Annotated in this window: 51 protein-coding genes and 3 pseudogenes (1 of these 54 running past the window's edge); 29 read left to right on the top strand and 25 right to left on the bottom strand. The window is 72.9% G+C overall.

From position 1 onward, the window contains the following. Window positions 1-369: 369 nt before the first annotated feature. Entirely contained in the window at window positions 370-531 is a 162-nt protein-coding gene (locus ACFYYT_RS31430; protein WP_351830399.1) for a hypothetical protein, read from the bottom strand. Between the two features lie 315 nt (window positions 532-846). On the opposite strand from ACFYYT_RS31430, the gene ACFYYT_RS31435 reads away from it, so the two are divergent. The 3 genes from ACFYYT_RS31435 (at window position 847) to ACFYYT_RS31445 (ending at window position 2,156) form a co-directional block, all read left to right on the top strand. After that, window positions 847-1,293, top strand: a complete 447-nt coding sequence (locus tag ACFYYT_RS31435; RefSeq protein ID WP_351830396.1) for an SRPBCC domain-containing protein — start codon at window positions 847-849, stop codon at window positions 1,291-1,293. After that, window positions 1,290-1,652, top strand: a complete 363-nt coding sequence (locus ACFYYT_RS31440) for a metalloregulator ArsR/SmtB family transcription factor (RefSeq protein WP_351830393.1) — start codon at window positions 1,290-1,292, stop codon at window positions 1,650-1,652. Before ACFYYT_RS31435 ends, ACFYYT_RS31440 begins: the two co-directional genes overlap by 4 nt. 75 nt (window positions 1,653-1,727) lie before the next feature. Next, window positions 1,728-2,156 carry a VOC family protein gene (locus ACFYYT_RS31445; protein ID WP_351830391.1) on the top strand — a complete coding sequence of 143 codons (429 nt, stop codon included), beginning with the start codon at window positions 1,728-1,730 and terminating at the stop codon, window positions 2,154-2,156. A gap of 109 nt (window positions 2,157-2,265) precedes the next feature. Here ACFYYT_RS31445 and ACFYYT_RS31450 read toward each other — a convergent pair whose 3' ends face one another. After that, window positions 2,266-3,192 carry a cyclase family protein gene (locus ACFYYT_RS31450; protein ID WP_351830403.1) on the bottom strand — a complete coding sequence of 309 codons (927 nt, stop codon included), beginning with the start codon at window positions 3,190-3,192 and terminating at the stop codon, window positions 2,266-2,268. Window positions 3,193-3,310: 118 nt separating this feature from the next. Here ACFYYT_RS31450 and ACFYYT_RS31455 point away from each other — a divergent pair, with 118 nt between their 5' ends. Genes ACFYYT_RS31455 through ACFYYT_RS31465 form a run of 3 tightly spaced genes read left to right on the top strand, consistent with a single transcriptional unit; the run spans window position 3,311 to window position 6,524 of the window. Then, on the top strand, window positions 3,311-4,222 hold the full coding sequence (locus ACFYYT_RS31455; RefSeq protein WP_351830388.1) for an SDR family NAD(P)-dependent oxidoreductase: 912 nt from the start codon (window positions 3,311-3,313) through the stop codon (window positions 4,220-4,222). A gap of 8 nt (window positions 4,223-4,230) precedes the next feature. After that, window positions 4,231-5,460, top strand: a complete 1,230-nt coding sequence (locus tag ACFYYT_RS31460; protein WP_351830385.1) for an acyl-CoA dehydrogenase family protein — start codon at window positions 4,231-4,233, stop codon at window positions 5,458-5,460. Further along, window positions 5,457-6,524, top strand: a complete 1,068-nt coding sequence (locus ACFYYT_RS31465) for a Zn-dependent alcohol dehydrogenase (RefSeq protein WP_351830382.1) — start codon at window positions 5,457-5,459, stop codon at window positions 6,522-6,524. Before ACFYYT_RS31460 ends, ACFYYT_RS31465 begins: the two co-directional genes overlap by 4 nt. 113 nt (window positions 6,525-6,637) lie before the next feature. Here ACFYYT_RS31465 and ACFYYT_RS31470 read toward each other — a convergent pair whose 3' ends face one another. After that, window positions 6,638-7,255, bottom strand: a complete 618-nt coding sequence (locus ACFYYT_RS31470) for a flavin reductase family protein (protein WP_351830401.1) — start codon at window positions 7,253-7,255, stop codon at window positions 6,638-6,640. A gap of 204 nt (window positions 7,256-7,459) precedes the next feature. Between ACFYYT_RS31470 and ACFYYT_RS31475 the strand changes: the two genes are divergently transcribed. Continuing rightward, window positions 7,460-8,254, top strand: coding sequence for a VOC family protein (locus ACFYYT_RS31475; protein WP_351830381.1), 795 nt, complete (start codon window positions 7,460-7,462; stop codon window positions 8,252-8,254). A 20-nt stretch (window positions 8,255-8,274) separates the two neighbouring features. On the opposite strand, the gene ACFYYT_RS31480 is transcribed toward ACFYYT_RS31475, so the two are convergent. From ACFYYT_RS31480 to ACFYYT_RS31490, 3 genes are all read right to left on the bottom strand, one after another. Next, window positions 8,275-9,087 (bottom strand): enoyl-CoA hydratase-related protein, encoded by an 813-nt coding sequence (locus tag ACFYYT_RS31480; RefSeq protein ID WP_351830378.1) that lies wholly within the window; start codon window positions 9,085-9,087, stop codon window positions 8,275-8,277. A gap of 70 nt (window positions 9,088-9,157) precedes the next feature. Beyond that, complete coding sequence (locus ACFYYT_RS31485) at window positions 9,158-11,392, bottom strand: acetate--CoA ligase family protein (RefSeq protein ID WP_351830376.1); 2,235 nt, start codon at window positions 11,390-11,392, stop codon at window positions 9,158-9,160. A gap of 173 nt (window positions 11,393-11,565) precedes the next feature. Then, window positions 11,566-12,852 (bottom strand): NAD(P)/FAD-dependent oxidoreductase, encoded by a 1,287-nt coding sequence (locus ACFYYT_RS31490; protein ID WP_351830374.1) that lies wholly within the window; start codon window positions 12,850-12,852, stop codon window positions 11,566-11,568. Window positions 12,853-13,034: 182 nt separating this feature from the next. Between ACFYYT_RS31490 and ACFYYT_RS31495 the strand changes: the two genes are divergently transcribed. Together ACFYYT_RS31495 and ACFYYT_RS31500 are read left to right on the top strand one after the other, a co-directional pair. Beyond that, complete coding sequence (locus ACFYYT_RS31495; RefSeq protein ID WP_351830372.1) at window positions 13,035-13,487, top strand: DoxX family membrane protein; 453 nt, start codon at window positions 13,035-13,037, stop codon at window positions 13,485-13,487. Then, window positions 13,484-13,924 carry a Zn-ribbon domain-containing OB-fold protein gene (locus tag ACFYYT_RS31500; protein ID WP_351830370.1) on the top strand — a complete coding sequence of 147 codons (441 nt, stop codon included), beginning with the start codon at window positions 13,484-13,486 and terminating at the stop codon, window positions 13,922-13,924. The genes ACFYYT_RS31495 and ACFYYT_RS31500 overlap by 4 nt, the downstream gene beginning before the upstream one ends. Before the next feature lie 35 nt (window positions 13,925-13,959). Here the strand turns inward: ACFYYT_RS31500 and ACFYYT_RS31505 are convergent, their stop codons facing one another. From ACFYYT_RS31505 to ACFYYT_RS31515, 3 genes and pseudogenes are all read right to left on the bottom strand, one after another. Then, window positions 13,960-14,619 (bottom strand): pyridoxal 5'-phosphate synthase, encoded by a 660-nt coding sequence (locus ACFYYT_RS31505; RefSeq protein WP_351830367.1) that lies wholly within the window; start codon window positions 14,617-14,619, stop codon window positions 13,960-13,962. Between the two features lie 477 nt (window positions 14,620-15,096). Beyond that, window positions 15,097-16,189 (bottom strand): annotated as a pseudogene (locus ACFYYT_RS31510) (IS701 family transposase). Window positions 16,190-16,269: 80 nt separating this feature from the next. Beyond that, window positions 16,270-17,037, bottom strand: coding sequence for an SDR family NAD(P)-dependent oxidoreductase (locus ACFYYT_RS31515; protein ID WP_388610124.1), 768 nt, complete (start codon window positions 17,035-17,037; stop codon window positions 16,270-16,272). 84 nt (window positions 17,038-17,121) lie between these two features. Between ACFYYT_RS31515 and ACFYYT_RS31520 the strand changes: the two genes are divergently transcribed. Beyond that, window positions 17,122-17,745 (top strand): TetR/AcrR family transcriptional regulator, encoded by a 624-nt coding sequence (locus ACFYYT_RS31520; protein WP_388610183.1) that lies wholly within the window; start codon window positions 17,122-17,124, stop codon window positions 17,743-17,745. A 103-nt stretch (window positions 17,746-17,848) separates the two neighbouring features. Here the strand turns inward: ACFYYT_RS31520 and ACFYYT_RS31525 are convergent, their stop codons facing one another. After that, a complete protein-coding gene (locus ACFYYT_RS31525; RefSeq protein WP_351831545.1) occupies window positions 17,849-18,769 on the bottom strand; it encodes a hypothetical protein in 921 nt (306 codons plus the stop codon). Beyond that, a complete protein-coding gene (locus ACFYYT_RS31530) occupies window positions 18,766-19,509 on the bottom strand; it encodes a 2OG-Fe(II) oxygenase (protein WP_351831550.1) in 744 nt (247 codons plus the stop codon). The genes ACFYYT_RS31525 and ACFYYT_RS31530 overlap by 4 nt, the downstream gene beginning before the upstream one ends. 526 nt (window positions 19,510-20,035) lie before the next feature. Between ACFYYT_RS31530 and ACFYYT_RS31535 the strand changes: the two genes are divergently transcribed. Next, window positions 20,036-20,245 (top strand): hypothetical protein, encoded by a 210-nt coding sequence (locus ACFYYT_RS31535; RefSeq protein ID WP_351831547.1) that lies wholly within the window; start codon window positions 20,036-20,038, stop codon window positions 20,243-20,245. Window positions 20,246-20,359: 114 nt separating this feature from the next. On the opposite strand, the pseudogene ACFYYT_RS31540 reads toward ACFYYT_RS31535, so the two are convergent. Continuing rightward, window positions 20,360-20,584: pseudogene (locus ACFYYT_RS31540) on the bottom strand (transposase family protein); the annotation flags it as partial. Window positions 20,585-20,960: 376 nt separating this feature from the next. Between ACFYYT_RS31540 and ACFYYT_RS31545 the strand changes: the two are divergent. Both ACFYYT_RS31545 and ACFYYT_RS31550 read left to right on the top strand, forming a co-directional pair. Continuing rightward, window positions 20,961-22,604 carry an RICIN domain-containing protein gene (locus ACFYYT_RS31545; protein ID WP_351831830.1) on the top strand — a complete coding sequence of 548 codons (1,644 nt, stop codon included), beginning with the start codon at window positions 20,961-20,963 and terminating at the stop codon, window positions 22,602-22,604. A gap of 199 nt (window positions 22,605-22,803) precedes the next feature. Further along, window positions 22,804-23,118 (top strand): annotated as a pseudogene (locus ACFYYT_RS31550) (transposase family protein); the annotation flags it as partial. Window positions 23,119-23,593: 475 nt separating this feature from the next. On the opposite strand, the gene ACFYYT_RS31555 reads toward ACFYYT_RS31550, so the two are convergent. After that, window positions 23,594-24,814 carry an acetyl-CoA acetyltransferase gene (locus tag ACFYYT_RS31555; RefSeq protein ID WP_351831811.1) on the bottom strand — a complete coding sequence of 407 codons (1,221 nt, stop codon included), beginning with the start codon at window positions 24,812-24,814 and terminating at the stop codon, window positions 23,594-23,596. 125 nt (window positions 24,815-24,939) lie between these two features. Between ACFYYT_RS31555 and ACFYYT_RS31560 the strand changes: the two genes are divergently transcribed. Further along, window positions 24,940-26,229 carry an acyl-CoA dehydrogenase family protein gene (locus tag ACFYYT_RS31560; RefSeq protein ID WP_388610128.1) on the top strand — a complete coding sequence of 430 codons (1,290 nt, stop codon included), beginning with the start codon at window positions 24,940-24,942 and terminating at the stop codon, window positions 26,227-26,229. Beyond that, complete coding sequence (locus tag ACFYYT_RS31565; RefSeq protein ID WP_388610131.1) at window positions 26,229-26,708, top strand: nitroreductase family deazaflavin-dependent oxidoreductase; 480 nt, start codon at window positions 26,229-26,231, stop codon at window positions 26,706-26,708. The genes ACFYYT_RS31560 and ACFYYT_RS31565 overlap by 1 nt, the downstream gene beginning before the upstream one ends. A 94-nt stretch (window positions 26,709-26,802) precedes the next feature. On the opposite strand, the gene ACFYYT_RS31570 is transcribed toward ACFYYT_RS31565, so the two are convergent. Continuing rightward, a complete protein-coding gene (locus tag ACFYYT_RS31570; RefSeq protein WP_351829599.1) occupies window positions 26,803-27,450 on the bottom strand; it encodes a TetR family transcriptional regulator in 648 nt (215 codons plus the stop codon). Window positions 27,451-27,805: 355 nt separating this feature from the next. Between ACFYYT_RS31570 and ACFYYT_RS31575 the strand changes: the two genes are divergently transcribed. The 3 genes from ACFYYT_RS31575 to ACFYYT_RS31585 all read left to right on the top strand — a co-directional run bounded on the left by ACFYYT_RS31575 (window position 27,806) and on the right by ACFYYT_RS31585 (window position 31,881). Then, the gene (locus tag ACFYYT_RS31575) at window positions 27,806-28,606 is read left to right on the top strand and encodes a VOC family protein (protein ID WP_351829597.1); all 801 of its coding nucleotides are present in this window, start codon (window positions 27,806-27,808) and stop codon (window positions 28,604-28,606) included. A gap of 226 nt (window positions 28,607-28,832) precedes the next feature. Then, entirely contained in the window at window positions 28,833-31,292 is a 2,460-nt protein-coding gene (locus ACFYYT_RS31580; protein ID WP_385364729.1) for a PQQ-binding-like beta-propeller repeat protein, read from the top strand. Window positions 31,293-31,383: 91 nt separating this feature from the next. Beyond that, a complete protein-coding gene (locus tag ACFYYT_RS31585) occupies window positions 31,384-31,881 on the top strand; it encodes a peptidylprolyl isomerase (protein WP_351829592.1) in 498 nt (165 codons plus the stop codon). A gap of 185 nt (window positions 31,882-32,066) precedes the next feature. Here ACFYYT_RS31585 and ACFYYT_RS31590 read toward each other — a convergent pair whose 3' ends face one another. After that, a complete protein-coding gene (locus ACFYYT_RS31590; RefSeq protein WP_351829591.1) occupies window positions 32,067-32,510 on the bottom strand; it encodes an SRPBCC domain-containing protein in 444 nt (147 codons plus the stop codon). Window positions 32,511-32,682: 172 nt separating this feature from the next. Here ACFYYT_RS31590 and ACFYYT_RS31595 point away from each other — a divergent pair, with 172 nt between their 5' ends. Beyond that, complete coding sequence (locus ACFYYT_RS31595; protein WP_351829590.1) at window positions 32,683-32,901, top strand: hypothetical protein; 219 nt, start codon at window positions 32,683-32,685, stop codon at window positions 32,899-32,901. On the opposite strand, the gene ACFYYT_RS31600 is transcribed toward ACFYYT_RS31595, so the two are convergent. The 3 genes from ACFYYT_RS31600 to ACFYYT_RS31610 all read right to left on the bottom strand — a co-directional run bounded on the left by ACFYYT_RS31600 (window position 32,902) and on the right by ACFYYT_RS31610 (window position 35,367). After that, window positions 32,902-33,678, bottom strand: a complete 777-nt coding sequence (locus ACFYYT_RS31600) for an enoyl-CoA hydratase/isomerase family protein (protein ID WP_351829587.1) — start codon at window positions 33,676-33,678, stop codon at window positions 32,902-32,904. It abuts the gene before it with no gap. After that, complete coding sequence (locus ACFYYT_RS31605; protein ID WP_351829605.1) at window positions 33,675-34,100, bottom strand: OB-fold domain-containing protein; 426 nt, start codon at window positions 34,098-34,100, stop codon at window positions 33,675-33,677. Before ACFYYT_RS31605 ends, ACFYYT_RS31600 begins: the two co-directional genes overlap by 4 nt. Window positions 34,101-34,215: 115 nt before the next feature. Beyond that, window positions 34,216-35,367, bottom strand: coding sequence for a lipid-transfer protein (locus tag ACFYYT_RS31610; RefSeq protein WP_351829586.1), 1,152 nt, complete (start codon window positions 35,365-35,367; stop codon window positions 34,216-34,218). Window positions 35,368-35,466: 99 nt separating this feature from the next. Between ACFYYT_RS31610 and ACFYYT_RS31615 the strand changes: the two genes are divergently transcribed. Continuing rightward, complete coding sequence (locus ACFYYT_RS31615; protein WP_351829583.1) at window positions 35,467-37,278, top strand: FadD3 family acyl-CoA ligase; 1,812 nt, start codon at window positions 35,467-35,469, stop codon at window positions 37,276-37,278. Between the two features lie 85 nt (window positions 37,279-37,363). Next, a complete protein-coding gene (locus ACFYYT_RS31620) occupies window positions 37,364-39,346 on the top strand; it encodes a sialidase family protein (RefSeq protein ID WP_351829582.1) in 1,983 nt (660 codons plus the stop codon). Here ACFYYT_RS31620 and ACFYYT_RS31625 read toward each other — a convergent pair whose 3' ends face one another. The 3 genes from ACFYYT_RS31625 to ACFYYT_RS31635 all read right to left on the bottom strand — a co-directional run bounded on the left by ACFYYT_RS31625 (window position 39,347) and on the right by ACFYYT_RS31635 (window position 44,085). Next, window positions 39,347-40,153: a class I SAM-dependent methyltransferase gene (locus tag ACFYYT_RS31625; protein ID WP_351829580.1), complete on the bottom strand. Its 807-nt coding sequence runs from the start codon at window positions 40,151-40,153 to the stop codon at window positions 39,347-39,349. Window positions 40,154-40,610: 457 nt separating this feature from the next. Beyond that, window positions 40,611-40,811: a hypothetical protein gene (locus ACFYYT_RS31630; protein ID WP_351829577.1), complete on the bottom strand. Its 201-nt coding sequence runs from the start codon at window positions 40,809-40,811 to the stop codon at window positions 40,611-40,613. A 184-nt stretch (window positions 40,812-40,995) separates the two neighbouring features. Next, complete coding sequence (locus ACFYYT_RS31635; protein WP_351829574.1) at window positions 40,996-44,085, bottom strand: BTAD domain-containing putative transcriptional regulator; 3,090 nt, start codon at window positions 44,083-44,085, stop codon at window positions 40,996-40,998. Window positions 44,086-44,240: 155 nt separating this feature from the next. Between ACFYYT_RS31635 and ACFYYT_RS31640 the strand changes: the two genes are divergently transcribed. The 4 genes from ACFYYT_RS31640 (at window position 44,241) to ACFYYT_RS31655 (ending at window position 49,150) form a co-directional block, all read left to right on the top strand. Then, window positions 44,241-45,461, top strand: coding sequence for an amidohydrolase family protein (locus tag ACFYYT_RS31640; RefSeq protein ID WP_351829572.1), 1,221 nt, complete (start codon window positions 44,241-44,243; stop codon window positions 45,459-45,461). Between the two features lie 561 nt (window positions 45,462-46,022). Beyond that, the gene (locus tag ACFYYT_RS31645; protein ID WP_351831851.1) at window positions 46,023-46,478 is read left to right on the top strand and encodes a GNAT family N-acetyltransferase; all 456 of its coding nucleotides are present in this window, start codon (window positions 46,023-46,025) and stop codon (window positions 46,476-46,478) included. Window positions 46,479-46,584: 106 nt separating this feature from the next. Beyond that, window positions 46,585-47,721 carry a serine hydrolase domain-containing protein gene (locus ACFYYT_RS31650; protein WP_351831854.1) on the top strand — a complete coding sequence of 379 codons (1,137 nt, stop codon included), beginning with the start codon at window positions 46,585-46,587 and terminating at the stop codon, window positions 47,719-47,721. A gap of 592 nt (window positions 47,722-48,313) precedes the next feature. Beyond that, a complete protein-coding gene (locus ACFYYT_RS31655; protein WP_351831217.1) occupies window positions 48,314-49,150 on the top strand; it encodes a trypsin-like peptidase domain-containing protein in 837 nt (278 codons plus the stop codon). Window positions 49,151-49,201: 51 nt separating this feature from the next. Here ACFYYT_RS31655 and ACFYYT_RS31660 read toward each other — a convergent pair whose 3' ends face one another. The 3 genes from ACFYYT_RS31660 to ACFYYT_RS31670 form a co-directional block, all read right to left on the bottom strand. Next, window positions 49,202-50,173 (bottom strand): hypothetical protein, encoded by a 972-nt coding sequence (locus ACFYYT_RS31660; RefSeq protein WP_351831220.1) that lies wholly within the window; start codon window positions 50,171-50,173, stop codon window positions 49,202-49,204. 93 nt (window positions 50,174-50,266) lie between these two features. Then, window positions 50,267-50,707, bottom strand: coding sequence for an NUDIX domain-containing protein (locus ACFYYT_RS31665; RefSeq protein WP_351831215.1), 441 nt, complete (start codon window positions 50,705-50,707; stop codon window positions 50,267-50,269). 96 nt (window positions 50,708-50,803) lie between these two features. Then, the gene (locus ACFYYT_RS31670) at window positions 50,804-51,133 is read right to left on the bottom strand and encodes a hypothetical protein (protein ID WP_351831213.1); all 330 of its coding nucleotides are present in this window, start codon (window positions 51,131-51,133) and stop codon (window positions 50,804-50,806) included. A 495-nt stretch (window positions 51,134-51,628) separates the two neighbouring features. Between ACFYYT_RS31670 and ACFYYT_RS31675 the strand changes: the two genes are divergently transcribed. Further along, window positions 51,629-52,459, top strand: coding sequence for a L,D-transpeptidase family protein (locus tag ACFYYT_RS31675; RefSeq protein ID WP_351831210.1), 831 nt, complete (start codon window positions 51,629-51,631; stop codon window positions 52,457-52,459). On the opposite strand, the gene ACFYYT_RS31680 is transcribed toward ACFYYT_RS31675, so the two are convergent. Further along, complete coding sequence (locus ACFYYT_RS31680; protein ID WP_351831218.1) at window positions 52,431-53,039, bottom strand: hypothetical protein; 609 nt, start codon at window positions 53,037-53,039, stop codon at window positions 52,431-52,433. The genes ACFYYT_RS31675 and ACFYYT_RS31680 overlap by 29 nt on opposite strands. A gap of 243 nt (window positions 53,040-53,282) precedes the next feature. Here ACFYYT_RS31680 and ACFYYT_RS31685 point away from each other — a divergent pair, with 243 nt between their 5' ends. The 3 genes from ACFYYT_RS31685 to ACFYYT_RS31695 all read left to right on the top strand — a co-directional run. Continuing rightward, window positions 53,283-54,230, top strand: a complete 948-nt coding sequence (locus ACFYYT_RS31685) for an LLM class F420-dependent oxidoreductase (RefSeq protein ID WP_351831208.1) — start codon at window positions 53,283-53,285, stop codon at window positions 54,228-54,230. 10 nt (window positions 54,231-54,240) lie between these two features. Further along, entirely contained in the window at window positions 54,241-55,026 is a 786-nt protein-coding gene (locus tag ACFYYT_RS31690; protein WP_351831206.1) for a glucose 1-dehydrogenase, read from the top strand. Window positions 55,027-55,148: 122 nt separating this feature from the next. Next, a protein-coding gene (locus tag ACFYYT_RS31695; protein WP_351831204.1) for an LLM class flavin-dependent oxidoreductase crosses the window boundary here: on the top strand, window positions 55,149-55,226 show its 5' end (the start). 1,044 nt of this gene lie beyond the right edge of the window; 78 of the gene's 1,122 nt are visible here — the first part of the coding sequence; its start codon is at window positions 55,149-55,151; the stop codon falls past the right edge of the window.

Here is a 55,226-nt window from a genome sequence, read left to right on the forward strand (position 1 = left end):
GTGATCCTGCTGGAGCGCGTCCAGGTCACCCGTGAACTGCGGAATCGTGCACGGATTGATCGGTACGTGATCGGTCACTTCTGCCCCGCCCCCGGAGGTCGACCCCTTATTGTCGTGCCCCTGTCTACCTGGGGGGAGTTCCGGGCGCAAACGCATAGGGCGGCCTTCGGCCGGTCAGGGCAGGGAGTAGTGGCTGACGGGGCGTACGCGCCATTCGGGGCGGGTGCCGTCGCGCAGGACGATGCTGAAGCCGGCGGGTTCGCCGCGGTGGAGGGCGGCCAGGGCCTGGACGCGGCCGCCGCCGTCGGCCCAGGCCAGGGCGCGGGTGACTTCGTCGGGGGTCAGGGCGAAGGGGTGGGTGGTCCGGATCTAAAGCCGGATCAGGCGGACGGCGTGCTCGGGGGTGTCCAGCATGACCCGGTAGAGCAGTTCGGGTGCCCCGCCGTATGCGTCCCGGTGGCACAGGGACTCGAACCAGTAGCCGGTTCGGAGGGCCGCGGCGTGGGCCGGGGGGTCGGGGTGCGCGTGCATGTGCGGCGCCCCAGATCGCCGTCGAGGTCGTCCTGTCGGCGTCCCGGGTGACCGTCTGCGTCTACGACTGCGAGCCCGGGCGGCGGCCGCAGCCCGGGCCGGCCGGGCTCCCCGCGACCCGGGGCCGGGGGCTCCTGCTCGTCGCAGCCTTCGCGGACGACTGGACGGCGGTCGCGCAGGGGGACTGCGTCAAGGCCGTCTGGTTCAGCTTCGCGGTGGATGACGGCCCGCCTGACCCGCAACCGTCGGGTTGCTCATGAGCGGGGAACGTGCAACCCTGGAGTTGCATCATTGGTTCGAGAGAAGAGGCTCGTCATGATCCAGGACCGGATCGAACGCGAAACCCTGATCGAAGCGCCCCTGGAGCGGGTCTGGTCGCTGGTGACCGAACCCGGCTTCTGGGTGGCGGAACCGGAGGCCGCGGCCGGCACCGTCGCCCGCGAGGGCGAGTCGACGCTCGCCAAGAACGCCGAGTACGGGGACTTCCCGGTGCGCGTGGAGAAGGTCGACCCGCAGACGTACGTCGCCTACCGCTGGGCCAGCGCCTTCCCCGGCCAGGACCTGCGCGAGGACAACAGCACCCTCGTGGAGTTCACCCTGACCCCCGAGGGCGACAAGACGCGGCTGCGAGTGGTCGAGAGCGGCTTCGCGGCGCTCGCCGGCTCCGACGAGCTGCGCGGCAAGGCGCTGGAGGACAACACCGGCGGCTGGCCCCAGGTGCTCGGCGCGTTCAAGGCGCGGGCGGAGGGGTCCTCGGCGTGACGGAGGCCCACCCGGCCGACGGCGTCGACGGCGTCGACGCCGTCCTCGCCGCGCTGGCCGACCCCACGCGGCGGCTGCTGCTCGACCTCCTCGCGGCGCGGGGCGAGGCCACCGCGACCACGCTGGCCGGGGGGGTCCCCGTATCGCGCCAGGCGGTGGTCAAGCACCTGGCAGTGCTGGAGGCCGCGGGCCTGGTGAGCGGCGGCCGGGTGGGGCGCGAGGTGCGGTACGCGGTCCGGCCCGCGGCCCTGGACGCGACGGCCCGCTGGATGGCGGCCCTGGCCGCCGACTGGGACCGCCGCCTGGCCCGGATCAAGCGCCTGGCCGAGCTCCCGGAGCCGCCGGACCGGGGAGTGTAAGGGTCGTACCCGCCCTCGCCTCAAGGGCAACGGGCGGGTAAGGGCGCCTTGTTGGGCTCCTGTTAGGGTGCGCCGATGTCATCGGTGAAGAAGGTCCAGATCACTTTCGACTGCGCCGAACCCGAGCGCGTCGGCCGCTTCTGGTGCGAGGTGCTGGGGTACGTCGCCCAGCCGCCCCCGGCGGGCTTCGCCACGTGGGAGGAGTTCGAGGACTCGCGGCCGCCCGCCGAGCGGGGTTCGTGGTTCGCCTGTAGCGACCCCTCGGGGGTGGGCCCGCGGCTGTACTTCCAGCGGGTGCCCGAGGGCAAGGCCGCCAAGAACCGGGTGCACATCGACGTACGGGTGGGCACCGGGCTCATGGGCGCGGAGCGGGTGGCCGCGCTGGAGGCCGAGTGCGCGCGGCTGATCCCCTTCGGTGCGGTCCGCGTACGGCTCCTGTCCGACGAGCACGACTCGTGCCTGGTGATGCAGGACGTCGAGGGCAACGAGTTCTGCCTCGACTGAGCGGTCGGGTCCGGCGGCCGGGACCGGCGGGAAGGCGCCCGGCCGCTGCCGCGGGGGCGGTCCGGGCGGCTGCCCTCCCCCCGCGGCGGCGCCCGCCCGGCCGGAGGGATCAGAGCACCGCGACCGGGGCGACCGGGGTGCCCGTGCCGCCGACGAAGGGTTCCGGCATCGCGGAGAGCAGGAACGTGTGGCGGCCCGCTTCCGCACAGGCTGTGGACAGTTCCTCCAGGTTCCAGTTCTGGCCCTGGTGCATGCCCATCTCGACCAGGTGCAGGGCGTGCACCGGCAGCCACAGGTTCTCGATCTCCGGCGGGAAGATCTCGAAGGTCAGGGTGTCGTTCGCGACCGCCGCGACGTCGCGGGCGTGGAACCACTCCGGGGTGTGCACGGACAGGCCGGGGGACGGGTACCCGTACCCGTGCTTGTCGCCCGCGAGGTAGACCTGGACCTGCCCGGTGCGGACGAGTACGACGTCGCCCGCCCGGACGGTGACCCCGGCGAACTCCTCCGCCTGCGCCAGGTCCCCCGGCGTGACGGCGTGGCCCCCCGGCAGCCGGTCCAGGCCCTTCGCGCGGGCCACGTCCAGCAGGACCCCGCGCGAGACGATGGGGGTGGCCTTCTCGATGCCGCTGAACTCGGCGCGCGCGTGGGCGGTGATCGTGGACGCCGGGCGGCCGTTGTAGATCCGGCCCGAGTGGGAGACGTGCGTCAGGGCGTCCCAGTGGGTGGCCGACTGGAGGCCCATCGTCACGGCGTCGTCGCTGCACGCCACCGTTCCGGGGCCGAACAGCTCCTGGTTGATCTGGACCATGGTGTGCAGCGGGTTGATCCGGCCGGGGATCATCCCGGACTGCACCCCGTCCTCCTTGAGGGGCAGCGCCAGGGGGATCCGGCGGCCCGTGCGGACCTCGGCGGCGGCCGCCCGGACGACCTCCCCGGTGATCAGGTTCAGGGTGCCGATCTCGTCGTCGGCGCCCCAGCGGCCCCAGTTGTTGACGCGCTTGGCGATCTCGTGGAACTCGGGGGGCAGGGTCATGGTTTCCATCAGCTCCTGGCGGGTGCGGCGGGCAACAGGGCAACGGGGGCTTGTGCGAAGGGATCCGGCTGGTCATAGAATCTAACGGACCGTCAGAAAACGCGGGAAGGGGCCGGACGTGGGGAACTTCTTGGCAGGCAAGGTCGTCGCCGTCACCGGCGCGGGCCGGGGCATCGGGCGGGCCGTGGCACTCGCCGCCGCCGCCGAGGGCGCCCGGGTCGTCGTCAACGACTACGGCGTCGGGATCGAGGGCGGCGAGCCCACCAGCGAGATAGCCGAGGCCGTGGTGAAGGAGATCACCGCGGCCGGCGGACAGGCCGTGGCCGTCGCGGACGACATCTCCACCATGGCGGGCGGCCAGCGCGTCATCGACACCGCCCTCGCCGAGTACGGGCGCATCGACGGCGTCGTCTGCGTCGCCGGGATCCTGCGCGAACGGATGCTGTTCAACATGTCCGAGGCCGAATGGGACCCGGTGGTCGCCACGCACCTCAAGGGCACCTTCACCCTCTTCCGGGCCGCCTCCGCCGTCATGCGCAAACAGGGCACCGGCACCCTCATCGGCTTCACCAGCGGCAACCACCAGGGATCCGTCGCCCAGGCCAACTACAGCGCCGCCAAGGGCGGGATCATCTCCCTCGTCCGCAGCGCCGCCCTCGGCCTCCACAAGTACGGGGTCACCGCCAACGCCGTCGCCCCCGTCGCCCGCACCCGCATGTCGGCCAACGTGCCCATGGAGCTGAAGGAGATCGGCGAGCCCGAGGACGTCGCCGCCCTCGTCACCTACCTGCTCAGCGACCGGGCCAGGGGCGAGGGCATCACCGGGCAGGTCTACACGATCGCCGGCCCCAAGATCGCCGTCTGGGCCCAGCCCCGCGAACTGCGCGCCGCCTACGCCGACGGCGCCTGGACCCCGGAGAAGATCGCCGACTTCCTGCCCGGCTCGGTGGGCACCGACCCGATGCCCCTGCTCGCGCAGCTCGAAGCCATGGCCAAGGCGGCGGCCGCCAAGGACCGCCCCAACACATAGGGAGCGGCGTGGACTTCAGCTTCGGGGTCGCGGACGAGCAGCTGCGCGTCCGGGCCCGCGCATGGCTCACCGACCACCTCGTGGGCCCGTACGGCCGGGCCCGCGGCCTCGGCGGCCCGGGCAGCGAACACCAAGGGGCCGCCGTCCGCCGCGACTGGGAGCGCGAGCTGGGCCGCGGCGGCTGGATCGGCCAGGGCTGGGAGGTCCCCGACGGCGCCTACGGGCAGCGCCGGCTCTCCCTGACCGGCCAGGTGGTGTGGGCCGAGGAGTACGCGGCGCTGCGCGCGCCCGGCCGCGTCGGCCACATCGGGGAGAACCTCCTCGCGCCCACCCTCATCGCCTACGGGACCCCCGAACAGCAGGGCCGCCACCTGCCCGGCATCGCCCGCGGGGAGGAGCTGTGGTGCCAGGGCTACAGCGAGCCCGGCGCCGGATCCGACCTCGCCGGGATCCGTACGGCGGCCGTCCGCGACCCGGCCGACGGGCGCCACCGCGTCACCGGGCAGAAGATCTGGACCTCCCTCGCCCACGACGCCGACTGGTGCTTCGTCCTGGCCCGCACCGAAGCGGGCTCGCGCCGCCACCACGGCCTGTCCTTCCTCCTCGTACGGATGGACCAGCCCGGCCGGATCGAGGTCCGGCCGATCCGGCAGATGTCCGGCACGGCGGAGTTCAACGAGGTCTTCTTCGACGGCGCCGTCGCCGAGGAGAGCGTCGGCGGCGAGGGCAACGGCTGGACCGTCGCCATGGGCCTGCTCGCCCTCGAACGCGGGGTCTCCACCCTCGTCCAGCAGATCGGTTTCGCCGCCGAGCTGGAACGCGTCGTCCACGCCTACGCGGCCTGCGGCGCCCCGGACCCCGTCCTGCGCGAACGCCTCGTACGGCAGTGGGCCGAGCTGCGCACCATGCGGTGGAACGCCCTGCGCACCCTGGGGGCGGCCGGGGAGCCGGGCGGAGCCGATCCGGGCGCGGCCGATCCGGGCGCGCCCAGCGTGGCCAAGCTGCTGTGGGGCGGCTGGCACCGGCGGCTCGGGGAGCTGGCCGTCGCGGTCCGGGGCGCGGCGGCGACGGCCGGGCCGGGGCCCTGGGCGCAGGGGGTCCCGTACGAGGACGGGCTCGACGAGGAGCAGCGCCTGTTCCTGTTCACCCGGGCCGACACGATCTACGGCGGTTCGGACGAGATCCAGCGGAACATCATCGCCGAGCGCGTGCTCGGCCTGCCTAAGGAGCCCAGGTGAGAGGCGTCGTGTTCGACGGCAAGCAGGCCCAGGTGGTCGACGACCTGGAGGTCCGGGACCCCGGGCCGGGGGAGGTGCTGGTCGCGGTGTCGGCGGCGGGGCTGTGCCACAGCGACCTGTCGGTGATCGACGGGACGATCCCCTTCCCGCCGCCGGTGGTGCTCGGGCACGAGGGCGCCGGGGTGGTGGAGGCGGTCGGCGCGGGCGTCACGCACGTGGGGCCGGGCGACCACGTGTCCCTGTCCACGCTCGCCAACTGCGGGGCGTGCGCGGACTGCGACCGGGGCCGGCCGACGATGTGCCGCAAGGCGATCGGCATGCCCGGGCAGCCCTTCTCGCGGGGCGGCAAGCCACTGTTCCAGTTCGCCTCGAACTCGGCGTTCGCGGAGCGCACGCTCGTCAGGGCCGTCCAGGCCGTGAAGATCCCCGAGGACATCCCGACGGCCTCGGCCGCGCTGATCGGCTGCGGGGTGCTGACGGGCGTCGGCGCCGTCCTGAACCGGGCGAAGGTGGGCCAGGGGGAGTCGGTGGTGGTCATCGGCACCGGCGGGATCGGCCTGAACGTCCTGCAAGGGGCTCGGATCGCGGGGGCCGGGACCATCGTGGCGGTCGACGCGAACCCGGCGAAGGAGGCGGTGGCCCGGCGCTTCGGGGCCACGCACTTCATCGACGCCTCGGCCGTGCCGGACGCCCCGGCGGCCGTCCGCGAGGTCCTGCCGACGGGCGCGGACCACGCCTTCGAGTGCGTGGGCAGCGTCGGGCTGATCCGGCAGGCGATCGACCTGCTGGACCGGCACGGGCAGGCGGTGCTGCTGGGCGTGCCGGGCTTCAAGGAGGAGGCGTCGTTCCTCGTCTCGTCCATGTACCTGGACAAGACGATCATGGGCTGCCGGTACGGGTCCTCGCGTCCGCAGCGCGACATCGCCCTGTACGCCGAGCTCTACCGGCAGGGCCGGCTGCTGCTGGACGAACTGGTCACGGAGGTCTACCCGGTCGAGGACTTCGCGAAGGCCGTGGACGACGCCCGGCACGGCCGGGTGGCGCGCGGGGTGCTCACCTTCTGATCCGGGTGCGCGTGCGCGGCCCCGCCCTCCCCGGGCGGGGCCGCGCTGCGCTGCTTTTCGCTGCCTCGCGCGTACGAGGCCGCGAGGCTGCGAGGCCACGCGGCTACGAGGCCCTATTCGCCCTCGGCCAGGCGGCCGAAGCGGCCCTTGTGGAAGAGGAGCGGGCCGCCCTCGCCGGCCGCGCCCATGGCCTCGACCCGGCCGACGACGATCAGGTGGTCCCCGCCGGTGTGGACGGCGTGGATCCGGCAGTCGATCCAGGCGGGCACGTCCGCGAGCTGCGGCGATCCGGTGGCCGGGGCGGGCCGGTGGGCGACGCCCGCGAACTTGTCGGCGCCGCTGACGGCGAAGGCCCGGCACAGCGCGCCCTGTTCGGCACCGAGGACGTTGACGCAGAACACTCCGGCGCGGGCGATCCGCGGCCAGGTGGTGGACGTACGGGCGACCATGAAGGTGACCAGGGGCGGGTCGAGGGAGAGCGAGGCGAAGGACTGGCAGGCGAAGCCGGCCGGTTCCTCGCCGGGCCCGGCGGGCGGGGCGGTGACGATCGTGACCCCGCTGGCGAAGTTGCCGAGGACGGCCCGGAACTCGGCGGGGCTGACGGGCGCCCGCTCGTCCTCCCCGACGGCCCGCAGGTCGGGGCGGGGCAGGGCGTCGACGCGATCGGGCTCCGGCCCCGCGGAGGTGGGGGAGCCGACCGACCTGAGGTATCGGACGACGGTGGCCGCCATCCCTGCGTGTCCCATCACACGACGATTGAACCTGACGGAGTGTCAGATGTGAAGGGGTGCGCAGGTGCGCAGCCCCGGGCGCCTCCGCCCCCCCCGTTCCCCCGTACGGGTGGAACGGGTCCTCCCGCACGGCCCGTACGGGCCCGCGTGCGCGGCGGCTCGGCATCGTGTCGGGCGGTACCCGCAGACATCCCAGGAGGCATCATGCTCGGCACCGACTTCCGCACCGGATCGCCCAACTGGCTCGACCTCGGCAGCCCCGACACCGAGGCCGCCGCCGCCTTCTACGGCCGCGTCTTCGGCTGGGAGTTCACCTCCGCCGGACCCGAGGGCGGCGGCTACGGCTTCTTCCAGACGGACGGCAAGACCGTCGCCGCGCTGGGCCCGCTCACCGAGGAGGGCGCGAGGTCCGCCTGGATGGTCCACTTCCAGAGCCCCGACGTGCGGGCCACCGCCCAGGGCGTCCGCGACGGCGGTGGAACGGTGCGGATGGAGCCCATGGACGTCATGGGAGAGGGCTGGCTGGCCCAGTTCACCGACCCGCAGGGCGCCGAGTTCGCCTGCTGGCAGCCCGGCAGGAACGGCGGCCTCGGGGTGGCCTCCGCCGAGAACTCCCTGGTCTGGGTGGAGCTGCACGTGCCGGACCCGCTCGCGGACATCGCCTTCTACGCCTCCCTCTTCGGGTGGCGGCACTCCGAGATGCAGGCGCCCGGCATGCTGTACCGGGTCCTCAGCATCGCGGACGGCGACCAGGAGCAGGGCTCCTTCGGCGGGGTCGCGCCCCAGGGCGAGGGGGCGGGCGCCGGATCCGACGAGACGCCCCGGTGGGTCCCGTACTTCCACGTGAGCGACGTGGACGCCACCGTGAGCAGGATCGAGGACGGCGGCGGCGAGGTCCTCATGCCCGCGGCGGACGTCCCCGAGGTCGGCCGGATCGCCTGGGTCACGGACCCGGCCGGCGCGGTCTTCGCCCTGCTGAAGCCGGACCCGCGGATGTGACGAGGCGGACGGCCCGGATCTCAGCGCCCCCGGAACTTCGGCGTCCGGCGCTCCACGAAGCCGGCCACGCCCTCGTGCGCGTCGGCGGTGCTCATGTTCAGCTCCTGGGCGGCGGCCTCGGCGGCCAGGGCGGTCGCCCGGTCCCCGTCCAGGGAGGCGTTGACCAGCTGCTTGGTGAGCGCCAGGGCGCGGGTCGGGCCCTGCGCGAGGCGCTCCGCCCAGGAGCGGGCGGCCGCCTCCAGCTCCTCGTCGGGGACCACCTTGTTGACGAGCCCGAGGCGGGCCGCCTCGTCCGCCGCCACGGCGTCCCCGAAGAACATCAGCTCCTTGGCCTTCTGCGGCCCCAGGAGGCGGGGCAGCAGGTACGCGCCGCCGCCGTCGGGGACCAGGCCCCGGCGGACGAACACCTCGATGAACCGGGCCCCTTCGGCGGCGATGACGAGGTCGCAGGCGAGGGCGAGGTGGGCGCCGATGCCGGCGGCGGTGCCGTTGACGGCGGCGATGACGGGCTTCTCGCAGTCCAGGACGGCGGTGATCAGCCGCTGCGCCCCGAGCCGGATCATCCGGGCCACGTCCCCCGCGACGCGCTCGGTGGCGGGGGCCGCCGGGGCGCCGCGCAGGTCGGCGCCCGCGCAGAACCCCTTGCCGGTGGCGGTGAGGACCACCGCCCGTACGTCCGGATCGGCACTGGCCCCGGCGAGCAGGGCGATGATCCGCTCGCGCTGGTCCCGGTTGACGGCGTTCATGGCCTCGGGGCGGTTGAGGGTGATCCACGAGACCCCGCTGTCGATGCGGTGGAGGATCTCGTCGCCGTCGGCGGCGTCGCTGGCCATGGGGTGAACTCCCTTTCGGATCCGCGGTGGGTGCCGCGCGGTGGTGGGGACTGCCGGGCGGTGTGCCGGGTCAGCGGCAGATGGCCAGGGCGTCCAGGGCCACCGCGCCCTGGCCGCGGGGGAGGACCATCAGCGGGTTGATGTCCAGTTCGGACAGGACGTCGCCCAGTTCCAGCGCCATCCGCTGGACCCGGAGGATGACCTCCACCAGCGCGTCGACGTCGGCGGGCGGGGCGCCCCGGACGCCCTCCAGGAGGGGGTGGCCGCGCAGCTCGGTCAGCATGTGGCGGGCCTGGTCCTCCCCGAAGGGCGGGACGCGGACCGCCGCGTCGCGCAGGACCTCGACCAGGACGCCGCCGAGACCGACGGTGACGGTGGGGCCGAAGAGGTCGTCCTGGGTGACGCCGACGACCATTTCGACGCCCCGTTCGACCATCTGGCAGACCAGGACCCCGTCCAGCGGGACGTTCTCGTAGCGGGCTATGTCGGTGAGCTCGCGGTAGGCGTCGCGGATCTGGCTCGCCGAGGTGAGCCCGATCTTGACCAGGCCGAGCTCGGTCTTGTGGCCGAGCTGGGGGCCCGAGGCCTTCATGACGACCGGGTAGCCGACCAGGCCCGCCGCGCGGACGGCGGCCGCCGCGCTGGTGACGAGCTGTTCGCGGGGCACCCGTATCCCATAGGCGCGCAGCAGCTGTTTCGCGGCGTGCTCGCTGAGCTGCTGGCCGGGCCGCATCAGGGCGTGGGCCTTGCGGAAGGAGGGGGAGGGGGTGCGGGGGGCCTCGTCGAAGGGGGAGCGGTAGGCGGCGGTGAAGCGGTGGTGGCCGAGGTAGGCGCGGACGGCGGTGATGCAGTTGCCGAAGGTGCGGAACGTGGCCACGCGGGAGGAGCCGAGGAGGGTGGTGCGGTAGGCGTCCTCGGTGCCGACGGGGGAGCCCCAGATCACGCAGATCAGCTTGTCCGTCTGCTCGGCCGCCTCGACCAGGTCCTGGGCGAGCCTGTCGCTCATCGGCGGGAAGGGGCCGGTGATGGGGCAGATCAGGACGCCGACGGAGGGGTCGGCGAGGAGCGCGTCGATGATCTTGCGGCCGCGCCAGTCGCCGACGGGGTGGCCGCCGTTGTCGACGGGGTTGGAGACGCCCAGGTAATCGGGGATCCACTGGTGGAGCTCGCGCTGCTTGTCCTCGGAGAGGGTGGGCAGGGTCAGGCCCGCCTCGGTGGCCAGGTCGGAGAAGTGGGCGCCGGTGCCGCCGGAGATGGAGTAGACGACGACCCCCTCGGCCCGCGGGGGCCGGGCGCGGGCCAGCAGGGCGGCGGTGTCCTGCAGCTCGTCGAGCCCGTCGACGCGGATCACCCCGAACTGGCGCATGGCGGCGTCCACCACGGTGTCGGCGCCGGTGAGCTTGCCGGTGTGGGAGGCGGCCATGCGGGCGCCGGTCTCGGTGCGGCCCACCTTGACGGCGACGACGGGGACGCCGTTGCGGGCGGCGCGGTCGGCGGCGAGGAGGAACTGGCGGCCGTCCTTGAGCCCCTCGACGTAGCAGGCGATGGCTCCGACCTCGGGCTGCTCGGCGAAGTAGGAGATGAAGTCGGAGGTCTCCAGATCGGCCTCGTTGCCCGTCGGCGCCCAGTGCGACAGCCGGATGCCCAGCTCCTGGAGGGTGTAGACGGGCCGGCCCTGGTGGCCGGACTGGGTGATGAGGGCGATGGCCGGGCCGTCGAGGTCCGCGCGGAACTCCTCGAAGGCGTTGAGGTTGGTGTTGGGGCCCAGCAGCCGCAGTCCCGAGCGCTTGACGGCGGAGGCGAGGCGGGCCTGTGCGGCGGCGCCGGCTTCTCCGGTCTCGGCGAAGCCGGAGGCGAAGGCCACCGCGAATTTCACCTTCGTGTCGGCCAGTTGCTCGATGACGGGGAGCGGGTCGGAGACCAGCAGGACGGCGAGGTCGACCTGTTCGGGCAGGTCGGCGACCGAGGCGTGGCAAGGCAGCCCGAATACGGTGGCGCGGGTGGGGTGCACCGGGTGGATGCGGGCGCCGACGCGCCCGGCCCAGGCGATGAGCTGCCGCGTGATGCCCGTGTTCGGTCTGCCGTCGGCGTCCGAGGCGCCGACGACGGCCACGGACTCGGGCCGGAAGAACCGGTCCAGGTCGGGCACATCGGAGTGCAGGGGCCGTCCGCTGACGTCCAGCTCGGCCGCGTCCCCGCCGGCCGGGGCCGCCGTGGAGTGGACGGCCGTCCTGGGGGTCTCCCCGCAGGCCTCGACACGTGCGCGGAAGTCGGTGGTGAGGGTGCCGTGAGTAGATCCAAGCATCGTTCCGCCCGCTCCTGCTCGATGAACCTCGATGAAATCCATAGCTGACGCGTAGTCAGATTACTGAACTGACGCGCCGTCAGGAACAGGGATGCGCAGGAAAGGTGGTGGAGGTGATGTGTGTGCCAGAACGGTGGCAGAACCGCCCGGGGAGGGGCCAGACCCGTTTCGGCCTACGCGGGCGACCCCGCGCGCCGGCTCCGGCGGCCCTGGCGGCCCTGGCTCCTCTGGCTGTCCTGGCGGCTCTGACGGTCATGGGGGCTCTGGGGGCTCTGGCGGTCCCTCCGCTCCCGGCGCTCCCGCCGGTCCCGCCGGGCCAGCGCCCGGGCGATCCGCTCCGCGTCCCGGGCCAGCTCGCGCAGCATCCCGCTGATCGGGTTCGTGTACCCGGTGAAGTACAGCCCGGGCGCCCCTGCGGGGGTCCGCGGCCCGTGGACGAGGGGCCGCCCGCGCCCGTCCAGCACCCCGAGGTGCCCCACCAGTCCCTCCAGCCCCCGCCGGTACCCCGTCGCCGCGATCACCGCGTCCGGGCCGATCCGCGTACCGTCCGCCAGCACCACCGCGTCCCCGTCGAAGGAGGCGACCGCCGCCACCGGCTCCACCCGGCCCCGGCGCACCGCGTCGATCAGCCCCACGTCCTGCACCGGCACCGCCCCCTGCCGTACCCGCGTGTACAGACCGGCCGTCGGCCGCGGCAGCCCGTACGCCGACAGGTCCGGTACGGAGACCCGCGCGACCAGCGCCCCCAGCCGGTCCACCACCCGCACCGGCAGCCGGCGCACCAGGATCCCCGTCCGCTGCGCCGGCCACCCGGCCGTCGAGCGGCGCACGAGGTGCGGCGGGGTGCGCACGGCGAGCCGCACCCGGGTCGCCCCGCCCTCGACGAGGTCCACGGCTATCTCGGCCCCGGTGTTGCCCACGCCGACGACCAGCACGTCCTGCCCGGCGTACGGGCCCGGCTCGCGGTACGCGCAGGCGTGCAGCAGTCGCCCGGTGTACCCGCCGAGGCCCGGCCAGTCGGGCAGCGCCGGGGTGTGGTTGAAGCCGGTGGCCACGACCACCGCCCCCGCCGCCAGCACCCGCCCGCCCGAGGCGTGCAGGGTCCAGCCCGCCCCGTCGGCGGCGGGCTCGATCCGGGTCACCTCGACGCCCGTGACCAGCTCCAGCTCGTGGAACTCGGCGTACTTCTCCAGGTAGCGCACCACGTCCGCGCGGGCCACCCAGCGCCCGAACCGGCGCGGGATCGCCAGCCCGGGCAGGGCCGACAGGCGCCGCGTGGTGTGCAGCCGCAGCCGCTCGTAGTGGCCCCGCCAGGACGCGCCGACGGAGTCGGCCCGCTCGACGACCACGGCGCGCACCCCGCGGGCGCGCAGCGCGGCGGCGACGGCGAGGCCGCCGGGACCCGCGCCGATCACGTACACGGGGCGGGGCTGGGTACTGGTCAGGTCGGGCTCGGACATGAGGAGTGAGCGTATCGACACACAGCGTTGATGGGTCTCGGACGAGCAGGGAATCGATTGCGGATCGATCACGGCGGCCGCCCGGCGGGCCGCGGGGGCCTTGCGGGATCGGCCCCGATCGGCTGAACTGACGTACCGTCAGATCGATGGGTCGAGTGGGTGAGTGAGTGGGTGGGTGAGGGATGCAGACCATCTGGCTCAGCGGCGCCGAATGGCTCGCCGTGCTGCGCGTGGGACTCGGCCTGTGGTGGCTGGAGAGCTGGCGCCACAAGGACAAGAAGGGCTGGTTCGAGCGCGGCACCGGCATCGCCTGGGCCGCCGACGTCGCGGGCAAGCACCGCTGGCCCTTCGTCCGGAGCGGCTTCGCGAAGGTCGTCCAGCCCCGCCCCCGGCTGATGGCGTACGTCGTCGTCTACGCCGAACTCGCCCTGGGCCTCGGCCTGGTGCTTGGCTTCCTCACCCCGGTGGCCCTGGCCGGCGGACTCCTGCTGAACCTGCTGTACCTGGTGCTGATGATCCACGACTGGGCCGAGCAGGGACAGAACGCCATGATGGCGCTGATCTCGCTCGTCGCCCTCTTCGCCATGGCCTGGCAGACCTGGTCCCTCGACGCGTCGATCGGAATCTTCCTGTGAGCACCGACGCCGCCCCCGCCCCCCGCCACGACCTCCCCGAGGCCGACGACTTCACCCGCCCCTACTGGGACGCCGCCGCCCGGGGCCGCCTCCTGCTGCGCCGCTGCGCCGACTGCGGGCGCGCCCACCACTACCCCCGCGAGTTCTGCCCGTCCTGCTGGGCCGGCGAGGACCGGGTGTCCTGGGAGGCGGCGAGCGGCCGCGCGACCCTCTACACCTGGTCGGTGATCCACCGCAACGACCTCCCGCCGTTCGGCGGCCGCGTCCCGTACGCCGCCGCCGTCGTCGACCTCGCGGAGGGCCCGCGGATGATGACGGAGGTCGTCGACTGCCCGTACGCGGACCTCCGCATCGGCATGGACCTGGACGTCACCTTCCGCGAGGCGGCGGAAGGCGTCCACGTGCCCGTTTTCCGCAAGGCCGGCCCGCGGGCCTGACCCCGGGCCGCGGCCCTGACCCCGGCCCGCAGCCCCTACGGCCAGAGGAGCTCGCGCGTCCACGCCCCATCGGCGGTGCGGCGGTAGCGCAGGCGGATGTGGCGGCGGGCGGCGTCGCCCTGGAAGAACTCCACCTCGGTGGGTTCGAGGACGTACCGGGTCCAGGTCGGCGCGGGGGCGTCCGGTTCTGCCCCGGCCCGCTCCCACGCCGCCTCCGAGGCCCGCACCAGCTCCTCGGCGGAGCCCAGCACCTCGCTCTGCCGCCCCGTCAGCGCGGCCGCCAGCGCCCCGCGCGAACGCACCGCCAGGTCCGCCCGGCTCTCCTCCGCCCCGCACGCGCCGACCCGGCCCCGGACCCTGACCTGCCGGCCGACGGCGGGCCAGTAGAAGCACAGGGCGGCTCCCGGGTGCGCGGCGAGCTGGCGGCCCTTGGCGCTGGTGGCGTGCGAGGCGAAGTGCCAGCCCCGCTCGTCGGCGTCGTGCAGCAGCAGGACGCGTACGTCGGGCAGCCCGTCGGCGTCCACCGTGGCCAGGCTCATCGCGTGCGGCTCGGGCTGCCCCGCCCGCGCGGCGAGCACGAACCAGTCCCGGAACAGCGGCAGCGGCCCGTCCGGAGCGCTCGCGGGATCGAAGCCGGGAAGCTGGGTGTCCCACACCCGCAGGGAGTGCAGGGTGGTGTGGAAGTCGCTGGTCATGCGCCCAGGCTAGGGGGGCGGGGGGTGGGGCGGGGTCTTTGCTGGGCGGGATCAGGGAGGGTTTGGGGGTTTCCCGGCAGTCTTCGTCCTTCCGTGTCGTGCCGGTCCCTCAAGGGCGCTCCTTCGTCGCGTCGCTTCGCGATGGCCTTCGGCCACCCTTGACCGACCGTCCCGCCACGGAAAAACGAAGACTGCCGGGAAACCCCCAAAAGAACGTTCACGGGGCAGTGAGCCTGTCCGATCGTCATCAGGGAGCCGAGACCCCCACCGCCGAGGACACCCAGGTGGGCCCGATGCCCGGCCCTCCCAGACCAGATTCAGGGCCGGGGGCGGCCAGACCACACCAGACAGCGACCAGGACAACCGGGCGGGACATCTGGCGCATCGGATCGCTACGCGCTTCTCTCGGCATAGCGTCCGCCGGCCGTCTGTGGCCGGACATAAGCCGCTTAGTGCTCCAGCTGTAGATCGTGATCTTCATGTTTGAGTGGCTTGTCGCCGGTAGTGACTGGCTCGGGATCTGGCCTGGTGGCGACGTCGCCAGGTGGACCAGCCGAGCCGGTGGGTGGCAACGTGGGCGGGTTGGACGACGAAGGTCATGAACAGGCGTTGGATCTCGTTGCAGGTGAGCGGTACGAGGCCCGCCGGTGCGGGGTGGCGCCCCTGTTCGTCTGCGCGGACGGCGGCGAGGAAGGCGTGCGCGAGCATGGCCAGGGTGACCAGGACGGGTAGCGACGAACCTGGTGTTCGTCGAGAGCGGCCAGGCCCTTTCCGGCCTGGAAGAACTCCTCGACTCGCCATCTTGATCCGGCGACTCGTGCCAGCGTGGTCACAGGTACTGCCGTGGGCGAGTAACACCGGTAGTGGGCGAGTTCTCCGGTGCTGCGGTTGCGGCGGATCAGGAGTTGACGACTGCCGGATCGGAGGTCGGCGAGGTCGATGACGGCCCAGTCGTAGAAGCGGTGGCCTTTCGCCCCGGCCCCGGCTGAGAGCTTCCGCCAGGCCCGCCTGGTTATCTTCTTGGCCAGGGTGTCCGCGCGGAACTTGCCTGCGCCGGTGGTGACTTCGTGCGAACGGGCCACGGCGAGGACGTAGCCGGTGCCGCGTTTCTCCAGCGCGATGCGGAGATTCGGGTTGCCGCCGTAGACCTCGTCGCCCGCGACCCAGGCGGCCTGGTGGCCGGCGTCCAGGAACCGGGCCACCATTCGTGCGGCCAGTTCCGGTTTGGTGGCGAACGACACCTCTTCGCCGAGTCCGGCGGCGCGGCAGCGGTCGGGGTCGGCTATCCAGGAGCGCGGAACGTACAGTTCCCGGTCCACCGCGGCGTGCCCTCGCTGACCTGCGTAGACCAGGTAGACGGCGACCTGGGCGTTCTCGATCCGCCCGGCGGTGCCTGTGTACTGGCGCTGGACGCCGACGGTGTGCGTGCCCTTCTTCACATCGCCGGTCTCGTCGACCACCAGCACCGCCTGATCGTCGTGCGCGGTAGGTCTGACAACAGTCCAAGTACCAACCGTGCTGCACGGCGTCGGGGTTCGACGCGAGTAAACCGGCCCGCTATCCGTTTCATCAGGCTTTCGAACGTTTCCCACCAGCGAGTTCCCTCGGGCGGGAGGTCACCGACGGGTGCTCCCGCCCAAGGGAGGAGGCTCACAGTCCGGAGCCTCCGGTCGCGTCGATCACCTTGCCGGTGACCCAGCGTGCGTCGTCCGAGGCGAGGAAGGCCACGATGTCGGCCACGTCTTCCGGTCGGCCGACCCGGCCCAGTGCGGCCAGGGATGCCGCGTGGGCTTCGGCCTCCGGGTTGCCGCGCAGCCAGCCCGCATTGACGTCCGTGTCGATGATCCCGGGGGCGACCGAGTTGGCTGTGATGCCCCGGGCACCGAGTTCCTTGGCGAGGTTGAGGGTGAAGTTGTCCAGGGCACTCTTGGTGGCGCCGTAGGCGATGGCCTCCGGCATGGCGAGGTGGGCCGCACCGCTGGAGATGTTGATGATCCGGCCGGCGTCGCGTAGTCGCTTCAGACCCTCTTGCACGATGAAGAACGGTGCTCGCACATTCACCGCGAAGACCTCGTCGAAGCCGTCCTCGGTCAGCGACGCCAGGTCCGCGCTTCGTCCTATCCCGGCGTTGTTGACGATGATGTCGACGACTGGTTCGGGTGCGTGGTGGGGGATCTGGTCGTCGAAGGCCGACCACAAGGCGGCGGCGTCGCCGTGGCTGCCCAGCTCCGCGTGAAGGGCGAAGGACCGGCCGCCGCCCTTTCGGATGCGCGCCACGACGTCGTGCGCCGCGCTCTCGTCGCGGGCGTAGGTCAGTGCGACAACGGCGCCGTCCCGGGCGAGGCGCTCCGCGACGGCTCGCCCGATGCCCCTGCTGCCTCCGGTGACCAGCGCGATTCTTCCTTCAAGTCCGTTCATACCCACGGTGGTTGGCCGCCTTTCATTTGTTGAGTGATCGACCAAGAAAGAAGCTAGCACGATTTCTTGGTCGAACACTCTAAAATGTGTCGTATGGCTGAGACACCCAAGCGTGGCCGCCCACGCACCTTCGACCGCGCGGCGGCACTGACCGCGGCCACACGTCTGTTCTGGGAGCGAGGCTATGAAGGCGTTTCCATCGGCGAGCTGACCGATGCGATGGGCATCCGCTCAGGGAGCCTGTACGCCGCCTTCGGGGACAAGAAGTCCCTGTTCGAGGAAGTGGTCAACGCCTACGGCCAGTCACCTGTCGGCAGCTTCGCGGGCGCGGCGCTCCGCGAGGAGCCCACCGCGTACGGGGCGTTCGCGCGCATCCTGCGGGAGGCCGCGGTCATCTACCCGGACCCCACACACCCCGCCGGATGTCTGGCCATCAGCGCCGCAACCAACGTCACTCCGCAGGATGCGGAGGTGCGGGAATTCCTCCGCAATCTGCGCAACGAGAACGTGGACGGGTTCGAGACACGGCTGCGAGAGGCGCAGCGGGCGGGGGAACTGCCCGCCGAGACCAGTCCTCGGGCCTTGGCCGACTACTTCGCCACAGTCCTCCAGGGGCTCTCGCAGCGAGCCCAGGATGGTGCCACTGCCCCCCAGCTGGTCGCAGCAGCCGAACTGGCACTGTCTGCCTGGCCGACGGCGCAACACTGATCACTTCACTCACTCCGACCGCCAAGATCACGATCTACAGCTGGAGTATTAGAGGTCATCTCGTGGGGTGAGTATGCGGTAGCAGATGAGGGTGCGGGCCCGGTCAGAACACGTCGGTGGTCCACAGTTGGTGCATATCCCATGCGATGTCCAGGGATTCCTTCGCTCCCTGATGCCACGCACGTTGCGTGGTGTCATCCGGCACGGTGTGAAGGGCCGCGAGCACATCGGCCGGCATCCATGCTCCGCCGCAGTGGCCCAGCCAGGCCCCAGGCGTCTCGGCGGGTTCCGGGATTCGCGGTATGGCGTAGCCCTCGCTCCGGAGAATCTCCAGAGCGGTATCCCGTTGATTTCTCATCAGATGCTGCGGGGAGAAGATCCCGTAGGCATCCAGACTGATTCTGTTCCCGTTCAGGTAGGCCTCCCATGCCGCCTCCGCCGTGGGCTGGTCGCGCCAATCGACCACGGGGATCTCCATGGAGGGCCGCGCCGCCCACGGGCCGCCGGTACTCGCGCGCACCTCCTGCGGTGCGGATCCCACCACGGCGAATGCGAGCTCGTGGCACGGGACCGGGAGCTCGATGCTCCGTCCCGTCCCGCTGTCCCAGCTGGTCGTCATTCCCGCCGCGATTCGGACGATGTACTCGCCATCGTCAAGCCCCTCATGCGCGTCGAACAGAGCGCCCTCGCGCATCTCGCCCGGCACGCCGTCCCGGTTGAAGAGCCTCCGGATCGGAGGGCCCCCCGTCGCAGAAACGATCTCGAAGTCGTAGTTGCCCGGGCTGCCCAGGTCGCGGCCGAGTGCGTAGGACGAAACCCGACAGGCAATGCCGTCTTTCACCGCGTACGTCTTCCGGGCCAGACCGCAGGTGATGAACTTGCGACCCTCAGACGGAGGAACTCTCACCTCCAAGCGCGTTTGCATCAGGTGCAGGCCGTCCTGGGACACCGTCTCCACCCAGTCGGTGTGGATCCTCCCATCGGTCATGCCGATCGGTGCGACGGTGGCTTTGCCGCTGCTCACGGCACATCCACGGGCTCATAGAGCACGTCGGTTCTGAGTATTGTTTTCGTACCCTCAAGAAGCGGGGCCGAGTCGTGAAGCGTCCGATGCCAGAAGAGGAGCGCATCGCCCGGTTCGGGGCGGTGGGCACTCAATATCTCCTCAGGCTTCGCGAGCCGCGGCCGGTCGGAGAAGTCACGTTGTGCAAAGGGAAGATCGTTCTGCTCATCGGCGATGAACCGCGTTTCTCCACCCACGGCCTCATACGACAGGTAGACGACGACCGTCAGGAGAGTGCGCCTGCCGTCGGGGGCGAAATAGGGAGAATCGTAATGCGGGACGATGAATCCGCCGGGTTCGTACGTGACGAAGCGCATGCGAGGATTGACGGCCGCCGGCCTCCAGGGCCTTCCATCCGAATCCGTCGGATCGTCCGATCCCACTTCAAGCGATAGAAGCGTCCGCAGTCTTCGGTAAAATTCTGCCGCCAGGGATGTGGATTCGGCCGTGGCGCGGAAATGAGCGACCGGATCCCCCTCTGCGTAGTTGGCCGCAACGCCGTCTCGGCCCACCGGGGCAAAGCGCTGGGCGGCCAGTTCGGTCGCAAATACCTCCACTTCGGCCGGAGTGAGAAAATGGCGAATCGCCTTGGCGTTGGCCTTTGGGATCTCCAATTCGATCGGGTTCCATGAGTCATCGGCAGATATTCGGCTCAGCGCTTCTTCGGAGAGCTCAAATGGATTAACCGGCATTTCGAACATGATCACTTCTCCGTGCTGAGGCCGTCGTCGATCCCCACGTGGCCGCGGGCCACGTACTCATGCGCAGGAGACGGGGGCCGCTGGGCGGTTATCGTCACGATGACGATATTAGGGCGGGGTGAGCCCGCAAAGCAAGCGGGACGTACCCAACGCGGCGGCGAGGGCCGGGAGACGGGCCACGCGGCGCTGGGCTTCTCCGTACCGCAGCGGCTGACGCCATCGAGGGCACCGGTAGGGGCGTCTACGGCCGTGTTGGATGTCCGGCGCGGGCGAGGGGGGTGGTATAGCAGCAACTGCCGCGGCGCGGTAGATCCGAGGCCCGGCAAAAGAACGGCGGAGCATTTCTGCCGGTGGAATTGCCTGGGACCGTACTCGTCCACCGTGGTCGACTGAACCTGCCGCAGGGGCGCTGCCCCCGCACCGGCGGGCAACCCCACCGCCGACGCGCAGCGCTCCCGTCTGGACCCTCTCGGTGTCCAGGAACGAAAAGCGGGAATGTCGAGCAGAACGAAAGGCAAGAACCAGCATGAAGCAGAAGAGCATTTTCCTTGCCGGTGCCCTGGCCGTCGCCGGTGGCGTCGTCATCGCGGCCGCAGGCCAGGCGTCCGCGACTGACAGCGGACAGCCCGCGCCCGCCCCGCAGGCGACCGTGGCCTCCGGCTCCCAGCTGTCCGACGGCGGCCTCGTCGAGCCGCTCGGCGAGTGGGGCGTGGGCCGGCGGACGCCGCGCGCCTGACACGGCCCCGTACGCCGTCTGCTGCGCGCGGTCGCCCCCCTTTCGACCCGCGCGCAGCAGGCCGCAGGACCCAACCCCCGCCGCCCGCATGAAAAGTCACTCTTGTCGCTCTCTCTTCAGCCGTGCCATGCCGCGTTCGACGGGAGCTCTGGCCTGGGCCAGTGCGCGGTTGACGGTGCGCTGTGTGGGGTGAGTTCGCCGCCGGGTGGTGACCCAGGGGCCGGCGCCCTGGTAGGCGCGGTCGGCCAGTACGGGTACGCCCTGCCGCTCGCAGATCCGGAGGATCCGGTGGGTGCGGGCCGCGGTCAGGTCATGCGTGCGACCCGGCAGCGCGAGCGAGGGGGAGCCTCGTGCGTTGCGGTCCCTCACCTCAAGCAGCCCCGTCACCCGTTCAGTGGCCAAGCGGAAAGGCTCAGTGACAGGCGGAAAGCGATCGAGGTGGAAAAGGATCTGTGAATCTTCGCGTGCCGAGGCAACCTTTCGGCCTCCTGCGCCCACTCAGTGTGGTCCGGCCTGGTGGTCCGGTCAGATGGAACGGCTGAAAGAGAGCACAGACATGTCTCCTCGCCCACCCGCCTCATCGGCAGCGCCCCCCGCCGGCGGCCACGCCCGCGGTAGTCGCCGGTCGTCCCGCTCAGTTGTCACGGGGAGACGAAAGGCGATGCATCGTAGCCGCCGGTTGTTCGCGCGTCGGGGTTTCTGGGCGGCCATCGTCATGGCTGTTGTGGCCGGTTCCGTTGCCGTGATCAACACGGCCTCGGCGGGAACCGTGGATCCCAAGGCTTGGTACGTGCTGGTCAACCGCAACAGCGGCAAGGTGCTGGATGACCGCGCCTTCGCCAAGAACGACGGCGCGGCGGTGGTGCAGTGGGGCCTTCACGGCGGGGCCAACCAGCAGTGGCGGTTCATCGACACGGGTGACGGTTACTACCGGCTGCAGAACCGGAACTCCGGCAAGGTGCTGGACATCCACAACTGGTCGAAGACCGCCGGCTCCGACATCGTGCAGTGGAGCGACCGGAACACCACCAACCAGCAGTTCAAGGTGGCGGACTCGTCGGACGGCTACGTGCGGTTGATCAGTCGCTTCAGTGGCATGGCCGTCGAGGTCGACAAGGCCTCCAAGGCTGACGGGGGCAGCGTCGTCCAGTACCGCGACTGGGGCGGCGCCAATCAGCAGTGGCAACTCGTCCCGGCCGGGAGCGCCCGCAGCGCCGCCACGCCCACCGCGACGGGCGGCAGTGCTTCGCCGTCGTCTTCCGCGGCCGGTGGCGGCAGCTCGACGCCACGTTTCATGGGCGGCAACAAGGTGCTCGTCGGCGGCTCGATGTCCGACGAGTCGGCGAACGCCGCGCCCTTCGACGTGCGATACGCCTATGTGCACAGCCAGCCCGCGCCCTCGTCGGACTACTATTCGGCGGCGAAATGCAAGGATGAATGGAAGAGCTGGTGGGGCTGCTGGCAAGGCAGCACCACGCCGCCCGGCAATTACGTGACCTGGCGGAACGGCCAAGTGGCCAAGTCGACCTACCAGGGCAGCCCGCGCCCGCAGAAGTTCTTCTGGACCTGGTACTCGCTGCGTGACCTCGGGGATCTGGCAGGCCATGGCGACGGGCCGGGCGAGGTCGAGGCCATCAACAGGGCCGACCTGCTCACCCGGTACATGAACGACTACCGATTCTTCCTCCAGAAGATCGGCAACTCGGACAACATGCTCGACCTTGAGCCTGATTTCTGGGGCTACGTCCGGTCGCTCGGCGATCCGCACAAGGTTCCCGCGAAGATCTCGGCCGCCAATCCGACGGACTGCGGATCGCAGGAGAACAGCGCCGCCGGGCTCTCCCGCTGCCTGATCGCGATGGCGCACAAGTATGCGCCGAACACCACCGTGGGGTTCCACCTTTCCTGCTGGGACTGGCAGAGCAACATGCAGGGATGCGTCAAGGACTACGCGAACCTGGGTGCGAAGGACGCCGACTTCCTGGTAGCCGATGTGTCGGACCGTGATGCGGGCTGGTACGCGAAGCCGGAGCACGGCGGCTACGACAACTTCTGGACCGACCAGAAGGCCACTGCCCATCTGGAGTTCTACAAGACGATGGCCGAGTCGGTGGGCAAGCCGGTGGTCCTGTGGCAGATCCCTGTCGGCAACATGGCGCAGAACAACACCCTCAACCATTACAAGGACGACAAAGTGGACTGGTTCTTCGCGCATATGGACCAGGTGGCGAAAGCGCACATCGCCGGTCTGCTGTTCGGTGCTGGGCACGGGGAACAGACATCGGTCGAGACCGACGGCGGCAACCTGATCAATAGGACTATCACCTACCGGAACTCGGGTGGCGCAGTGCTCAAGTAGGCGGCGATGCGCAGCCGATCGCCCCTCCCTCGGGGCGGCTGGACCTGCGGGACGTGATCCGTCGTGGCGGCGGCAGCGAGGCTGACCCGTGGGGCCTTAGCCCCTGGTCAGCCTCGCTGCCGCTGAGCCTTTCCGCTTGGCCACTGAACGGGTGACGGGGCTGCTTGAGGTGAGGGACCGCAACGCACGAGGCTCCCCCTCGCTCGCGCTGCCGGGTCGCACGCATGACCTGACCGCGGCCCGCACCCACCGGATCCTCCGGATCTGCGAGCGGCAGGGCGTACCCGTACTGGCCGACCGCGCCTACCAGGGCGCCGGCCCCTGGGTCACCACCCGGCGGCGAACTCACCCCACACAGCGCACCGTCAACCGCGCACTGGCCCAGGCCAGAGCTCCCGTCGAACGCGGCATGGCACGGCGGAAGTCCTGGCAGATCTTCCGCAGAGCCCGCATCAGCCCCAACCGCATGACCGTCATCGCCAAAGCCGCCCTCACCCTGGAGAGGCAACGCTGAAAAGGCTCACCGCCCGCCCTTAATCGACCCTTGGGCGGCTTATATCCAGCCACAGATGGACCGCGGACGCTATGCCGAGGGAAGCGCGTAGCGATCCGATGCGCCAGATGTCCCGCCCGGCTGCTCTGGTCGCTGTCTGGTGTCGTCTGGCCGCCCCTGGCCCCGAATGTGGTCTGGGAAGGCCGGATGGCGGGCCCACCTCGGTTCCCTCATGGGTAGGGGTCTCGGCTTCCTGACGAGGACAGGACTGTCAGTCCTGCCCCGTGAACGTTCTTTTGGGGGTTTCCCGGCAGTCTTCGTTTTTCCGTGGCGGGACGGTCGGTCAAGGGTGGCCGAAGGCCATCGCGAAGCGACGCGACGAAGGAGCGCCCTTGAGGGACCGGCACGACACGGAAGGACGATGAGACTGACGGGAAACCACCAAACCCTCCCTGACACCGCCCAGCTGAAACCCCGCCCCCGGACCCCGACCCCCCTACTCCCGCCCCAGCAGGACCGTTCCCGAGGAGCAGAACCAGCCTCCCGTGCCCGAGGCCAGGGCCACCCGGGGGTGGTGGCCGCCCGGCTTGAGGACCTGGCCCGGGCCGGCTTCGCCGCGGAGTTGGCGTACGGCCTCCACCAGCAGGAACAGCCCCCGCATCCCCGGGTGGCAGGCCGACAGGCCGCCGCCGTCCGTGTTGACGGGGAGCTCGCCCTCCCGCAGCAGGCGGCCCTTCTCCACGTAGGCCCCGCCCTCGCCCTTCGCGCAGAAGCCGAGGTCCTCCAGCGTCACCAGGGTCATGTAGGTGAAGGCGTCGTAGATCTCCGCGACGTCCACGTCCGCCGGGGTCAGGCCGGCCCGTTCGAAGGCCAGGCGGCCCGAGACCGCCGCCGGAGAGACGGTGAAGTCCTCCCACTCGGACATCGTGGTGTGCGAGACGGACGTACCCGAGCCCAGCACCCACACCGGTGCCTTCGCCGTGTCCGGTACGTAGTCCTCCGCCGCCAGCAGCACCGCGCAGCCGCCGTCCGAGCGGATGCAGCAGTGCAGCTTGGTGAAGGGGTCGGCGATCATCTCGGAGGCCAGGACCTCGTCCACGGTCAGCGGCGCGCGGAACATCGCGTCGGGGTTCGTGGCCGCGTTGGCCCGGGCCTGGACGGCCACCGAGGCGAGCTGCTCCAGGGTCGTGCCGTACTCGTGCATGTGGCGGCGCGCGGCCATCGCGTACTTGGAGACCAGCGTGTGCCCGTACGGGACCTCGAACTGGAGGGGGCCCCTGGCGCCGAAGGAGAGGTTCGAGGTGCGGCGGCGCGCCTTGATGTCGGCCCGGGCGGTGGACCCGTAGACGAGCAGGACGGCGTTGGCGTGGCCCGCGGCGATGGCGTCGGCGGCGTGGGCCGCCATGACCTCCCACGTCGAGCCGCCGACCGACGTGGAGTCGACCCAGGCGGGCCGCAGTCCCAGGTACTCGGCGACCTCCACCGGGGCCAGGGTGCCGAGTCCGGCCGAGGCGAAGCCGTCGATGACGGAGCGGTCCAGGCCGGAGTCGGCCAGGGCCCGGCGGGCGGCCTGCGCGTGCAGGGCGTAGGGGGTCGGGCCGTCGACCCGGCCGCAGTCCGAGAGGGCGACGCCGACCACCGCGACGCGGCGGCGCGGGCGGGACTCGGGTGCGCGGGACAGGGGGCCGCAGGCGGGTCCGGAAGTGGGTCCAGGCATGAAGGGACGGTACAGCTGACGTACCGTCAGATGCTAGACGGCGACGCCGCCCCGTACGCCCCCTGTGCTTCTCGGCCCGCCCGCCCTAACATGACGCCCCGTCAGATACGGGGAGGAGCCCGACGATGGATGCCGCCTTCACCGCGGAGCAGGACGAGATGCGCCGCACCCTGCGCGAGATCCTGGGCAAACGCTGCGGTCCGGACGAGGTCAAGGCCGCCGCCCGCACCGCCACCGGACACGACCGCGCACTGTGGCGGCAGCTCGCCGGGCAGCTCGGGCTGCCCGGCATCGCCGTCGCCGAGGAGTACGGCGGCGTCGGCTGCACCCCCGCCGACCTGGCCCTGGCCTGCGAGGAGACCGGCCGCGTCCTGCTGCCCTCACCCCTGCTGGCCACCGCCGTGCTCGCCGCCCCGCTGATCGCCGCCCTCGGCACCCCCGCCCAGCGGGCGGCCCTGCTGCCCCCGCTCGCGGCCGGGGAGCTGACGGCGGCGCTCGCCGTGCCCGGGCCGGCCCTGGCGACCGCCCTCGGGCTGACCGGCGAGAACGCCCCCGGCGACTGGGCCGGCGGGGGCCGCGCGGGCGGGGTCCAGGCCCGCGCCGCGGCCCCGCCGGACGCCGCCGGAGCCGCCGCCGGAGCCGCCGCCGGAGCCGCCGCCGGAGCCCCCGCCGCCCCCGCCCCCGGCTGGCGGCTCTACGGTGAGGTCGCCCAGGTGCTCGACGGCCACGCCGCCGACCTGCTCCTCGTCGCCGCGCACACCGGCGGCTTCGCCCGCAGCCGCACCCTCCTGTTCCTCGTACGGGGGGCCGCGCCCGGCCTCGTACGCACCCGGCAGCCCACCCTCGACGAGACCCGCCCCCAGGGCCGCGTACAACTGCGCGACGTACCGGCGGAGTTGCTCGGCGCCCCCCAGGAACAGGAAGAGCGCCACGGCGCCGCCGGGCCGGATCCCCTGCCCGCCCTGGCCGCCACAGGCCGTACGGCCGCCGCCGTCCTCGCCGCCGAGGCGGTCGGCGCGGCCGACCGGGCGCTGGCCCGCACCGTGGAGTACGTGCGCGAGCGGGAGCAGTTCGGCCGGGCCATCGGCTCCTTCCAGGCGGTCAAGCACCGCCTCGCCGACCTCTACGTACACGTCCAGGCGGCCCGCTCGGCCGCCTACTACGCCGCCTGGGACCCCGGCCAGGGCCCCCTCGCCCTGGCCCAGGCCCTGGAAGCCCTGCGGATCACCGCGGGGGAGGCCATCCAGCTGCACGGCGGCATCGGCTTCACCTGGGAGCACGAGGCCCACCTGTACTTCAAGCGGGCGGCCGCCGACGAGCTGCTCTTCGGCCCCGTCCACCGGCTCCGCGCGCACGCCGCGCAGCGGTCCGGGCTGTTCGCCCCGATCTCCGGCAACGAGAAGGTGGCCGTCTGATGGCTGTGGCTCTCGGCGTGAGGCTGATGCAGAAGATCTCCTCGACGGTGCTGTTCGCCAGGATCGCCCCGCACTTCATCCCCGCCATGGACAAGGCGGTGCACCGCCTGAGCAGGGGGAAGGTCCTGCTCAGCGCGCGGATGCTGCCCGGGGTGATCCTCACGGCCAAGGGGGCGAAGACGGGCGAGCCGCGGACCACCCCGCTCGCGTGCATGCCGGAGGGCGGAGGCGAGAGCTGGCTGCTGATCGGCTCCAACTTCGGCCGCCCCGGCCACCCGGCCTGGACGGGGAACCTGCTGAAGCACCCGGACGCGGACGTGAACTGGCAGGGCCGGGACATCCCCGTACGGGCCCGGCTGCTGGAGGGGGCGGAGCGCGCGGCGGCGTGGCAGGCGGTGCTGGGGTTCTGGCCGCCGTACGCGACGTACCAGGCGCGCATCGAGCGCGAGATCAGGCTGTTCCGCCTGGAGCGACGCTGATCACAGGCGTGTGACGCCCCGGACGGCGGTGGACGTGCCCGGGGAGGGGTACGGGCAAGGCCGGCGGACCCTCACCCCCGGTGAGGGTCCGCCGTCACTTGGTCGGCTTCTTCCCGGTGATGCCCAGGTGCACGAGCAGCGCCAGGTTCGGCCGGAGTTCGGCCTGCTTGACGCCCCAGGTCTGGAAGCCCTTCTGGTGCGAGGCGACCGCGGCGAGCATCGCGACCAGTGAACCGGCCATCGCCGCCGGGCTGACGTCCTTGTCGACCTTGCCCTTGGCCTGGAGTTCCTTCATCGACTCCGTCAGGGAGTTGGTGACGGAGTTCAGGATCTTCATGCGGATCTTGTAGAACCGCTTGTCGCCTTCGGCCGCGCCCAGGTCGACCACCCGCAGGATGGCGTCGTTGCGCCGCCAGAACTCCAGGAATCCCTCGACGAGTTCCTCGGCGGCGGCCCAGCCGGCCTTGCCGACCCAGCTGCGGCCCTCGACGAGCGCCGTCAACTGCGCGCCCTCCGTTGCCATGTGCTCGGCGATCTCCAGGACGGCACCTTCGACGTCCGGGAAGTACTGGTAGAAGGTCGCGGGGGAGGTACCGGCCTTGCGGGCGACATCGATCACCTTGACGTCGCGGTACGGCGAGGAGCTGAGCATCTCGCTGAGGCAGTCGAGCAGCTTCTGCCGCGTCGCCTGACCGCGCCGGCCGGCGACACGCCCGTCGACGGTGCGTACTTGTCCTGTCATGCCGTCAGCTTACCGAGGGGGGGTCGGCGCGCTATTCGGCCGCCTGCAAATGGGGTTACGCACCCGCCGACCTGGGGGGACGGGCCGTGCGGTGGCGGCGGACGGCGAATTCCGGCCGCGACGGAGCCCATCCGCGCCGGGGCCCGCGCCGGGACCCGCGCCGGGCACCCCGCCGCACCCCGCCGCACCCGTGCCGGGCCGCCCCCTCTCGCCCGGCCCCTCCCGCCCGCGGGCCCGCACGTATCGTGGCGTATCCCCCGAATAGTCTTATCAACAGGCTGTGGACAAGTTTTCGGGCGGATCATGTCTGAAAGGCATGAAAACAGCACGAACCCGAACGGAAGGGACCCGCCCCATGGCCGGATTCGTGGAGGGCTCGCCCTGCTGGGTCGACGCCTCGCTGCCCGACGTCGAGGCCGGCAAGCGCTTCTACGGCGAGCTCTTCGGGTGGACCTTCCCCGACAGCGCGGGCCCCGAGTACGGCCACTACACGCAGGCCTACAGCCGCGGCCGCAACGTCGCCGCCCTCGCCCCCAAGCCCGACGGCCGGATGCCCACCGTGTGGGGCGTGTACCTGTACACCAACGACGCGTACGCCTGCGCCCAGCGCATCCGCGCCGCCGGCGGCCAGATGGTCATGGACCCGCAGCCCGTCGGCCCCTACGGCACCGCCGCGATGGCCGCCGACCCCGGCGGGGCCGTCTTCGGGCTCTGGCAGCCCGGCACCCACCACGGCTTCGAGGCCCAGCAGGAGCCCTACACGTACTGCTGGTCCGAGGTCTACACCCGGGCCCGGGAAGCCGTCGACGCCTTCTACGCCAAGGTGTTCGGCTACGTGTCCGAGGACCAGGACGACCCCGGGACCGGCATCGCCTACCGCGTCTGGTCCCCGCCCGGCACCGCCCCCGGCTCCGACACCGCCGTCCTCGGCCGCACCCTCATCACCGACGCGTTCCCGGAGATCATGCCGGCCCACTTCCTCGCCTACTTCGCCGTCCCCGACTGCGACCAGAGCGTGGCCACCGTCCAGCGCCTCGGCGGGCGCGTCACCGCCGACCCGTTCGACACGCCGTACGGGCGCATCGCGGTCGTCGCCGACAACCAGGGAGCCGTCTTCGGACTGCTTTCGGAGCCCCGTGTGAAGACCGGCACGTGAAACGAGCACGGGAGCCGGGGCCGGACCGGGCGCGGGCCTGACAGAATCGAGGTGCGCGACCGCGGGCCCGCCCGCGGTGGACGCTGCACGGAACGGGGGACGGACGCCGCGGGGTCCGCCCGCCGTGCCGCCGTGCGCGCCGGCTGCGTGCCGGTGGCGGGCCCGGCGGAGTGCCGGCAGGAACAGCGGGCCCGGCAGGGGCCCGTACGGGGAGGTGTGGAGGCGAGTGGTGGAGCAGCTGACGCAGCACGACCCGAGACGGATCGGCCCCTTCGAGGTGCTCGGACGGCTCGGCGCCGGCGGCATGGGGCTGGTCTATCTCGCACGGTCGGCATCCGGACGACGGGTCGCGATCAAGACGGTGCGCACCGAGCTCGCCGAAGACCAGCTGTTCCGGGTGCGGTTCACCCGGGAGGTGGAGGCGGCGCGTGCCGTCTCCGGGTTCTACACGGCCGCCGTCGTGGACGCCGATCCGCGCGCCGCCGTGCCGTGGCTGGCGACCGCGTACGTTCCGGCGCCCTCCCTGGAGGAGATCATCAACGAGTGCGGGCCGATGCCCGCCCAGGCGGTGCGCTGGCTCGCGGCGGGCATCGCCGAGGCCCTGCAGTCGATCCACGGCGCCGGCCTGGTCCACCGCGACCTGAAGCCGTCCAACGTGCTCGTCGTCGAGGACGGGCCGCGCGTGATCGACTTCGGCATCGCGAGCGGGGTCTCCAACACCCGTCTGACCATGACGAACGTCGCCGTCGGCACGCCCGCGTACATGTCGCCCGAGCAGGCGAAGGACTCGCGCAGCGTCAAGGGCGCCAGCGACGTCTTCTCGCTCGGCTCGACGCTGGTCTTCGCCGCGACCGGGCACCCGCCGTACCACGGGGCCAACCCGGTGGAGACGGTGTTCATGCTGCTGCGCGAGGGACCCAACCTGGAGGGGCTGCCCGACGAGCTGCGGCCGCTCATCGACTCGTGCATGCAGATGGACGCCACCCAGCGGCCGACCCCCGCCGACCTCCAGGCGCAGCTGGCCCCGCACCTCTTCGAGGGCGGGGACGAGAGCGGTACGGCCTCCGCGTGGCTGCCCGAGCGGGCCGTCGCGATGATCGAGGCCCGCCGCGCGGGTCACCGTACGGCCGCCACCGCGCCCGTCGTCCCGCCCCGGTCGCACACCGGGCCCCGGTCGGGGCCGGTCTCCGGGCCGCCGGGGCCCGCCGGGCCCGCCGCCGGGCCCGCCACGCACCGCCGTCCGCGCGGCGCCGCCGACCCGTGGGCCGACCCGCGCACCGGGCCGGCCGCCCCGCCGCGCCCGGACCGCCCGCCGGTGGCCGCGGTGTCCGCCCTGTCCTCCGCTCCGGGCGCGCCCGTGCGGATCGGTTCCTCGCCGGTGCCGATCGGGCCCGGCCCGCGCGCCACGGCCCCGGCCCCGGCCGCGGCCCGGCACTCCGGCGCCGACTCGGCGGCGACGGGCTGGGTGCGTCCGCCGCTGGGCAGCGTGGCGGCGGCCGCTCCGGCGCCGGTCTCCTCGTCCTCCGTACCGGCGCCCGGCCCGTCCCCGGACAGCGGGCGCTGGCGGCCGTGGCGCTTCCGCATGTCCAACGAGGTCTGGGGCACCCCGACCGTCGCGGGCGAGCTGCTCTACGTCACCTCCTTCGAGGTGCACGCCCTGGACGTCGGCAGCGGCCGCCGCCAGTTCAAGACGCGCGACGTCGCCTGGTCCATGGCCGTCACCGACGGCCGCATCCACGCCTCCGACGGCCCCTCCCTCTACGCGCTGGACGCCACCGACGGCGCGGAGCGGTGGCGGCTGTCCACCGACGCCTGGGTGTACGCCCTGCGCGCCGGGCGGGGCACGGTCATCACCGCCACGCGCGGTGGCGGCGTACAGGGCTGGGAGGCGTCGAACGGCCAGAAGCTGTGGGAGCTGACCGGGGCGCAGTCCGACTTCGAGACGCCGGAGGCGGCGCCCGTCCTGCACGAGGGCACCGTCTACGTGTGGCAGGACGCCCGGCTGCGCGCGCTCGACGCCCGCTCCGGCCAGGAGGCCTGGTCCTACCCGGTCGGCGACGCGGCCTCCTGCGGCAACGTCCCGGTCCGCGTCACGCCCGCCCCCGACGGCAACGTCTACATCAGCGCCGGGACCCGCGTCCTGTCGGTGGACCGGGCCTCCGGGCGGGTCCGCTGGCACTTCGAGGCCCCGGCGGTCTTCCTGGCGCCCCCGGCCTTCGCCCCCGGCCCGGCGGTGACCGGCGGCGGGGTCTACCTCGCCGACTACCTGGGGACCGTCTACGCCCTGGACGCCGCCACCGGCAAGGACCGCTGGCGCATCGCCACCGAGCCGCGCCCGGCGTCGGACCCGGTGCTGGTGGCGGGCGGCAACGTCCACCTGGGCGCGGGCAGCGCGCTCTACACCCTGGACGCGGTCACCGGCACGCCGAAGTGGCGGTTCGCGGCGGGCGGCGAGATCACCGGCTCCCCGGCGGTCGCGGACGGGCGGGTCCACTTCGGTTCCGCCGACCACTGCCTGTACACCCTGGACGCGGCGGGCGGCCAGCTGCGCTGGAAGCTGGCCACGGGCGGGGAGATCACCGGCGCCCCGGTGGCGGAGGCGGGGGTGGTCTACGCGTGCAGCAAGGACCGCTGCGTCTACGCCCTGGACGCGGCGAAGGGGACGGGCACCCGGACGGCGTCCTGACCTCGGATCGTGTCGCCTTACGCGGTCCGCGTAAGGCGACGCGACCCCCCTCCGGGTAGCGCACGGCACCAGGAGTGACAGGATGGGGCCCATGAGCAACGTCTTCTTCGACATCAACATCAACGGCGCTCCGGCCGGCCGCATCGTCTTCAACCTGTTCGACGATGTCGTCCCGCAGACCGCGCGCAACTTCCGCGAGCTGGCCACCGGCCAGAACGGCTTCGGCTACGCCGGCTCCGGCTTCCACCGCGTCATCCCGCAGTTCATGCTGCAGGGCGGTGACTTCACCAACCACAACGGCACCGGTGGCAAGAGCATCTACGGCGAGAAGTTCGCGGACGAGAACTTCCAGCTGAAGCACGACCGCCCGTACCTGCTGTCGATGGCGAACGCCGGCCGCAACACCAACGGCTCGCAGTTCTTCATCACCACCGTCGTCACCCCGTGGCTCGACGGCAAGCACGTCGTCTTCGGCGAGGTCGTCGAGGGCCAGGCCCTGGTCGACCAGATCGAGGCCCTGGGCTCCCAGTCCGGCGCCCCCAAGGGCAAGGTCGAGATCGCCGCCTCCGGCGTCGTCGACGCCGCCTGACCCACCCCAGCCCGGCCGCGCGGCCCCGCCCCCCCCAGGGGTCCGGGGCCGCCGCCACACCCGGGGCCCACGGGCACGCCCGCTGCGGCATCCGGTCAGGTCCGGGCCCCCTTCACCGCCGCCCCGGCCGGCCCCGCTTTCCGGGGCCGCCCCGGTCGCCGACGGCCCGGCGGTCGGTGAGCGCGTCAGGAGGCGGCGCGGGCCGATTCGACGCGGGTGCGGAGGGCTTCGTTCATCGCGGTGAAGTCGCGTGCGGTGCCTTCCAGGCGCTTGCCGAGGAAGGGGACCAGGAGGCCGCGGAAGCGTTCGCCGTGCTCCAGGCGGGTGGTGCGGCCCGGGCCCTCGGCGAGGCGGAAGTAGTGCTCGGCGTCGAAGAGCCCGCGGAGCGGGAAGCGGCCGGTCCAGCGGAACTCGACGGCGGGCGTGACCACCAGGACGGTGGGCCGGACGGTGGCCGCCCTGCCCGACTGCGGGTACATGACCAGGTGCAGCCGTGAGCCGGGCACCGGGTCGCCGGAGGCCTCCCGGATGAACGGGTTCCACGTGCAGTACCGGGGCAGGTCGGTCAGCGTCGCCCAGACCTCTTCGGGCGTCGCGTCGATGGTGATCTCGGTGGCGATGGTGCGCACTGGTGCGGTGCTCCTCGTGATGGTCGGTGCTCACCGAAGGGACGCGGGTGGTGCGGGTGCCGCCGGGTTCGGGTGTGTCGGGATGGAACCACGCTTTGGCGGGCCGAGGGTGGGCCGGTGGGTTGTCTTCGCTGGTGGCGGAGAGAGTGGAGTGCCTGGGTCCGGTTGTGGGGTGGCGTATGCGGATACGTCGGGCGGGGGGTGGCGGGGCGCGGGCCGGGGCGTCGCCGGACGGAGTCCGGCGCAGCGCGCCGAAGCCGCCGAAGCCGCCGAGGCCGCCGAGGCCGCCGAGGCCGCCGAGGCCCCCAGGGCCGGCGGCGGCCCGGACCGGGGCAGGACGTCGGGGCCCACCCGCAAGGCCGCCCCCAAGGTCACCAAGCCGCGCGGCTGATCAGCGTAGGCGGGACTCCGCGCCCGGGCCGCGGGTGGCGAACAGGTGCGCCTGCTGCTCCGGCGGCAGGTTGCCCAGCGCGATCAGGGCCGGCGCCTGCGCCAGGGCCTGGTGCAGCGCCGCCTGCTTCGCCGACCACAGGGCGCGCACCGTGCCCTGCACGGCCTCCGTCGGGAAGCCCGCCAGGGTCCGCGCCGACCGCAGGGCCGCCTCCAGGAGTTCCCCCGGCTCGGCCAGCTCGGAGACCAGGCCGGTCTCGTACGCCCGCCGCGCGGACAGCCGTTCCGCCGTCCCCATCAGGGACATCCGGGCGGCCTCCCCGAAGGGCATCCGCTGCGCCATGTAGACCGCCTCGTAGGCGCTGACCATCCCGTACGTCGTGTGCGGGTCGAAGAACGTCGCCGACGAGGACGCGACGATGAACTCGGCCTCCCCCAGGAGGTAGAACGCCCCGCCGCACGCCATGCCGTTGACGGCGGCGATCACCGGCTTCCACAGGTCGTTGGCCTTCGGCCCGATGGCGATGAGCGGGTCGTCCACCGAGTACGGGGACGCCGGCTGAACCACCTCCACCCCCCGGTCGATGCCGGTGCAGAACGCGGCCGGGCCCGCGCCGGTGAGCACCACCGCCCGTACGCTGTCGTCGAAGCGCAACTCCCGCCACGCCGCTGTCAGTTCGGCGGCCGTCGCGAGGTCGATCGCGTTGTGGCGGCGCTCCCGGTCCAGGGTGAGGACCGCGACCCCTGCGGCCCCGTCCCGCTCCACCCGCAGCGTCACGCCTTCTCCAGGGTCCAGCGCGGCACGCTCATCCCGCCGGTCTCGGTGAAGACCACCTGGACCCGGGCGCCGATCCGCAGCCGGGCCGGGTCCACCGAGTCCAGCGCGGCATCGGCGGAGGTGACGAGGTTGCCCGCGAGCCGGATCAGCGGATCCTCGGCGAGTTCCACGAGGATCACGTTGTACGGGGCCTGCGCGGCGTACGCGGGCAGCAGCGGCGGGTGCGGCCGGACGAAGGACCAGATCCGGCCCCGCCCGCTCATCGGGCGCCACTCGCTGTCGAAGGACTGGCAGTGCGGGCAGCAGGGGCGGGGCGGGAAGCGCAGCCGGCCACAGCCGGCGCAGGCCTGGATCCGCAGTTCGCCGCGGGCGGCGTACTCCCAGAAGGGGGCGCCGTCCTCGTCGGGGACGGGCAGGAGCAGCCCCTCGGCGGATGCGGTCGTGGTGGGCGTGGTGGTGGTCGTCGGTGCGGTCGTCGGGGTGGTCATCGGCGTGGTCATCTTCGGCTCCTCGGGTCCGTCCGGCGCATCGGGCTCGTCAGGCGCGCAGCAGGATCGCGGACGTGGGAACGCCCTCGCCCGCCGTCACCAGGCAGGTCGCGGCGTCCGGCACCTGGGCGGTGGAGATGCCGCGCAACTGCTTGACGCCCTCGTTGATCAGGTTGAAGCCGTGGACGTAGGCCTCGCTGAGCCCGCCGCCACCGGTGTTGATCGGGAGCCGGCCGCCCATCTCCAGGGCGCCGCCCTCGGTGAAGGCGGCGCCCTCGCCGCGCCCGCAGAAGCCGTAGCCCTCCAGGGAGAGCGGGATCAGCGGGGTGAAGGCGTCGTAGATCTGGGCGACGTCCACGTCCTGGGGGCCGAAGTCGGCCTGCTTCCACAGGTGCCGGGCGGCGGTCCAGGCGGGGCCGGAGAGGGGGTCGTCGTTCCAGTAGTTGACCATGCCGTGGTGCTGGGCGGGCAGGCCCTGGGCGACGGAGTGCACGTAGACGGGTTTGTGGCGGCAGTCGCGGGCCCGCTCGGCGGAGACGATCACGCAGGCCAGGGCCCCGTCCGTCTCCAGGCAGTTGTCGAAGAGGCAGAGCGGCTCGCTGATCATGCGGGAGGTCATGTACATCTCGCGGGTCAGCGGGCGCTCGTACATCATGGCGGCGGGGTTCTCGTTGGCCCGGTTGCGGCAGGCCATCGCGACGTTGAAGAGGTGGTCGCGGGTGGCCCCGTACTCGTGCATGTAGCGGCGGGCCAGCATGCCGATCTCGTCGGCGGGGCGCAGCAGTCCGAAGGGACGCGTCCACTGGCCGGGGGTGGGCAGCTGGACGGCGGTGTTCTTCCAGGGGCGGGGGCCGGAGCCGCGCTTGCGGGAGCGCCAGGCGACGCCGACGGTGGCCTGGCCGGTGGCGACGGCGGAGGCGAGGTGGCCGACGGTGGCGCAGGAGCCGCCGCCGCCGTAGCCGACCTTGGAGAAGAAGGTGACGTCTCCGGCGCCGATGGCCTTGGCGACCTCGACCTCGTCGGTCTCCTCCATGGTGTAGGAGGCGAAGGCGTCGACCTCGGCGGGCGCGATGCCGGCGTCGGCGAGTGCCGCGAGGATGGCGCGGCAGGCCAATTCCTTTTCGGAAGCGGGCAGTTGTTTGGCAAAGGCGGTCTGGCCGATGCCGACGATTGCCGTAGCGTCCTTGAGCGTTGCCGCCATCGCCACCTCCGGGGGTGCGGTCGCCAGTGCTGACAGCCGCGAAGGCTACAGCTAATCTGACGGCTAGTCAGCTACTGGGATCGCGGGGAGGGGCGGGCGATGGCGGAAGTCGCGGGCACGGAGGGGTTCGACCGGGGCGAACGGAACGAAAGGCACGAACGGCACGAACAGCACGAACAGGACCACGTACGGGACGGCTTGGGCGGCCCGGACGGGTCCGATCCCCGGGGGGACCTCCGCTGGGGCACCATCGCCGCCCTCGTCCGGGACGCCGCCGAGCGCTACGGCGACCGCGAAGCCGTGGTCGACGGCCGGGTCCGGCTCGACTACGCCCAGCTCGGCGAGCGCGTCGAGCGCGCCGCGGCCGCCTGCCTCGCCGCCGGGGTCGAGCCCGGTGACCGGGTCGCCGTCTGGGCGCCCAACACCCTGGAGTGGATCGTCTCCGCCCTCGGCGCCGTCAGCGCGGGGGCGGTGCTCGTCCCGCTCAACACCCGTTTCAAGGGCGCGGAGGCCGCGTACGTCCTGCGGCGCAGCCGCGCCCGCCTGCTGTTCGTCACCGGCACCTTCCTCGGCACCTCCTACGTCGCCTCCCTGCGCCGCGCCACCGCCGAAGCCCCCGCCACCGCCGAAGCCCCCACCACCGCCGAAGCCACCGCCGAAGCCCCCGGCGCCGGGCCGCTGCCCGGCCTGCCGCACCTGGAGCAGGTGGTGGTCCTCGCCGACGACGCCCCCGAGGACTTCCGTACCTGGAAGGACTTCCTCGCGGGCGGCGACACCGTCCCCGCCGGGGCCGTCCGGGCCCGGGCCGAGGCGATCGGCCCCGACGACCCCTCGGACATCGTCTTCACCTCCGGCACCACCGGCAGCCCCAAGGGCGCCGTCCTCACCCACGCCCAGACCCTGCGCTGCTACGCCGTGTGGAGCGAACTCGCCGGACTGCGCGAGGGTGACCGCTACCTGATCGTGAACCCCTTCTTCCACACCTTCGGCTACAAGGCCGGGATCATCGCCTGCCTGATGCGCGGCGCCACGATGGTCCCGCAGCCCGTCTTCGACGTGGACACCGTCCTCGCCAACATCGCCGCCGAGCGGATCTCCGTACTCCCCGGGCCGCCCACCCTCCACCAGTCCCTCCTGGACCACCCCCAGCGCGACCACCACGACCTGTCCGCCCTGCGCCTGGTCGTCACCGGCGCGGCCGTCGTTCCCCTCCAGCTCGTCGAACGGCTCCGCGCCGAACTGCGCATCGCCACCGTCCTCACCGCGTACGGGCTCTCCGAGGCGAGCGGCATCGTCACCATGTGCCGTCGCGGCGACCCGGCCGAGGTGGTCTCCCGGACCTCGGGACGCGCCATCCCCGGCACCCAGCTGCGCATCACCGGCCCCGAGGGCGACGAGCGGCCCGACGGCACGCCCGGCGAGGTCTGGGTCCGCGGCCACCACGTGATGCGGGGCTACTTCGAGGACCCGGACGGCACCGCCGGCGCCATCACCCCCGACGGCTGGCTGCGCACCGGCGACGTCGGCGTCCTCGACGGCGACGGCAACCTCCGCATCACCGACCGGATCAAGGACATGTTCATCGTCGGCGGCTTCAACGCCTACCCCGCCGAGATCGAGCAGCTCCTCGGCCTCCACCCGGACATCGCCGACGTCGCCGTGGTCGGCGTCCCCGACCCCCGGCTCGGGGAGGTCGGCAAGGCCTACGCGGTACGGCGCCCCGGCTCCGTCCTCACCGCGGACGACCTGATCGCCTGGTCCCGCCGCGAGATGGCCAACTACAAGGTGCCCCGTACGGTGGAGTTCGTCACGGCCCTCCCGCGCAACGCCGGCGGGAAGGTCCTCAAGACCGAACTGCGCGCCCGCCGCCGCCGGTCCGGGGGCCAGTCCGGGGGCCGGTCCGGAGGCTGACGGCGGCACCCCGGCCGGTGGAACCGGACGTCTGGCCGCCGCCCCGGGGCGCCGGTGGTGATCGCGGCCGCGTTAGCCTGCACGGGTGAGCTCGAATCAGCCGGTTGTCCGATTTCCCGGGGGTACCCGGGCCCGGCTCTGGGCAGCGGCCGGGGCCGGGGCCGCCCTCGTCGTGGTCCTGCTCCTCGCCCTGCTCCCCGACGGACCGGCCACGGCGGACGGCCCGGACGGCGACGGCGACGGCCGGGCCGGGGGCGGCCGCCCCGGGCTGACCGCCGCCGTGTCGGCCCCGTTCAGCGCCTTCTCCGAGGGCTACGACTGCTACCGCATCCCCACCCTCACCACCACCAAGGACGGCACCCTGCTGGCCATCGCCGAGGCCCGCACCGCCAGTTGCGCCGACATCGGCGACATCGACCTCGTCATGAAGCGCTCCACCGACGGGGGACGCTCCTGGGGCCCCATGGAGGTCGTCCGGGGGGCCGGCGACCCCGGCGCCTACGGCAACCCGGCCCCCGTCGTCGACTCCGCCTCCGGCCGGATCTCCCTCCTCTACGCCTACAGCACCTGGGCCCCCGACGCCGCCGGCAACCGGGTCCGCGGCCCCCGCGAACTGCGCCTGGCGCACAGCACCGACGACGGCGCCCACTGGAGCACCGAACCCAACCCGCAGCCGCAGCTCAAGGGCGCCGACTGGGCCTGGGTCTCCGTCGGCCCGGGCCACGGCATCCAGCTGACCCCGACCCGCCCCGACCGCCCGGGCCGGCTCGTCGTCGGCGCCGACTACCGCACCGAGTCCAACGAATCCGGCGCCCAGCTCCTCTACAGCGACGACGGCGGCCTCACCTGGCGGGCCGGCGCCCGCTGGGGCGCCCCCGAGGGCACGCCCGCACCCAACGAGCCCGCCCTCACCCAGCTCCCCGACGGCCGGATCTACGTCAACGCCCGCTCCACCGCCACCTGCGGCACCGCCGACCACCGCGTCGCCGCCCTCATCGACGACGCCGCCGCACCCGCCTTCCCGGCCCCCGGCTTCGCCCCCGTCACCGGTCTCACCGCCCCGCCCGCCTCCGGCTCCCTGCTCCAACTGCACGCCGGCGGCCCCCTCCTGCTGTCAGCGCCCAGCCGCCCCGGCGCCGAGTTCTCCGACCGCTGGACCCTGGCCGTGCGCACCTCCGGGGACGGCGGCCGCACCTGGTCCAAGGACGGCGCCGTCGTCCTGCGCGAACGCGCCGGCTACTCGGACATGGCCGTCCTGCCCGGCGGCCGCGTCGGCATGCTCTACGAGACCGCCAACGGCACCCCGCACGGCTACATCAAGTTCACCGCCTTCGGCCCGCACGAGCTCCGGGAAGCCGCCGAGGACCTCACCCCCCGCTACACCCCCGACGCCACCCCCCACCACAACGACGCCGTGGTCCACGGCGGGCCCCGGTCCGGCAGCCGGCCGGGCGGCGGCAAGAGCATGCGCTTCGACGGCAAGGACGACTTCCTGCGCCTGATCGACTGCCCGGACTCGCTGCGCCTGGGCGACGGGGATTTCGCCGTCGCGGCCTGGGTCAAGTACAAGACCCGGGGCCAGGACCGGGAGAGCGGCCTGCGCCAGCCCCTGGTGTGGGCGTACGGACAGGGCCCGGAGGCACGGCAGTTCCGGGTCGAGGCCGATCCGGCGACCGGCCGCCTCGTGGCCACCGTCAACGCCGGACCGGGGCCGGGGCCAGGTCCGGGGCCGGGCCCGGTGTCCGTGACCGCCCCCGCCCGGACCGACGACGACGCCTGGCACCACGTGGTCTTCCAGCGCGAAGGCGGCCTGCTCGCCCTGTCCGTGGACGGCGGCCGGCCCGCCACCGCCCCGCTCGGGCCCGGGCGGGCCGACTTCCGGCCCACCGGAGCCTTCACCGTCCACCTCGGCACGCAGCCCGACTACAAGGCCTTCTACGCGGGCGCGCTGGACGACGTACGGATCTACGGGCGCTCCCTGTCCGGCAACGACATGGCCCGGCTGCGCGACGGCGGCGACCTCACCGACCAGGAGCGGGTCCGGCTCACCTTCGACCGGACCGGGTGATCAGACGGCGGCGCCCGCTCCTGCCGCCGCATCCGCCGCCGCACCCGCCGCCGCGCCCGTGGCGTGGGCGGTGGCGCCGGCCGGGCCGGGCTTGCGGGCCAGCAGCAGCCGCCAGCGCGGGCTGCCGTCCTCGCGGTACCCGAAGTGCTCCAGGGGGACCGTCTCCACGGCGAAGCCCGCCGCCGTGAGGTCCGCGCGGACCGGTCCCAGCGGGAAGGTCCGGTAGTACATGACGAAGGGCGGCCGCCACACGGCGTTGCGCAGCCGCATCGCCGCGTCGAATCCGGCCACCGCCCACCACAGCGGCGAGGTCGCCGGGATCGGGGCGCCGACGGGGAAGGCGAAGACCCCGCCGGGCCGCAGCGCGCGGTGCACGCCGGAGAAGAGGGCGGGCCGCTCGGCCGGCAGGAAGTGCCCGAAGGCCCCGAAGCTCACCGCGAGGTCGTAGGCGTCCGTGAACGTGCCGGGCAGCGCCAGCGCGTCGGCCCGTACGAGGTCCACGCCCTCGGGGCCGCGCCGGGCGGCCTGCGCCAGCATGCCCGCGCTGAGGTCGACGCCGGTGACCCGGTCCCGGCACAGCCGGCGCAGCATCGGCAGGCCCGCGCCGGTGCCGCAGCACAGGTCCAGTCCGTCGCCGAAGGAGCCCTCCCGCCCGGCGAGGGTCTCCTCGACGGCGTCGAGCATCCGGTCGGGGGTGCGGAAGGGGGTCTCGTCGAACTTCGGGGCGAGCAGGTCGTAGCCCCGCTCGACGGAGGTGAGGGCCTGTACGGCCAGTTCGCGCAGGCTCGGGCCCTGGGAGGTGAACACGGGGTCAGCGTAGCCACCGCAGGGCCGCGCGGACCGGCGTCCGGGACCTTCGGCCGTCCCGGAACACCCTTTCTGTTGTCGTGCGGTAGGAAACATCCATTGTGTCAACCCTTGGGGTTTTCGTGGTGGCTGCCATACGCGAGGGCGCGCCCGGTCCGCGCACCGGCCGCGGCTCGACGTCCGGACGCGGGCGTACGGCGGCCGCGGTGGTCCCCCTCCTGGCCACCGCGGCCGCCGTACCCCCGTACGTCCCCCGTACTGCTCCCCCGTACGTCCCCCGTACGTTCCTGCGGGGCTTCCCCCGTGCGCATCCCCCGTTCGTCCCGCGAGCGGTTCCCCCGTACGTTCCCCCTGTACGTCCGCTCGCGGGTCCCCCGTGCGCACCCCCGCAGGCCCCCCGTACGTTCCCCCGTACGCCGTGCCGTGTGCCGTGCCGTACCGCCCGAACGGGCCCTGGTTACGGGCGCGTTCCCGACGCGTGGTTGTCCAGCGTCACGATGTCCTCGCCCGAGGCGTGGTTGTCGAGCGGCTTCTCACCCGGCTGCTTCGGGGCCGGCGGGTCGAGCGGATCCAGCGGATTGATGTCGGCGCCCGAAGCGTGGTTGTCGAGCGGTCTGATGTCACCGTCGAGCGGCAGGCTGTTCTCGTTCGTCGTCATCGGATCTCCTGATGGATGAGTCGGGCCCGTTCGGCGATTCCCCCGAGGACCGCCGAACGGGTAGTCCTCCAGCCGGCCCGGTTGCCCCCCGACGCACCGGGTCGATGCACCTATCGTCGCGCGTGGCGATAAACGAACGATGAACGCGCCCGTCCATCGGGTCCGGGCCCGCGCCCGGACCAGGTCAGGCGGCCAGTTCGGAGGCCAGCAGGGCGCGCACTTCGGCCAGTTCGGCGGAGCCCAGCTGGGCGAAGACGGTCTCCGCGTCCCGCCAGCAGGCCCGCGCCCGGTCCGGCTGGCCGAGCCCGCGCAGCGCCTTGCCGAGCACGGTCAGCACCGTCGCCCGGCGCCACTCGCCGCCGATCCCGCGCAGCGCGATGGCCTGCTCGGCGTGCTTGGCGGCCAGGGTCGGGCGCCGGGCGGCGAGGTGGGCCTCGGCGAGCCGGAAGTGCGTCACGCCCTCCCACAGGGGCTGGCGGTTCTCGTGGAACAGCGACAGCGCCTCCCCGAGCTCGGTGAGCGCCTCGCGCAGCCGCCCGGCCTGCGTCAGCGCGATGCCCAGCGCGTACCGGCCGTTGGCCAGGCGCAGGGTCAGGCCCATCCGGTCGTAGATGGCGATGCCCTGCTGGGCCAGGTCGATGGCGGAGGGCAGGCGGCCCAGCTCGACGTGGATCCGGGAGAGGTTGCACAGGGCGCTGGCCTCGCCGACGAAGTTGGCGTCGGACCGGAAGTTCTCGATGGCCTCCAGCAGGTAGCGCTCCCCGTCGCGGTGGCGGCCCTGGTAGAGGGCGATGATCCCGCGGTCGTTGGGCGCCCAGCAGCTGGGCAGCGGGTCGCCGGCCTCGCGGGCCAGGTCCATGGCCTGGCGGGCCTCGTCGTCGGCGTCGGCGAAGCGGCCCGCGACCAGGTGGACGATGGTGAGCGTGATCCGGGCGCGGCCCTCGGCCCGCGGGTCGCGCGCCGCCTGCGCGGCTTCGCGCAGGGTCAGGGCGGCGGACTCGTACTGCTTGGAGTTCGCCCCGGACTCGGCGAGGTCCTTGGCCGCCCACAGCAGGTCCACGGCCCGGCGCAGCCCGGCGGGCCGGCCGGCGGCCTGGCGTACGCAGGCCAGCAGCGGGTCGGCCTCGGCGAACAGCCAGTCGAGGGCGGCGCGGGCCTCGGTCAGGACCAGGCCGGGGTGGCGGGTGGCCGACAGGTGGGCGGGCAGCCGGTCGCCGGGGCGCTCCAGCGCGTACACGCGGGAGGCGGTGGCGAGGTAGAAGTCGAGGAGCCGGTCGAGGGCGTCCTCGCGGCCGGTCGGGGGCTGCTCGTCGCGTTCGGCGCAGGCACGCGCGTAGAGGCGTACGAGGTCGTGGAAGCGGTAGCGGCCGGGGGCGGCCGATTCGAGCAGGGAGCAGTCGACTAAAGCCTCCAGGAGGTCCTCGGTGTCGTGCTCGGGCAGGTCGAGGACGGCGGCCGCGGCGGCCAGGGAGATGTCCGGGCCGTCGGCGAGGCCGAGGAGGCGGAACGCGCGCTGCTGGGCGGGTTCGAGCTGGCCGTAGCCGAGCTCGAAGGTGGCCTTGACGGCGAGGTCGCCGGCCTGGAGCTCGTCGAGGCGGCGGCGCCCGTCGGCGAGTTTGGCGGCGAGGACGGAGACGGTCCAGGTACGGCGGGCGGCGAGCCGGGAGGCGGCGATCCGGATGGCGAGCGGCAGGAAGCCGCAGGCGCCGACCACGTCGAGGGCGGCCTGGCGTTCGGCGCCGACGCGTTCGGCGCCGACGATGCGGGTGAACAGCTGGAGGGCCTCCTCGGGGCTCATCACGTCGAGGTCGACGAGATGCGCCCCGGCGAGGCCCGACATGCGGACCCGGCTGGTGACGAGGGCGGCGCAGCCGGCGGTGCCGGGCAGCAGCGGCCGGACCTGGGCGGCGTCGCGGGCGTTGTCGAGGAGGACCAGGACGCGGCGGCCGTCGAGGACCGTGCGGTAGAGGGCGGCCCGGTCGGCGGCGGAGTCGGGGATGGCGCTGTCGGGGGTGCCGAGGGCGCGCAGGAAGGAGCCGAGGACGGCCTCGGGGAGCGCGGGGCGGGGGTCGGTGCCCTGGAGGTCGACGTAGAGCTGGCCGTCGGGGAAGTGCGGGCGGGCGGCGTGCGCGACGTGCACGGCGAGGGTGGTCTTGCCGACTCCGCCTATGCCGGCGAGCGCGGAGACGGCCATGACCTGGCCCTCGGCGGTCGAGAGGATGGCGCCGAGCTCGCTGACGAAGGGGGTGCGGCCGGTGAAGTCGGGGACGGTGGCGGGCAATTGCGCGGGCCTCACGAGTACGGGTGCCGCCGCCGGGGCGGGGTCTTCGGCGCGGGCCAGTTCGGCGTCCGCGTTGAGGATGCGCTGCTGGAGGGCGGAGAGTTCGGGCCGGGGGTCGACGCCGAGTTCGTCGGCGAGGAGGCGGCGGGTGTCGGCGTAGACGGCGAGGGCCTCGGCCTGGCGGCCGCTGCGGTACAGGGCCAGCATCAGCAGTTCGCGCAGCCGCTCCCGCAGGGGGTGGGCGGCGGTGAGGGCGGTGAGCTCGGAGACGGCCTCGGCGTGGTGGCCGACCTCCAGGTCGAGGTCGAGGCGGGTCTCCAGCAGCTGGAGGCGCCATTCGCCGAGCCGGGTCCGCTCGGTGTCGGCGTGCGGGCCGGGGACTCCGGCGAGGGGTTCGCCGTCCCAGAGGTCCAGGGCGCGGGCGAGCAGCGTACGGGCCAGGGCGCGGTCCCCGGCGGTGCGGGCGGTGTCGGCGTCGGCGGCGAGGCTGCGGGCGATGCCGAGGTCCAGGGCCTCTTGGTGGCGCAGCCGGACCGCGTAGCCGCCGGCGTCGCTGACGAGCAGCCCGGGGTCGAGGACCTTGCGCAGCCGGGAGGCGTACGTACGGATGGTGGCCAGGGCCTGCGGGGGCGGGTCTTCGCCCCAGATGGCGTCGATCAGCTCGGGGGCGGTCGCGGTGCGGCCGTCGCGCAGCAGGAGCACGGCGAGCAGCGCCCGCTGCTGGGGGCTGCCCGAGGGCAGCGCCTCGGCGCCGCGCCAGGCGCGGATGGGGCCGAGGACGGCGAACCGGTTGGCGGCGGGGGAGGGTTCGGCTGCCGGGGCGGGGGAGGGCTCGGCTGCCGGGGCGGGGGAGGGCTCGGCTGCCGGGGCGGGGCGCCGGGAGCCCTCGGGGGGTACGGGGGCCCCGGGGGATGCGGGCACGTCGGCGGAGTTCCGGGACCGGGCTGCCTCGGGGTGGTTCCGCTGGTGCGGGATGGCCGGTATGCCGTCCATCTGTCGTCCCCCCTGCCTTCCGTCGGTTTCAGGGTCAGTCTGCCCTGTCTTGCACGTACACGTCAGCCCGCAGCGGAGTGAGCCGCTCCCCGTTCCGCGGCCGACTGTGCGCCAGGTAGCTGACGGTTCGTCAGATCAGCGCTACGGTAGACCACATGGAGACCTTCCCGAAGATCATCTCGGTGGACGATCACACGGTCGAGCCCCCTCACGTCTGGCGGGACCGGCTCCCGTCCAAATACCGCGACACCGGCCCCCGGATCGTCCGCGCCCCCCTGAAGGAAATGACCTTCCTCGGCGGCAAGTTCGCCCCCGTCATGGGAGCGAAGGGCGACGACGGCCCGATCGGCGACTGGTGGGTGTACGAGGACCTGCACCGCCCGCTCACCCGGCTCGACACGGCCGTGGGGTACGACCGCGACGAGATCAAACTGGAAGTCATCACCTACGAGCAGATGCGCCCGGGCTCCTTCTCGGTTCCCGACCGGCTCGCCGACATGGACGTCAACCACGTCCAGTCCGCGCTCTGCTTCCCCACCTTCCCGCGCTTTTGCGGACAGACCTTCACCGAGGCCAAGGACCGCGAGCTCGGGCTGCTCGGCGTACGGGCCTACAACGACTGGATGGTGGAGGAGTGGTGCGGCCCCGAAGCCCGCGGCCGCCTCATCCCCCTCACCCTCGTCCCGCTGTGGGACGCCCGGCTCGCCGCCGCCGAGGTCCGCCGCAACGCCGCCCGCGGGGTGCGCGCGGTCGCCTTCTCGGAGATACCGCCGCACCTGGGCCTGCCGTCCATCCACACCGACGAGTGGGACCCCTTCCTCCAGGCGTGCGACGAGACCGGCACGGTCATCGCCATGCACATCGGCTCCTCCTCGCGCATGCCCTCCACCTCGGCGGACGCCCCGCCGGCCGTCGGCTCCACCATCACCTTCGCCAACTGCTGCTTCTCGATGGTCGACTGGCTGATGAGCGGCAAGTTCGAACGCTTCCCGAACCTCAAGATCATGTACGCGGAGGGCCAGATCGGCTGGATCCCGTACATCCTGGAACGCGCGAACGTGGTGTGGGAGGACAACCGCGCCTGGGGCGGGGTCGCGGACAAGGTCCACCGGCCGCCGTCGGAACTCTTCGCCGAGCACGTCTTCGGCTGCTTCTTCGACGACGCCTTCGGCCTGCGGAACCTGGACGCGATCGGCGTCGGGAACGTCCTCTACGAGACGGACTACCCCCACTCGGACTCCACCTGGCCGAAGTCCCGCGAGGTGGGCGAGAGCCAGATGGGCCACCTCCCCCCGGACGTGGTCGACCGCATCGTCCGCGGCAACGCGATCGACCTGCTGGGTCTGACGCGGGAGGGGCTCTGGGCGGGGGCGTAGAGGGGTGGGGGGTGGCGTAGGGGGTGGGGGGTGTGCGGGTAGGGGGCGGGTGCGTGGCGGCGGGGGCTGCGGGGGAAACCCGGCGGGGTGCCTTGGGGCGGTCTCGCGGAAGGGTTGGGGGCTTCCCGCCAGTCCACTGTCCTTCCGTGCCGGGCCGGTCCCTCAAGGGCGCTCCTTCGTCGCGTCGCTTCGCGATGGCCTTCGGCCACCCTTGACCGACCGTCCCGTCCCGGAATGCCAAAGACTGTCGGGAAGCCCCCAAAGGAACGGTCTGGTCTGCACAGACGAGGAGCGGCCCCGTCAGAGACGATGATCTCTGACTCCGCCCAAGAGCCCCCGCCTCTCGGCCCTCTCCCAGCCCCATTCCGGACCGGGCGAGGTGTTCTCCACATCCACGGCCAACCAGGACAGCCAACGGGCCCTACCAGCGCGTCAGATCGCTACGCGCTTCGCTCGGCTCAGCGACTGCGGGCCGTCCGTGGCCGATCGGACACTCGCCCCTCCTTGCGTGGCAGACTCCTCGAACACGTGCGTCAGGTGGCCTGGAGAGGGATGAGCAGGGTGAAGATCGCGGTAGACGACCTCTCCGGACCCGAGATCGCGGCCTTCCTCTGCGCGCACGTCCGGCAGATGCAGTCCATCTCTCCTCCGGAGAGCAAACACGCCCTCGACCTCGATGCCCTCCGCCGGCCCGGGGTCACGTTCTGGTCGGTACGGGACGGTGACACCGTGCTGGGCTGCGGCGCGATCAAGAGACTCGACGAGGGCCACGCGGAGCTGAAGTCGATGCGTACTTCCCCGGCCCGCAAGAGAAGCGGGATCGCGTCCTTCCTGCTGGGGCACATCCTCACCGAGGCCACGCGCATGGGCTTCACGAGGCTGAGCCTGGAGACCGGCACGGCCGAATTCTTCCTGCCGGCCAGGAAGCTGTACGAGAAGTTCGGCTTCACCTCCTGCGAGCCGTTCGCCGACTACCGGCCCGACCCGCACAGCACCTTCATGACGAAGGCGCTCTGAGGGGGGTAACCCCCGCATCCGTCCGGACGCCAGCAGGATGGGCGCCCGGCGCGGCGCCCGGCACGCTGGGCGGGTAGGGCACGGGCACCAGGAGCGGGAGCAGTCGGTGAAGGTACGTACGGGGGCAGTGGCACTGCTGGCGGGGATGTGCATGGTGGCGGTCTCGGGGTTCTTCCCCGCGGCCGCGGCGGAGCGGGACGGACTCAAGGCGGCCATCGACCAGACGGTCGCGGACGGGTTTCCCGGCGTCGTGGCCTACGCCAGGCAGGGAGAGCGGGAATCGCGCATGGCAGCCGGGCTCGCGGACACCGCGACCGGCGAGCGGGCCAGGCCGGACCACCGGTTCCGGATCGCCAGCAACACCAAGTCGTTCGTGTCGACGGTGCTCCTCCAACTGGAGGGCGAAGGACGGCTTTCGCTCGACGACAGCGTGGAGAAATGGCTGCCCGGCACGTTCCGGGGAAAGGGCAGGACCATCACCGTCCGGCACCTGCTCAACCACACCTCGGGCATCTACGACCCCACCAATGAGCCGGAGTTCTTCGCTCCCTACCTGGAGCGCCACGAGTGGGACTACGTGTACACGCCCCGGCAGGTGGTCGACCGGGCCGTCCGGCACAGCCGGCCGTTCGACCCGGGCCAAGGATGGCAGTACTCCAACACCAACTACCTGCTCGCCGGCCTGGTGATCGAGGCCGTCACGCACCACAGCGCGCCCACCGAGATCCAGCGGCGGATCCTCACCCCGCTCGGCCTCAAGAACACCTCCTTCCCGCTGACCGATCCGGACGTGCACGGCCCCCATCTGCACGGATACGACCTCGCCGGGCGCGACATCACCCGGTTCAGTCCGTCGTACGACTGGACCGCCGGTGCCATGATCTCCACGGTGGACGATCTGGCCCGCTTCCACCGGGCCCTCTTCGCGGGCACGCTGCTGCGCCCCGCCCAGCAGCGAGAACTCCTCACCACGGTCGAGTTCGACGGGGTCGTGCAAGGACTGGGCGTGCAGCGCGTGGACGTGCCGTGCGGCCCGGGACCGGACGCCAGGAAGGTCAGCACCTGGGAGACCGACGGCGCCGGACCCGGTTTCACCAGCGTGTCCCTCACCACCACGGACGGTCAACGACAGCTGGTCCTGGCCGCCAACGTCTACGACCTCGGCGCGGAACTGAAGCAGCAACGCCCCGTGCCGCAAGGCAGTGGCCTGGCGAAGGTGCCCGCGGCAGCCCTGTGCGACTGATCGGCCACGGACGGCCCGCAGTCGCTGAGCCGAGCGAAGCGCGTAGCGATCTGACGCGCTGGTAGGGCCCGTTGGCTGTCCTGGTTGGCCGTGGATGTGGAGAACACCTCGCCCGGTCCGGAATCGGGCTGGGAGAGGGCCGAGAGGCGGGGGCTCTTGGGCGGAGTCAGAGATCATCGTCTCTGACGGGGCCGCTCCTCGTCTGTGCAGACCAGACCGTTCCTTTGGGGGCTTCCCGACAGTCTTTGGCATTCCGGGACGGGACGGTCGGTCAAGGGTGGCCGAAGGCCATCGCGAAGCGACGCGACGAAGGAGCGCCCTTGAGGGACCGGCCCGGCACGGAAGGACAGTGGACTGGCGGGAAGCCCCCAACCCCTCCGCGAGACCGCCCCAGGGCACCCCGCCGGGTTTCCCCCGCAGCCCGGCCGCCACGCACCCGCCGCCTAACCCCCCACCCCCCACCCCCCCACCCCCCACCCCCCCACCCCCCGTCCACCGTCCCTCGTGCGGGCGTGGCGATACTCGATGACCTTGCACCCCACCCCGGGCGCGGGGCATGCTTCGCGGGGGTTGAGCGGGAGGGAACGTGGCGGTGGACAAGCGGACCGTGGTGACGGCGGTGCTGTGTGCGGTGGCCGCCCTCGGGGCGTCCGCGGCGGTGGCCGAGCTGGTGCCCCCGCCCGACGGGGCCACGGCCGCCGTCCGGGCCGAGCCGGCGGCGCCGTCGGGCTCGCCCACGGGGCAGTCGCGGGCGCAGGCCTCCAAGCCGCAGCTGGCGAAGCCCGCGCCGACCCCCGTGACCCCCAAGCCCGGCGGCCCCGCGGCCTTCACCGGCGCCCTGTTCACCGGTGGTCTGGACGGGGACCACTTCTGCACCGCCACCGTCGTCCGCAGCCCGGGCAAGAACCTGCTCATCACCGCCGGGCACTGCCTGATGGAGGGCGAGCAGGGCGGCAAGGACGGCGCCGTCTTCGCGCCCGCGTACGCGAACGGCGTCGCCCCGTACGGGACGTGGAAGATAGAGCACGTCTACGAGGACGAGCGCTGGGCCGAGGGCACCGACGACGACTACGACCTCGCCTTCGCCCGGGTCGCCCCCGACGACAAGGGCCGCAAGATCGAGGACGTCACCGGCGGCGCCCCCCTGGACACCTCCGGCCGCGCGGGCGAGGAGGTCACGGTGACGGGCTATCCCGCCGACCGCAAGGTCCCCCGGACCTGCACGGCCGTCGCCACCCGCCTCAGCCCGACGGAGCAGCAGTTCGCCTGTGCCGACTTCCCGGGCGGCACCAGCGGCAGTGCGTGGATCGGCCGGGACGGGAAGGTCATCGGGATCCTGACGGGCGGGGACACGGACGACGTCTCCACCAGCACCGTCCTCGGCGACTACGCGGCGAAGCTCTACGCGAAGGCCGCCGCCGCCCGCTGACCCCGGCCCGCCCCAACCCCCTCACCGCCCACCCCGCCCACCCCGCCCCCCTCACCGCCCCAGTGCCGCCCGCAGGGTGAGTCCGTGGTGGCGGTGCAGCCGGTACGTCTCCCAGCACGCCAGCGCCGTGACCGAGACGGGCGCGCCCAGCACGAAGGCCATCCGGGCGGCCGCCGGGACCTGGGAGTAGGCGCCGGTGACGAGGTCCGCCACGGCCATCTCCCACACCAGCACGGTGGCGAGCGCGGGCGGGAGCAGCTCGTGGACGTCGGCGGTGCGGAAGACGTGGACGAGGGAGAGCCCGATGCCGTAGAGGGCGAAGCCGAGCGACCACAGGCACATCAGCCCCATGACGATCTTGCCCGGCAGCCCCACCGCGTCGCGCAGCCCCTGGGTCTGTTCGGTGACGGCGAGCGGGAACGTGGCCATCGAGGCCATCAGGGCCAGGACGGCCCCGAGGGGGCGCAGGGCCCGTTTGAGGTAGACGCGCCGCTGGGCGCCGCGGGCGGCGAGGGCGAAGGCGCCGACCAGCAGGGGGAGGGTGCAGGCCAGGGCGAGGGTGCTGTTCCAGCTCTGGTCGAGGCGGTCCCCGGCGACCGCCCCGGCGCCCTCCGCCGGGTCGGTGACGGCCGAGTACGTGAGGGTTAGCGCGAGCCACGCGGCGAACCCGAGCACCGTGCGCCACAGCTGGAGCTTGCGCACCAGGGGGTCCGTGACGGTCCCGGGGCGCGAGGGGCGGAACGCGCGCTGGGCGGCGTACAGCGGGTTGAAGACGAAGCGGGCGATCCGCCGGCCCCGCGAGGGGGGCGGGGGTGGCGGCGCCGCGTAGGGGTTCGGGTTCGGGTACGGGTTCGCCTGCGCGGGCACGCCGTAGGGCCCGGGCGCGTATCCGGGCTGCGGGGGCCCGCCGTACGGGCCCGGGGCGTACGGGCCGGGGGAGTACGGCCCCGGAGCGTAGGGCCCGGGGGGTCCGCCGGGCGGGGGTCCGCCGGCCGGGTTCGGGTGCTCGTCCCCCGTGTGCATGCTCACGCCTTCTCCCGTGGTGCCGTGTGGTCGGGCTCCCGCAGGGTAGCGGCGGTGGCGGGCGGCCGTCAGCCCCGCCCGCCCGCCGGGCGGTTACGCCAGCAGCCCCAGGTGGACCGGGTCGGCCGGGGCGTCGGAGAGCAGGTCCGCCAGCCGCGGGGGCCAGAGGGGTTCGCCGAGGGTGGCGAGGCGCTGCGGGGAGAGCCACTGCCAGTGGATGCCGGGGGCTTCGAGCCGCGGTTCGCGCTGGGGGCCGGTGGTGACGTAGATGTGCTCGTGCTGGCGGACCGGTATGCCCTGGTGCGTGAAGTCGTGCTCCCAGGTGCACAGCAGCCGCTGCGGTTCGAGGTCGGTCCAGCCGGTCTCCTCGCGCAACTCGCGGCGCACGCACTCCTCGGGGCTCTCGCCCGGGTCGATCCCGCCGCCCGGGGGCAGCCAGTGGATGCCGACTTCGATGTTGTTCTCCCGGAAGAGGAACACCGATCCGCTGGGGGAGAGGACGACGATGCGCGCTGCCTGACGAGGAGTTCTCATCATTTGAGGGTACGTCCGGGGGCCCCTGCGGCGGGAGGGGTCGGGCCGCTCCCGCCGCACGCCCGGAGCCGGGGGCGAAGACCCCGCGGGGCGGGATCAGATGGTCACGCAGATGCCGTCCTCGATGGTGCGGCCGTCGCGCTCCAGGCCGCCGCAGACGAGCTTGGCGCCGGCCTGCTCGTATCCGACGGCCCAGCGGTGCGAGGCTGCGGTGACCCGGCCGGAGCGGAACTCGCCCCAGTAGGCGCGCAGCACACCGGGGTTGCCGTCACGGGTCTGGACGGTGATGTCCTGCACGAAGCGGTTGTGGTGCGCCGTCATGACGCAGATGTACTGGCCGCACTGGCTGTTGACCTCGGCGCTGGCGGGCGACGCGGCGGCGAAGGCGAGGGCGACGGCGGCGAGCAGGGTCGCGGACTTCCGCATGACTGATCCTCCTGGTCGGGTCGGCCGCCTGGGTTCTGGCGTGCGGCCGGCCCGATCAGTAGTAGCGTCCCGGGGCCCCGGGAGGGCGGTTCGGGCGGGCATTTCCCCTGATCAGGTGGCCCTTGCTGTCTGATCATGGGACCGGCGCGCCCGCAGTGTCGTTTCTCCCCGACGGGCGCGCCGCCTCGTGCGCCCGGGCGATCGAGGCGACGATCGACAGGCCCGGGCCTCGGCCTGGGCCCGGCCCCGGCCCCGGGCCCAGGTCCAGGCCCGCCCCCTCGCCCGCCGTGTGACGGCGCTCCGCACGGCGGCGGAACGGCTCCAGCAGCCTCGGCACCTTCGCCCGGTCCATCGGCGGGCCGGTGCTGGACACCGCCGGGACCCCGTCCGGGGCGGTCGGCACGCGCAGTCGGCCCCCCTCCGCACGGGGCCCGGCGCGCTCGTGGGGGCGGGAGTTCGGCGGGAACGAAGATCGGCTCCTGTACGGTCGGGGCAATGAGCAAGCACGCCCGAGCCCGTTCCCGTTCCCGGGGCCGCACCCGTCCGCGCTCCCGCTCCGCCGCCCGCCGGCCGAGGGCGCTGACCGTGGTGGCCACCGTCGGCCTGCTGGCGTTCGGCGCCGGCTGGGTGCACGCGCTGCACGAGCAGCCGGGCGCGCCCGTCCCGGCGGCCCGCGCGGACGCCCGCCCGCAGACCAAGGACCGGGCGGCCCGTGACGCCCACCGTCCGGACCCCCGCCAGGGCCTCCCCCTGACCCTCGGCGACGCGGCCCGCGCCCGGATCCCCGCGGACTCGCGGCAGCTGGTGCTGGTCACCGGCAAGGCGAAGGACTCCTCGGAGTCCACCGTCACCTTCTACACCCGGCCCGCCGCGGGCGCCGACTGGACCGCCGGCGCGCAGTGGCCGGCCCGCAACGGCGCCAAGGGCTGGTCCACGGGGCGCTCGTACGGGGACCTGACCTCCCCGGAGGGGGTGTTCTCCCTGACGGACGCGGGCGGCCTGCTGGCGCCCCCGCCCGGCACGAAGCTCCCCTACGACCGGAACGCGGCCTTCGTGGCGAGCGGCCGGGGCGTGAACGGCGAGTCGCTGGCGGGCTCCTTCGACTACGTCGTGGCGATCGACTACAACCGCAGGCAGGGCGTGTCCCCGCTCGACCCGGCGAAGCCGGACGGCGAGGACAAGGGCGGCAACATCTGGCTCCACGTGGACCACGACGGCCCCTCCCAGGGCTGCGTGGGGATCCCGAAGGAGGCGATGGAGAAGCTCCTGGCGACCCTGGACCCGGCCGCGCACCCGGTCATCGCGATGGGTCCGCCCGGCTTCTGAGCAGCAGCCCGATGTACGCGAGGTCGAAGACCGAGCACAGCACGCCCAGGCCGAGGACGAAGCCGGAACCCTCCAGCACCCCGAACAGCAGGGTCGGCGCGAGCGTGCCCAGCCATTTGGCGACGGCGATCAGCAGTGACTGGCCGCGCGGGCCGCGCCGGGCGGCGTAGAGGGAGATGAACAGGCCGGACATCAGCAGGTTCTGGAGGAACGCCGAGTAGCGGGTGGCGTCGTGCGTCCCGAAGTGGGCGAGGAAGAGCCACTGCACGGCGAAGGCCGTCGCGAAGAGCAGCCCGCTCCAGGCGGCGAACAGCGGCCGGGTGACGAAGCCGGGCAGCTCGGCGCGCCCGTACCGCAGGTACGTCCAGATGATCACGGTGTCGGCGAGGGCCCACACCACGTTGACCACCCCCTGGGCGGAGGGGCCGCCGCGCAGCTCGTCGACGGCGTAGGTGACCTCCCAGGCGAAGTTCAGGGCGAGCGCGGCCACCGGCATCGCGTAGGTCCGGTCCCGCAGCCCGATCCGGATCGCCTCCAGGTACACGAGGGTCCAGGCGAGCCCGCTGACGAGCGTGAGCATCAGTTCCACGCGCGCACCCTAGGCCCGGAGGGGTCCGTTCGGAACGGGATGCGGGCGCCGGACGCGGATCCGCCGGGCCCGGACACCCGTCGGGCGCAGCGCGGGCCGGCGTCCGGGCCCGCCCCACCCCTTGCCTGACGCACCGTCAGCTACGACGATGGCCCGGCACACGGCGCCCGCACCACGGCGCCCGCACCACGACCGGCACCACGATCCGGCAGACGAAGGCGAGGCGGGCCCGGCATGGCACGCGTGTTTCCGGAAGGCCGGCTGGCGTACGGGATGCAGCTTCCCGTCCAGTCGCAGAGCACCATCTACGCCGAGCCCTGGGAGGCCTCGGCCGGCGCGGCCGACCTCGCCGAGGTGGCCAGGGCCGCCGACCGGGCGGGCTTCGGGTACCTCGCCACCTGCGACCACGTGGCGATCCCGCGCCGCCTCGCCGGTCCCATGAGCACCGTCTGGTACGACCCGGTCGCCACCCTGGCCTTCCTGGCCGGGATCACCGAACGGGTGCGGCTGCTGAGCCACGTCGCGATCGTCGGCCTGCGCCACCCGCTGGTCACCGCGAAGCAGTACGCGACCCTGGACCACCTCAGCGGCGGCCGGCTGGTCCTCGGGGTCGGGGCCGGGCACGTCCAGGAGGAGTTCGAGGTGCTCGGCGTGGACTTCGCGCGCCGCGGGGCGGTCCTCGACGAGAGCCTCGACGCCCTGCGCGCCGCCCTCGGGCCGGAGGAGTACCCGGAGTTCGAGGGGGAGCTGTTCTCCTTCAAGGACCTCGGCCAGCTGCCCCGGCCCGCCCAGGCGCGGATCCCCGTCTGGGTCGGCGGCTCCTCGCCCGCCGCGGTCCGCCGGGCCGCCGTGCGCGGCGACGGCTGGCTCCCGCAGGGCGATCCGCGGGAGGAGCTCCCGGCGCAGATCGCCCGGCTGCGCGCGCTGCGGGAGGCGGCCGGGGTGGCCGGCCCCGTCGAGATCGGCGCGATCACCGAGGCGCTGTACGTCGGCGAGCCCGGCTGGGACACCGGCCGCCGGGCCCTGACCGGCAAGGCGGAGGTGCTCGCGGAGTCCCTGCGGGAGTACCGGGCGCTGGGCGTGGACCAGATCCAGGTCCGCTTCCGCAGCCGGGACCGGGCCGAGCTGACCGACCAGATCACCGCCTTCGGGGCCGAGGTGGCCCCCCTCCTCAACGATTAGGGGCACTGCCATGGGCAAGCTGGACGGGCGCGTCGTCATCGTCACGGGCGCGGCACGCGGCCAGGGCGAGCAGGAGGCCCGGCTCTTCGCCGCCGAGGGCGCGAAGGTGCTGCTGGGTGACGTGCTGGACGGGCAGGGCGCCGCCGTCGCGAAGGAGCTGGGGGAGGACCGGGCCCGGTACGTACGCCTGGACGTGACCCGGGAGGAGGACTGGGCGGCCGCCGTCGCCGCCGCGAAGGAGGCCTTCGGCCCGGTCAGCGGCCTGGTCAACAACGCGGGCATCCTGCGCTTCAACGAGCTGACGGCGACCCCGCTGGAGGAGTTCCGGCAGGTGATCGAGGTCAACCAGGTGGGTGCCTTCCTCGGCATCAAGGCGGTCGCGCCCGAGATCGCGGAGGCCGGCGGCGGGACCATCGTGAACACCTCCTCGTACACGGGGCTGACGGGCATGGCGTACGTGGGCGCGTACGCGGCGACGAAGGCGGCGATCCTCGGGCTGACCCGGGTCGCGGCGCTGGAGCTGGCCGCGAAGAACATCCGGGTCAACGCCATGTGCCCGGGGGCGGTGGACACCCCGATGGCCAATCCCGGCCTGCTGGACCCGGCCGGGGCGACCGACGAGGCGCGGGAGGCGATGGCGGAGCTCTACAAGCGGGTGGTGCCGCTCGGGCGGGTGGGCCGGCCGGAGGAGATCGCGCGCCTCGCCCTGTTCCTGACCGGCGACGACTCCTCCTACATCACCGGCCAGCCGTTCGTCGTGGACGGCGGCTGGATGGCCGGGGTGAGCATCCTCTGACCCTGTTTCTGATGGGTCGTCAGGTCAGCCGGGCGCGGGTATTGACGCCCCCGCCCGGCGGTGGAACAGTCGGACCCATCGAATCTGACGACACGTCAGAAACCTAAGGACGGTGAACCCCCTTGGAATTCGGGCTCTTCGTGCAGGGATACGTGCCCCAGGCGCGGTCCAAGGTCGACCCCGAGGCGGAGCACAAGGCA

It is taken from the genome of Streptomyces sp. NPDC002032 (assembly GCF_042890765.1).
Taxonomy (GTDB): domain Bacteria; phylum Actinomycetota; class Actinomycetes; order Streptomycetales; family Streptomycetaceae; genus Streptomyces.

What these genes read in the sequence shown, in the direction of transcription:
- ACFYYT_RS31495 (WP_351830372.1), top strand. Translation starts at nt 13,035, where the DNA reads ATGCAGACCATCTGGCTCAGCGGCGCCGAATGGCTCGCCGTGCTGCGC.
- ACFYYT_RS31610 (WP_351829586.1), bottom strand. Translation starts at nt 35,367, where the DNA reads ATGGCGGCAACGCTCAAGGACGCTACGGCAATCGTCGGCATCGGCCAG.
- ACFYYT_RS31690 (WP_351831206.1), top strand. Translation starts at nt 54,241, where the DNA reads ATGGGCAAGCTGGACGGGCGCGTCGTCATCGTCACGGGCGCGGCACGC.
- ACFYYT_RS31530 (WP_351831550.1), bottom strand. Translation starts at nt 19,509, where the DNA reads ATGTTCGAAATGCCGGTTAATCCATTTGAGCTCTCCGAAGAAGCGCTG.
- ACFYYT_RS31490 (WP_351830374.1), bottom strand. Translation starts at nt 12,852, where the DNA reads ATGTCCGAGCCCGACCTGACCAGTACCCAGCCCCGCCCCGTGTACGTG.
- ACFYYT_RS31680 (WP_351831218.1), bottom strand. Translation starts at nt 53,039, where the DNA reads ATGCTCACGCTCGTCAGCGGGCTCGCCTGGACCCTCGTGTACCTGGAG.
- ACFYYT_RS31515 (WP_388610124.1), bottom strand. Translation starts at nt 17,037, where the DNA reads ATGAACGGACTTGAAGGAAGAATCGCGCTGGTCACCGGAGGCAGCAGG.
- ACFYYT_RS31445 (WP_351830391.1), top strand. Translation starts at nt 1,728, where the DNA reads ATGTCATCGGTGAAGAAGGTCCAGATCACTTTCGACTGCGCCGAACCC.
- ACFYYT_RS31545 (WP_351831830.1), top strand. Translation starts at nt 20,961, where the DNA reads ATGGCTGTTGTGGCCGGTTCCGTTGCCGTGATCAACACGGCCTCGGCG.
- ACFYYT_RS31470 (WP_351830401.1), bottom strand. Translation starts at nt 7,255, where the DNA reads ATGGCGGCCACCGTCGTCCGATACCTCAGGTCGGTCGGCTCCCCCACC.
- ACFYYT_RS31485 (WP_351830376.1), bottom strand. Translation starts at nt 11,392, where the DNA reads ATGCTTGGATCTACTCACGGCACCCTCACCACCGACTTCCGCGCACGT.
- ACFYYT_RS31435 (WP_351830396.1), top strand. Translation starts at nt 847, where the DNA reads ATGATCCAGGACCGGATCGAACGCGAAACCCTGATCGAAGCGCCCCTG.
- ACFYYT_RS31660 (WP_351831220.1), bottom strand. Translation starts at nt 50,173, where the DNA reads ATGCACACGGGGGACGAGCACCCGAACCCGGCCGGCGGACCCCCGCCC.
- ACFYYT_RS31565 (WP_388610131.1), top strand. Translation starts at nt 26,229, where the DNA reads ATGGCTGTGGCTCTCGGCGTGAGGCTGATGCAGAAGATCTCCTCGACG.
- ACFYYT_RS31535 (WP_351831547.1), top strand. Translation starts at nt 20,036, where the DNA reads ATGAAGCAGAAGAGCATTTTCCTTGCCGGTGCCCTGGCCGTCGCCGGT.
- ACFYYT_RS31685 (WP_351831208.1), top strand. Translation starts at nt 53,283, where the DNA reads ATGGCACGCGTGTTTCCGGAAGGCCGGCTGGCGTACGGGATGCAGCTT.
- ACFYYT_RS31670 (WP_351831213.1), bottom strand. Translation starts at nt 51,133, where the DNA reads ATGCGGAAGTCCGCGACCCTGCTCGCCGCCGTCGCCCTCGCCTTCGCC.
- ACFYYT_RS31505 (WP_351830367.1), bottom strand. Translation starts at nt 14,619, where the DNA reads ATGACCAGCGACTTCCACACCACCCTGCACTCCCTGCGGGTGTGGGAC.
- ACFYYT_RS31665 (WP_351831215.1), bottom strand. Translation starts at nt 50,707, where the DNA reads ATGAGAACTCCTCGTCAGGCAGCGCGCATCGTCGTCCTCTCCCCCAGC.
- ACFYYT_RS31675 (WP_351831210.1), top strand. Translation starts at nt 51,629, where the DNA reads ATGAGCAAGCACGCCCGAGCCCGTTCCCGTTCCCGGGGCCGCACCCGT.
- ACFYYT_RS31560 (WP_388610128.1), top strand. Translation starts at nt 24,940, where the DNA reads ATGGATGCCGCCTTCACCGCGGAGCAGGACGAGATGCGCCGCACCCTG.
- ACFYYT_RS31615 (WP_351829583.1), top strand. Translation starts at nt 35,467, where the DNA reads ATGGCGGAAGTCGCGGGCACGGAGGGGTTCGACCGGGGCGAACGGAAC.
- ACFYYT_RS31585 (WP_351829592.1), top strand. Translation starts at nt 31,384, where the DNA reads ATGAGCAACGTCTTCTTCGACATCAACATCAACGGCGCTCCGGCCGGC.
- ACFYYT_RS31575 (WP_351829597.1), top strand. Translation starts at nt 27,806, where the DNA reads ATGGCCGGATTCGTGGAGGGCTCGCCCTGCTGGGTCGACGCCTCGCTG.
- ACFYYT_RS31570 (WP_351829599.1), bottom strand. Translation starts at nt 27,450, where the DNA reads ATGACAGGACAAGTACGCACCGTCGACGGGCGTGTCGCCGGCCGGCGC.
- ACFYYT_RS31430 (WP_351830399.1), bottom strand. Translation starts at nt 531, where the DNA reads ATGCACGCGCACCCCGACCCCCCGGCCCACGCCGCGGCCCTCCGAACC.
- ACFYYT_RS31640 (WP_351829572.1), top strand. Translation starts at nt 44,241, where the DNA reads ATGGAGACCTTCCCGAAGATCATCTCGGTGGACGATCACACGGTCGAG.
- ACFYYT_RS31635 (WP_351829574.1), bottom strand. Translation starts at nt 44,085, where the DNA reads ATGGACGGCATACCGGCCATCCCGCACCAGCGGAACCACCCCGAGGCA.
- ACFYYT_RS31520 (WP_388610183.1), top strand. Translation starts at nt 17,122, where the DNA reads ATGTGTCGTATGGCTGAGACACCCAAGCGTGGCCGCCCACGCACCTTC.
- ACFYYT_RS31450 (WP_351830403.1), bottom strand. Translation starts at nt 3,192, where the DNA reads ATGACCCTGCCCCCCGAGTTCCACGAGATCGCCAAGCGCGTCAACAAC.
- ACFYYT_RS31630 (WP_351829577.1), bottom strand. Translation starts at nt 40,811, where the DNA reads ATGACGACGAACGAGAACAGCCTGCCGCTCGACGGTGACATCAGACCG.
- ACFYYT_RS31475 (WP_351830381.1), top strand. Translation starts at nt 7,460, where the DNA reads ATGCTCGGCACCGACTTCCGCACCGGATCGCCCAACTGGCTCGACCTC.
- ACFYYT_RS31555 (WP_351831811.1), bottom strand. Translation starts at nt 24,814, where the DNA reads ATGCCTGGACCCACTTCCGGACCCGCCTGCGGCCCCCTGTCCCGCGCA.
- ACFYYT_RS31480 (WP_351830378.1), bottom strand. Translation starts at nt 9,087, where the DNA reads ATGGCCAGCGACGCCGCCGACGGCGACGAGATCCTCCACCGCATCGAC.